This window comes from Streptomyces sp. NPDC094143 (genome assembly GCF_040303825.1).
GTDB lineage: Bacteria > Actinomycetota > Actinomycetes > Streptomycetales > Streptomycetaceae > Streptomyces.
Map to the genome: position 1 here is coordinate 1 of NZ_JBEOTZ010000024.1, position 55,664 is coordinate 55,664.

A 55,664-nucleotide genomic window follows, 5' to 3' on the forward strand; every position below is an offset into this window, starting at 1 on the left:
CATGGCGGAATACGCCAGCCCGGCCGAGCAGCATGCTCGGGGCCCCCGCCGTGGTCGCCTCGCGTCAGGGCAGCTGCGCCGCCCGTGCCTCACGTCGGTTGTCGCGGAAGTTGTTCACCCGCCGGGCCGTCGCGAACAGCGGGATCACCGCGCCCATGACCAGCTGCAGCGCGCAGCCCGTCTGCAGCAGCAGCTGTCCGCTCGGCGCGTCGAACGCCCACGCCGCCAGCAGCCCCATGCTGAGCACGATCCACGACAGCATCGCCACCGCGAGCCGGCCCCGGGGTTTGGGGTATTCCACGCGGGACACCATCAACCACGCCGTCCCCAGAATCGCCAGCAGCGTCGCCACGAAGGGCAGCTCCAGCAGCACGATGGACACGACGGTCAGCGCGCCGAACGGCGACGGCATGCCCTGGAAGGTGCCGTCCTTGACCGTGACGCACGAGAAGCGCGCAAGCCGGAGCACCACCGCCAGCAGGACCACGATCGCCCCGACCGCCGCCACCCGCTGATGCGCGTCGTCCGCGACCATGCCGTACACCAGCACGAAGTACGCCGGCGCCAGCCCGAAGCTGATCAGGTCGGAGAGGTTGTCCAGCTCCGCGCCCATCGGCGAGGAGCGCAGCTTGCGCGCCACCAGGCCGTCGAAGAGGTCGAAGACCGCCGCGCAGAGCATCAGGATGACCGCCGTGGCCGCGCTGTGGCGGGCCATGCCGGTCTCCTGGCTGCCCGTGAGATGCGGGATCAGGATGCCGGTGGTGGTGAAGTACACCGCCATGAAGCCGCACGTGGCGTTGCCGAGCGTCAGCGTGTCCGCTATCGACAGGCGCAGGGAGAGGGGCATCTCCTCCTCTTCGTCGACCTCGTCGGCCTCCGGGACCCAGCCGGCCTTGGTGTCAGGATCAATCACGGTCAATGCGAGTCACCCCAGCCACGGTCTTCTGCCCCACCTCGACCGCGACCTCCACGCCCTCGGGCAGGTAGAGGTCGACACGGGAGCCGAAGCGGATCAGGCCGATCCGCTCGCCCTGCTCGACCTTGGTGCCCTCGGGCACGTAGGGGACGATGCGGCGGGCGACCGCGCCGGCGATCTGGATCATCTCGATGTCGCCGAGCTCGGTGTCGAAGTGCCAGACGACGCGCTCGTTGTTCTCGCTCTCCTTGTTGAAGGCGGGAACGAAGCCACCGGGGATGTGCTCGACGGACGTCACCGTGCCGGCCAGCGGGGCGCGGTTCACGTGGACGTTCAGCGGGCTCATGAAGATCGCGACGCGGGTGCGGCCGTCCTTCCACGGCATGATGCTCTGCACCACACCGTCGGCGGGCGAGATGACCCGGCCCTGGGTGATCTCGCGCTCGGGGTCGCGGAAGAACCACAGCATCCCCGCCGCGAGCGCGGTGGCGGGAACGGCGACGGCCTTGGCCGCGCCGGAGCGGCGGGCGCGGGCCAGGCTGAGGGCTGCGGTGGCGACGGTCGGAAGGAGCCACGGCGATGCTCCGCGCGCGAGGCGTACGCCGGCCCGGCTGTCGCGAGGTGCAGAGGTTTGGCTGTGGGGCATGGATGACCTTCGTAGCGGATGATGCCGCACTCTGACGGGGGACGGCGGCTTTCCGGCGATCGTAGCGGCTCGGGGCCGTAACTGGGTAAGCCAGGCAGCCGAGTCGGCGGCCGAAGAGTGCTGACGGGGTGTGATCTTCTTCTCCAAGAAAACACCCCGTATCCGGACATTCAGCCCTGGAATCGATACTCCTCGAGCAGGCGCCTGCCGATGATCATTTTCTGGATCTCGGCGGTACCCTCACCGATCAGCAGCATCGGCGCCTCGCGGTAGAGACGTTCGATCTCGTACTCCTTGGAGAAGCCGTAGCCGCCGTGGATCCGGAAGGCGTCTTCCACGACCTCCTTGCAGTATTCGGAAGCGAGATACTTCGCCATACCGGCTTCAAGGTCGTTTCGTTCCCCGGAGTCCTTTTTGCGTGCAGCGTTCACCATCATCGCATGGGCGGCCTCGACCTTGGTAGCCATCTCCGCCAGCTTGAACTGGATCGCCTGGTGCTGGGCGATCGGCTTCCCGAAGGTGTGGCGCTGCTGCGCGTACCGCACGCCCAGTTCGAACGCACGCTGAGCGACGCCGCAGCCACGCGCCGCGACGTTCACGCGGCCCACCTCGACGCCGTCCATCATCTGGTAGAAACCACGGCCGGTGACCCCGCCGAGCACGCGATCCGCAGGAATCCGCAGGCCATCCATGATGAGTTCGGTGGTGTCCACCCCCTTGTAGCCCATCTTGTCGATCTTGCCGGGGATGGTGAGGCCGGGCCGCACCTCCCCGAAGCCGGGCTCCTTCTCGATGAGGAAGGTGGTCATCGACTTGTGGGGCGCGGTGCCCTCGGGGTGACCTTCGTCACTTCGTACCAGAACGGCCACCAGAGACGACGTTCCGCCGTTCGTGAGCCACATCTTCTGGCCGTTCAGGACGTACTCGTCACCGTCCCGCACCGCCTTCGACGTGATCGCCGACACGTCCGAGCCGAGGCCCGGCTCCGACATCGAGAAGGCGCCCCGGACGTCGCCGGCCGCCATCCGCGGCAGGAAGTGGTCCTTCTGCTCCTGCGTGCCGTGCTGCTTGAGCATGTACGCCACGATGAAGTGGGTGTTGATGATGCCGGACACCGACATCCACCCGCGGGCGATCTCCTCCACGCACAGCGCGTAGGTCAGGAGCGACTCGCCCAGGCCCCCGTACTCCTCGGGGATCATCAGGCCGAACAGGCCCAACTCCTTCAGCCCGTCGACGATCGCCTGCGGGTACTCGTCGCGGTGCTCCAGCTCCGTGGCGACCGGAAGGATCTCCTTGTCCACGAAGTCCCGGACGGTGGACAGGATCTCCTGCTGGACGTCCGTCAGACCGGCGGTCTGGGCGAGTCGCGCCATGGCTACTTCTCCTGCTCCCTGAGCTCGGGGCGGCCGGGCTGCTCGCCGCCGCGCTCCTTGATGTACGTCTCGGTCGGCACCATCACCTTGCGGCGGAACACGCAGACCAGCGTGCCGTCCTGCTTGTAGCCCCTGGTCTCGACGTAGACGATGCCGCGGTCGTCCTTCGACTTCGACGGCCACTTGTCGAGCACCGTCGTCTGGCCGTAGACCGTGTCGCCGTGGAAGGTCGGCGCCACGTGCTTCAGCGACTCGATCTCCAGGTTGGCGATGGCCTTGCCGGAGACGTCCGGCACGGACATGCCGAGCAGCAGCGAGTAGATGTAGTTGCCCACGACGACGTTCTTGCCGAAGTCGGTCGTCTTCTCCGCATAGTTCGCGTCCATGTGGAGCGGGTGGTGGTTCATGGTGAGGAGACAGAACAGGTGGTCGTCGTACTCCGTGACCGTCTTGCCCGGCCAGTGCTTGTACGTCGCGCCGACCTCGAACTCCTCGTAGGTGCGTCCGAACTGCATGGCCGTCACGCCTCCGGGATCTCGAACGTGCTGGTGCGCCGCATGCCGGCGGCGCGTCCCTTGCCGGCGATGACCAGGGCCATCTTGCGGCTGGCCTCGTCGATCATCTCGTCGCCGAGCATCGCCGAGCCCTTCTTGCCGCCCGCCTCGGACGTGTAGTACTCGTACGCGTCCAGGATCAGCTCGGCGTGGTCGTAGTCCTCCTGGGACGGCGAGAAGATCTCGTTGGACGCCTCGACCTGGCCCGGGTGCAGCACCCACTTGCCGTCGAAGCCGAGCGCGGCGGCGCGCCGGGCGACCTCGCGGTAGCCGTCGACGTTGCGGATCTGCAGGTAGGGGCCGTCGATCGCCTGGAGGTTGTTGGCGCGGGCGGCCATGAGGATCTTCATCAGGATGTAGTGGTAGGCGTCCGCCGGGTAGCCGGGCGGCTGCTCGCCCACGACCAGCGACTTCATGTTGATGGAGGCCATGAAGTCGGCCGGGCCGAAGATGATCGTCTCCACGCGCGGGGAGGCCTGCGCGATCGCGTTGACGTTGTTCAGGCCCTGGGCGTTCTCGATCTGCGCCTCGATGCCGATCCGGCCGACCTCGAAGCCCATGGTCTTCTCGATCTGCGTCAGGAGCAGGTCGAGGGCGACGATCTGCTGGGCGTCCTGGACCTTCGGCAGCATGATGCAGTCGAGGTTCGGGCCGGCGCCCTCGACGACCGTGACGACGTCGCGGTACGTCCACTCGGTCGTCCAGTCGTTGACCCGGACCACGCGTGTCTTGCCCGTCCAGTCGCCCTCGTTGAGGAACTTCACGATGGTGTGCCGCGCCTCGGGCTTGGCCAGCGGGGCGCAGGCGTCCTCCAGGTCGAGGAAGACCTGGTCCGCCGGGAGGCCCTGGGCCTTCTCCAGGAAGCGCGGGTTCGAGCCCGGCACCGCCAGGCAGGAACGCCGCGGGCGAAGGCGGTTGACGGTCGTCATGCGGGGACCTCCAGGGGGTCGAGCTTGTTCGCTTTCCGGATCTCGTCGACGATGCGGCCGATGATTCCGGTGATGTCGAAGTCCTTCGGGGTGAAGACCGCGGCCACTCCGGCTGCCCTGAGCTGCTCGGCATCACCGTTCGGGATGATGCCACCGGCGATCACCGGTATATCTGTGGCACCGGCCACACGCAGCCGTTCGAGGACGTCCGGCACCAGCTGGGCGTGCGAGCCGGACAGGATGGACAGGCCGACCGCGTGCACGTCCTCGGCCACGGCCGCGTCCACGATCTGCTCGGGCGTGAGCCGGATGCCCTGGTAGACCACCTCGAAGCCGGCGTCCCGCGCGCGGACCGCGATCTGCTCGGCGCCGTTTGAGTGCCCGTCCAGGCCCGGCTTGCCGACCAGGAAGCGCAGCTTGCCCACACCCAGGTCCTTGGCCGTCAGGTCCACCTTGCGGCGCACCAGGGCCAGGGCGCTGCCCTCCTCCACGGGCACGGCCACCGGCGCCGAGGAGACGCCCGTGGGCGCCCGGAACTCGCCGAACACCTCGCGCAGGGCCCCGGCCCACTCGCCGGTCGTCGCGCCGGCGCGGGCGCACTCCAGGGTGGCCTCCATCAGGTTCTCCGTGCCGCGGGCCGCCTCCTTCAGCCGCTCCAGGGCCTTGCAGGGCCGCGGGTGGTTGAAGGGCGGCTGGTACCGGGTGTCGCGCCACTGCTGGAGCGCGGCGATGACCCGGGCCTCGACGGCCGGGTCCACCGTCTGGATCGCGGTGTCCAGGTCGGCGGTGAGCGGGTTGGGCTCGGTGCCCTCGAAGATGTTGACGCCGACGATCTTCTCCTGGCCGGACTCGATCCGGCCCCGGCGCTCGGCGTGCGAGGCGACCAGCTGCGACTTGAGGTAGCCGGACTCGACGGCCGCCATCGCGCCGCCCATCGCCTCGATGCGGTCCATCTCGGCGAGCGCCGCCTCGACCAGGCCCGTGACCTTCTCCTCGATCACCTTCGAGCCCTCGAAGATGTCGTCGTACTCCAGCAGGTCGCTCTCGTAGGCCAGCACCTGCTGGATGCGCAGCGACCACTGCTGGTCCCAGGGGCGGGGCAGGCCGAGGGCCTCGTTCCAGGCGGGCAGCTGCACGGCACGCGCGCGGGCGTCCTTGGAGAGGGTGACGGCCAGCATCTCCAGCACGATCCGCTGGACGTTGTTCTCCGGCTGCGCCTCGGTCAGACCGAGCGAGTTGACCTGGACGCCGTAGCGGAAGCGGCGGTGCTTGGGGTTCTCGATGCCGTAGCGCTCGCGCGTGATCCTGTCCCAGATGCGGCCGAAGGCGCGCATCTTGCACATCTCCTCGATGAAGCGGACGCCCGCGTTCACGAAGAACGAGATGCGGCCGACGACGTCGCCCATGCGCTCCCGCGGCACCTGGCCGGAGTCGCGCACGGCGTCGAGCACGGCGATCGCGGTGGACATCGCGTACGCGATCTCCTGGACCGGCGTGGCGCCCGCCTCCTGCAGGTGGTAGCTGCAGATGTTGATCGGGTTCCACTTCGGCAGGTGGGAGACCGTGTACGCGATCATGTCCGTCGTCAGGCGGAGGGAGGGCCCCGGGGGGAAGACGTGCGTCCCCCGGGACAGGTACTCCTTGACGATGTCGTTCTGGGTCGTGCCCTGGAGCCTGGTGATGTCGGCGCCCTGCTCCTCGGCGACGACCTGGTAGAGCGCCAGCAGCCACATGGCCGTGGCGTTGATGGTCATCGAGGTGTTCATCTGCTCCAGGGGGATGTCCTGGAACAGCCGGCGCATGTCACCGACGTGCGCGATCGGCACGCCGACCCGGCCCACCTCGCCGCGGGCGAGGACGTGGTCGGAGTCGTAGCCGGTCTGCGTCGGCAGGTCGAACGCCACCGACAGACCCGTCTGGCCCTTGGCGAGGTTGCGCCGGTACAGCTCGTTGGACGCCTCGGCCGTGGAGTGACCGGCGTACGTGCGCATGAGCCACGGCCGGTCCCTTTCCTTCCGCGCCTGTGCCCGAGGGCGCTCTGTGCCCGTGTCGACGTTCCTCAGCCCGCGGTCGCTTCGCTCCCTTGTCTTCGTCTCTTTCGACACGGGCGCGCCCTCGGGCACAGGCGTGGTCTGACGCTCAGTCATCTATGACCCCGGGTGTCTCAGATGTTGCGGAAGCGGTTGATGGCGTCGATGTGCTGGGCGCGCTTGGCCTCGTCGCGCACACCCAGGCCCTCCTCGGGGGCCATGCACAGCACGCCGACCTTGCCCTGGTGCAGGTTGCGGTGGACGTCGTAGGCGGCCTGGCCGGTGTCCTCCAGGGAGTACACCTTGGACAGGGTCGGGTGGATCTTGCCCTTCGCGATGAGCCGGTTGGCCTCCCAGGCCTCGCGGTAGTTGGCGAAGTGCGAGCCGATGATCCGCTTCAGGGACATCCACAGGTAGCGGTTGTCGTACTCGTGCATGTAGCCCGAGGTCGAGGCGCAGGTGGTGATGGTGCCGCCCTTGCGGGTGACGAAGACGCTCGCGCCGAAGGTCTCGCGGCCGGGGTGCTCGAAGACGATGTCGATGTCCTCGCCGCCGGTGAGCTCGCGGATGCGCTTGCCGAAGCGCTTCCACTCCTTGGGGTCCTGGGTGTTCTCGTCCTTCCAGAACCTGTAGCCCTCGGCGTTGCGGTCGATGATCGCCTCGGCGCCCATCGAGCGGCAGATCTCCGCCTTCTGCGGCGAGGAGACGACGCAGATCGGGTTGGCTCCGCCGGCCAGCGCGAACTGGGTGGCGTAGCTGCCGAGTCCGCCGCTCGCGCCCCAGATGAGCACGTTGTCGCCCTGCTTCATCGCGGCGCCGTTGCGGGAGACCAGCTGCCGGTAGGCGGTGGAGTTGACCAGGCCGGGGGCGGCGGCCTCCTCCCAGCTGAGATGGTCCGGCTTGGGCATCAGCTGGTTGGACTTCACCAGCGCGATCTCGGCGAGGCCGCCGAAGTTGGTCTCGAAGCCCCAGATGCGCTGCTCCGGGTCGAGCATCGTGTCGTTGTGGCCGTCGCTGGACTCCAGCTCGACGGACAGGCAGTGCGCGACGACCTCGTCGCCGGGGCGCCAGGCGTTGACGCCCGGGCCGGTGCGCAGCACGACGCCCGCGAGGTCGGAGCCGATGATGTGGTACGGCAGGTCGTGGCGCTTGGCCAGCTCGCTGGTGCGGCCGTAGCGCTCCAGGAAGCCGAAGGTGGACAGCGGCTCGAAGATCGACGTCCACACCGAGTTGTAGTTGACCGAGGAGGCCATGACGGCCACCAGGGCCTCGCCCGGGCCCAGCTCGGGCAGCGGCACCTCGTCCAGGTGGATCGACTTGCGGGGGTCCTTGTCGCGCGTGGCGAGCCCGGCGAACATCTCCGTCTCGTCCTTGTGCACGGTGATCGCGCGGTACGACTCGGGCAGCGGGAGGGCGGCGAAGTCCTCCGACGTGGAGTCGGTCGACTGGATCGCGGCCAGGATGTCCTTCACGGTCACGGTGTTGCCTCCGGCGGTGAGCGCCCTGAGGGAGGGGCGCCGATGGTTACGTCGGTGCTGCTGAGGGTTCGAGGGTGTGCCGTCGGTTCGGCGGTGGTGCTGTTCGGCAGCGCTGGTGGCGCGGGAGGTTGCCTGTGACGCAGGCGCCCGGGGCGGACGGGCACGAGGCCCGCTGGGACGCCGCCCGGACCTCTTCAACGTATGACACCGCGTGTCACCCCGCAAGGCACTGAGTGCCAGAAGTTGCTCTCAGATGAAATCTTTGCGTAACACATGAGCGATGATCGATCGAACGGCCGCGCCGTAGGCCTGCAAAGCGGGCCCTGACATGCCAAAACGGCCACCCGGGTGGGGTGGCCGTCATCACAGCGGCGAGAGCGTGGCGGGAGCCGCTCAGCGCTCCTTGAGCGCCTGCTCGATCGTCCGCATGACCTCGTCGAGCGGGGCGTCGGTGCGGGCGACCGTGACCAGCACCTCGCCCTGCGCCGAGGCCGTCGCCGCGGCCGGCTGCGGCTGCGCCGAGCGTCCGGCGCCGATCCCGGTGCCGAACGTCCGGCGCACGATCGCGAAGGCGTGGTCCAGCTGCGCCTCCACGTCCCCCTGCCCGCCGGCCCTGAGCCAGCGCCGCAGCACGTGGTTGTGGGCGGTGACGACCGCGGACGCGGCGACCTCCGCCAGCAGCGGGTCGTCGTTGGCGTCGTCGGCGTGCGCGCGCTCGTCGAAGTGGCCGAGGAGATAGCGCGTGAAAAGGCGCTCGTAGCGGGCCACCGACGCGATCTCCGCCTCGCGCAGGGTGGGCACCTCGCGCGTCAGCTTGTAGCGGGCGACCGAGATCTCCGGCCGGGCCGCGTACATCCGCATGACTTCCTTGATGCCGCGGCACACCGTGTCGAGCGGATGCTCGTGCGCGGGCGCGGCGTTGAGCACCGCCTCGGCGCGGATCAGGGTGTCGTCGTGGTCGGGGAAGATCGCCTCTTCCTTGGAGCGGAAGTGGCGGAAGAAGGTGCGGCGGGCGACCCCGGCCTGGGCCGCGATCTCGTCGACGGTGGTCGCCTCGTACCCCTTGGTCGCGAACAGCTCCATCGCGGCGGCCGCCAGTTCCCGGCGCATCTTGAGCCGCTGGGCGGCGGCACGGGAGCCTGCGGCAGTTTCCGGCGCGTCGGCCGTAGCTGGTGTACGTGCGGACTTGGCGGGCTGGGACATGCCCTGAACGTACTGCATGTGCGCAGCTCGGTGCGCATGAGCCGGTTCTCCGCCCCCGCCGCAGGGGGGCGGGAACCGGTCCGGGCCGAGCAGGCCGCCCCACTCGGAACCGGACCGGAACCAGTCGCCGGGACGCTCAGCGCTTGGCATGTTCGCGGAAGCCACGGCCGGTCTTGCGGCCGAGGCAGCCCGCGGCCACCAGGTGCTCCAGCAGCGGCGCCGGGGCGAGGCCCGGGTCGCGGAACTCGCGGTGCAGGACCTTCTCGATGGCGAGCGAGACGTCGAGCCCGACGACGTCCAGCAGCTCGAACGGGCCCATCGGGTAGCCGCCGCCCAGCTTCATCGCCGCGTCGATGTCGTCGAGCGAGGCGTAGTGCTCCTGAACCATCTTGATCGCGTTGTTGAGGTACGGGAACAGCAGCGCGTTCACGATGAATCCGGCGCGGTCCCCGCAGTCGACGGCGTGCTTACCGATCCTGCCGCAGACCTCGCGGACCGTGGCGTGGACGTCGTCGGCGGTCAGCACCGTGCGGACGACCTCGACCAGCTTCATGGCCGGCGCCGGGTTGAAGAAGTGCATGCCGATCACGTCCTGCGGGCGCGAGGTGGCCCGGGCACAGGCGACGACCGGCAGGGACGAGGTGGTGGTGGCCAGGACCGCGCCGGGCTTGCAGACCTTGTCCAGCGCGGCGAACAGCTGCCGCTTGACCTCCAGGTCCTCGGCGACCGCCTCGACGGCCAGGTCGACACCGGCGAAGTCGTCGTACGAGCCCGTGGCCGTGATGCGGTCCAGGGTCTCGGCGGCGGCCTCGGCGGTCATCCGGCCCTTGTCGACCGAGCGGGCCAGGGACTTGCCGATCCGGGCCTTGGCGGTCTGCGCCTTCTCCTCGCTGCGGGCCGCCAGCACGACGTCGTACCCGGCCTTGGCGAAGACCTCCGCGATACCGGAGGCCATGGTGCCGGAGCCGGCGACGCCGACCGAGGAGACGCTCCGGCCGGGGACGGTCTCGCCGCCCTCCGCCGGGGTCAGCGCGTCCCGCACGACCGTGCCGCTGCCCGGCGCCTCGTAGGTGTAGAAGCCGCGCCCGGCCTTGCGCCCGGTCAGGCCGGCCTCGCTGAGCTGCTTGAGGATGGGCGCGGGGGCGTGCAGCCGGTCGCGGGACTCCGCGTACATGGCCTCCAGCACCGTGCGGGCGGTGTCCACACCGATCAGGTCCAGCAGCGCCAGCGGTCCCATGGGCAGACCGCAGCCGAGCCGCATCGCGGCGTCGATGTCCTCGCGGGAGGCGTACTTCGCCTCGTACATCGCGGCGGCCTGGTTGAGGTAGCCGAACAGCAGGCCGTCGGCGACGAAGCCGGGCCGGTCGCCGACCGCGACGGGCTCCTTGCCCAGGTCGAGCGCGAGGTCGGTGACCGCCGTGACCGCCGCGGGCGCGGTCAGCACCGAGGAGACGACCTCGACCAGGCGCATCGCCGGGGCCGGGTTGAAGAAGTGCAGGCCCAGCACCCGCTCCGGACGCGCCGAGTCGGCGGCCAGCCGCGTGACGGACAGCGCGTTGGTGCCGGTCGCCAGGATGGTCCCGGGCCGCACGATCCCGTCGAGCTCCCGGAAGATCTGCTGCTTGATCTCGTACGACTCCGGCGCGACCTCGATGACCAGGTCGGCGTCGGCCGCGGCCCGCAGGTCGGCGGATGTGCGGACGCGGCCCAGGATCTCGGCGCGCTCCTGCTCGGTGAGCCGCCCGCGCTCGACGCCACGGGCCGTGGAGGCCTCCAGGGCGGCGACGCACTTCGCGGCCTGGACCTCGCTGATGTCGATGCCGACGACCTCGCGGCCGGCCTTGGCGAGGACCTCGGCGATGCCGGTGCCCATCGTGCCGAGGCCGACGACGGCGACGGTCCGCAGCGGGGACAGGGACGGGTCGGAAAGGGGAGTGGCCATCGCGGGACTCCAGGATGAGGGTGACGACGGGAAACGCGGCCCTGGTGCGCCGGGACGCCCGGCGAGGGCCGGGTTCCCGGGCGCACCGGGTGCGTGGGAGATGCGGGTGTGGGCCGGGCTGCGATGCGCACACGCCCGGTGCCGTCGTCGCGGGCGCGCACACGCCCGGGGCGAACGGCCGTTCCGACCGGCCCTGTCCCGGGGCCGAGCCGTACTGCGGTACCTGAGGCACCGAACCGACTTCCCCCCACAGCCCTGAGGGCGTGGGAGGTACCCACCGCGGTGGCCGCGTCACCAGACCGCCGCGAGGAAGGCGAGTGGGTAACTCGCTCGTCTGAGCTTAACTGGCGGGTAACGAGCGCGCCAGCCCCCGTCTTTGTGATGTACGTCCCGAGCGGTGGACCGCGGTCCTAACCTCGGTGTCATGGACGAAGAGTTGCGATCACTCACGGAGCGCTTACGGCAGGAGTCGGGGGCGTCGCCCGCGTTCGAGCGGCTCGTGGCGACCGACGACCCCGACGCCCTGGCGGGGGTGCTGACCGAACCGGGGCAGCCGCTGTGGGCCCGGGAGCTGGCCGCGTTCCGGCTCGGTCTGGCCGGGGACCGGCGGGCCTTCGAGGCCCTGGTGCTGCTGCTCAACCACCGTGATCCGCCGCGCTGCGCCTCCGCCGCGTACGCGCTGGCCCGCCTGGGCGATCCGCGCACCGCCCGCGCGGCCGCCGCCCTGGCCACCAACGAACTGCGGGTCGCCTACGCGCTGCATCCGGTCCGCCTCCTGGTCGAGCTACGCGCCCCGGAGGCCGTGCCCGCGCTGATCACCACGCTGCGGCGCCGGCTGCGCCCGCACGATCCGTACCGCCGTGTGGCCCTCGCCTGCGTGGACGGGCTGGGCGCGCTGGGGGACGGCCGGGCCGCACCGGTGCTGAACGAGGCCCTGGCCCACCCGGCGCTGGCCGAGGCGGCGGTGCGGGCGCTGGGGCGGATCCCGAAACAGAGGTGAGTCAGGGCTGCAGAGGCGTGCCGGAGCAACAGAGGCGGGTCAGAGTCCCCTGGCGTAGCGCACCTCCGGCACCGCGACGCCCTCCACCTCGAAAAGCTCCTCGGCGCCGTCCGGTTGGCACCCGGCCCGTTCGTAGAAGTGGCGGGCCCGGACGTTCTCCTTGAGCACCCACAGCAGGAGACGGCCGTGGCCCGCGGCGGCGCAGCGCGTGAGCGACTCCGCGAGCAGGGCCCGCCCCGCACCCTGGCCGAGATGGTCCGGGTGGACGTAGATGGCGTACAACTCGGCGTCGGCGGTGAGGACTTCGCCCTCCCGGTACGGGCCGTGGCAGGCCCAGCCGACGACCTCGCCGCCCGCGTCGTCGGCGACCAGGTTCACCACCGCACCGTCGGCCCGCGCGAGGTACTCCCGGCGCCGCTCGGCGTCCCGCGCGACACTGAGCCCGTCGAGGTACGACTGCGGCATCATGCCCCGGTACGCGTGCTGCCAGCCGCGGACGCGGATCTCCGCGACGCGGTCGCAGTCGGCGAGGGTCATCTCCCGGACGCGCAGGCCCGTCACCGCGGTACCACCGCGAAGGCCTCGATCTCCACCAGGCAGTCGGGGCGGACCAGCCCCGCGACCCGCACCGCCGACGCGGCCGGCAGCCGGTCGTCGGGTATGTGCGCGGCCCGGGCGGCGCGGATCGCGGGCATGTGCGCCATGTCCGTGACGAAGTAGGTGAGTTTCACCACGTCGTCGAAGGTCGCCCCGGCGGCGGCCAGGCACCGCCGGAGGTTCTCGAAGACCTGGCGGGCCTGGGCCGCCGGGTCGCCCTCGCCGACCGTCCGGCCCTCCTCGTCCAGCGGGAGTTGACCGGCGACCGCCACGAGACGGCCCGTGCCCGTCACCACATGGCTGTACTGCGCCGCTGGGGCGACTCCGTCGGGGGCGGGGATCCTCGTCAGCTCACTCATGGGTCCATGGTGGATCACGGGTCTGACAACGCCCGCCCCCGGCGGACGGGCCGTGCACGGCTCAGCCGCGGAAGCCGAGCAGGCCGTGCAGCGTCGAGCCCTTCGAGGAGGCCGACCGCGCCTTCTTCGACGCCCCCTCGGCCGCCGTCGGCTTCGGGTCCGGCAGCGCCTCGCACACGGCGTCCGCGGTGCCGTACCCGCGCGGCACGGTGCCGTCGGTCAGATAGGCCGCCAAGTGCTCGTCCAGGCAGGCGTTCCCGCTGAGCGTGATGCCGTGGTTGCCGCCGCCCTCCTCGACGACCAGGCTGGAGCGGGCCAGCAGACGGTGGGCCGTGACGGCGCCCTCGTACGGGGTGGCGGCGTCGCCGGTCGCCTGGAACAGCAGCACCGGCGGCAGCTTTCCGTTGGCGACGTTCACCGGCCGCGGCGACGCGGTCGGCCAGAACGCGCAGGGCGCGTTGTACCAGGCGTTGTTCCAGGTCATGAACGGTGCCTTCTCGTACACCGCCCAGTTGTCCTCGCGCCACCGCCGCCAGTCGCGCGGCCAGTCGGCGTCCCGGCACTGCACGGAGGTGTAGACGCTGTAGCCGTTGTCACCCGAGGCGTCGACCGCGCCGAAGTCCTCGTACGCCTGCACCAGCGGCTCGGGGTTCTTGTCGTTGACGTACGCCGCGAACGCCTCGGCGAGGTACGGCCAGTAGCCGTTGTAATAGCCGCCCGGGATGAAGGTGTCCTCCAGCTCCGAGGCGCCCACCGTGCCGGCCGCCGGCTTCTTCGCCAGCGCGGACCGCATCGCGTACCACTTCGCCTCGACCCTCTCCGGGTCGGTGCCCAGCCGGTATGTCGTGTCGTACCGGGCGACCCAGGCCAGGAAGGCGCGGTGGCGGTCGTTGAAGGCCAGGTCCTGGTTGAGGTTGGCCTCGTACCAGACGTCGGTCGGGTCGACCACGGAGTCCAGGACCAGCCGCCGCACCCGCTCGGGGAAGAACCTGGCGTACACCGCGCCCAGGTAGGTGCCGTACGAGTAGCCGAAGTAGTTGATCTTCTCGGCGCCCAGGGCCCGGCGGATGACGTCCATGTCGCGTACGGCGCTGGTGGTGTTGATATGCGGCAGGAAATCCCCGTACTTCTCGCCGCAGGCGGCGGCGAAGGACCTGGCGCGGTCGAGGTTGGCCTCCTCGATCGCGGGCGAGGTGGGCAGGGAGTTGGGGCGGACCGGGTCGAAGTGGCCCGGCCGGCAGTCCAGTGCCGGCTCGCTCGCGCCCACGCCGCGCGGGTCGAAGCCGATGACGTCGTACTGGGCCGCGACCTCCTTCGGCAGGGCCGAGGCGACGAATCCGGCGAGCGTCAGACCGCTGCCGCCGGGACCGCCCGGGTTGACCAGGAGCGGCCCCTGGTAGGTCCTGGCGGTGTGCGGCACGCGGGACAGGGCGAGGGTGATCTGCCGTCCCTGTGGCCTGCGATGGTCCAGGGGCACCTTCAGGGACGCGCACTGCAGCGTCGGATGGGTGTCGGTGGCGCAGTTCTTCCAGGTGAGCTTCGCGGAGTGCACGGAGTTCGTGGTGCTCGGTGCGCTCGCCTCGGCGGGAACGGCCGTGAAGGTCCCGGCCATGACGACGGCGGCGCCGCACAGCGCGGCTGCGCGTTTTCTCATGGAGTCCTCCCAGGACGGCGGGATCGAGGCCCGCGAGGGTCACCGTCCTCGCCGCATCGTCCCGGAAAGCGATCCTGGAAGAACTCATTCCGTCACACTCATGACCCAATTGGATCTTCGGATGCGCTCGTATGCTCCTAAAGAAGCGAAAGTTGGGTGGGCCCGGACACGGGCGGTTCCTCCACCGGCTCGGCAGGCCGGATCCGCCGGGGCGTTCTGGCGCGCGTGGGCCCGATGCCGTACTCCTCGGCCAGCTCGTGCACCTGACGGGTGATCCGGCGCTGGTACCACTTCGGCGCGTAGGAGCCGTCCGCGTACAGCCGCTCGTAGCGCGGCACCAGGTACGGGTGGTGCCGCCCCAGCCAGGTCATGAACCACTCGCGGGCGCCGGGCCGCAGGTGCAGCACCAGCGGGGTGACGGACGTCGCCCCGGAGGCGGCTATCGCCCGCACGGTCGCCCGGAGGTGGTCCGGCCGGTCGCTCAGGAACGGGATGACCGGCGCCATCAGCACACCGCAGCCGATGCCGTGCTCGCCGAAGGCCCGCACCACCTCCAGACGCCGCTCCGGAGCGGGCGTGCCGGGCTCGACGGTGCGCCACAGCTCCTGGTCGGTGAACCCGACCGAGACGGAGATGCCGACGTCGGTCACCTGTGCCGCCTGCCGGATCAGGTCCAGGTCGCGCAGGATCAGCGTGCCCTTGGTCAGGATCGAGAAGGGGTTCGCGCGGTCGCGCAGGGCCGCGACGATGCCCGGCATCAGCCGGTAGCGGCCCTCGGCGCGCTGGTAGCAGTCGACGTTCGTGCCCATGGCGATGTGCTCGCCCCGCCAGCGGGGCGAGGCCAGCTGCCGGCGCAGCAGCTCCGGCGCGTTGGTCTTGACGACGATCTGGCTGTCGAAGCCGAGCCCGGTGTCGAGGTCGAGATAGCTGTGCGTCTTGCGGGCGAAGCAGTACACGCACGCGTGGGAGCAGCCCCGGTAGGGGTTCACCGTCCACTGGAACGACATCCGGGAGACCGCCGGCACCCGGTTGATGATCGACCGGGCCCGGATCTCGTGGAACGTGATGCCGGCGAACTCCGGCGTGTCGAAGGTGCGGGTCGTCACCGCGTCCGCGCCGAACAGCGCGGCGTCGGCCCGGCCGTGTTCGGAGTCCGCTGTGAGGTTCTCCCAGCGCATGGCGCCTCCTCGGTAGCTCGGACCACAGAATAGAACACATGTTCCCTTGATCGTGCGCGGGTGTTTTCCGAACGTGTTCGACCGGGTTGGACGCCCCCGATTTGGGGGCCCGGGCGGCGGGGTGGTTGGCTTGCCCCGACCCCCGAGCAACCAGGTCCTGGAGGAAAGCGATGGCGCAGGTCGAGGCCACTACGGAGCGGATCGTCGCGGCGGACGCGGAGACGGTGTTCGACGCCCTCGCCGATTACAGCGGCACGCGCGCGAAGCTGATGCCCGAGCAGTTCAGCGAGTACGAGGTCCGCGAGGGCGGCGACGGCGAGGGCACGCTCGTCCACTGGAAGCTCCAGGCCACCAGCAAGCGCGTGCGTGACTGCCTGCTGGAAGTCACCGAGCCCACCGACGGGGAGCTGGTCGAGAAGGACCGCAACTCCTCCATGGTCACCACCTGGCGCGTCACCCCCGCCGGTGAGGGCAAGGCCCGCGTCGTGGTGACCACCACCTGGACCGGCGCCGGTGGCATCGGCGGCTTCTTCGAGAAGACCTTCGCGCCCAAGGGCCTCGCCCGGATCTACGACGCGCTGCTCGCCAGGCTCGCGGCCGAGGTCGAGAAGTAGCCGTTCACGGGTCCAAGCCCCAAGTGGGCAGCGGGTGTTGGGCACCTCACCGGTTCGGGTGATCTCCGTACCGCTCGGCTCTGTGCCGTAACTCGTCGCGCTTGCTCATAGTTGTCGCTTTTACGCGGGAATGGTGTGGCGGCGCGACGAGGGGAGCGGTGAGTGGGCGGGATCACTCTGGCGCAGGACGAACCGGCGGTGGCACCTCCCGACACCCCAGCCCCACCGCCGCCCCCGGCCGCCGGACTCAGCCCCCGCCGGGTGCGGTTGATCTTCTTCGCGCTCATGCCGGCCCTGCTCCTGGCCGCCCTGGAGCAGATGATCGTCGCCACGGCCCTGCCGAAGATCGTCGGCGAACTGCACGGCCTGGACCGGATGTCCTGGGCGATCACCGCCTATCTGCTCACGGCGACGGTCGGCCTGCCGATCTACGGCAAGCTCGGCGATCTGCTCGGCCGCAAGAGCGTCTTCCAGTTCGCCATCGTCGTCTTCGTCGCCGGCTCCGCGCTCGCGGGCCGGGCGCGGACCATGGACCAGCTGATCGCCTTCCGCGCGCTGCAGGGCGTCGGCGCGGGCGGCCTCATGATCGGCGTCCAGGCGATCATCGCCGACATCGTGCCGCCCCGGCAGCGCGCCCGCTACATGGGCCTGATCGGCGCCGCCTTCGGTCTCGCCTCGGTGGCCGGGCCCCTGCTCGGCGGCTACTTCACGGACCACCTCACCTGGCGCTGGTGCTTCTACGTCAACGTCCCCTTCGGCCTGCTCACGCTCGCCGTCGTCGCCGTCGCGCTCAAGCTGCCCAAGCCCGCCGTCCGGGCCCGGCTGGACCTCCTCGGCGCGCTGCTGCTCACCGCCGCCTCCACCTGCCTGGTGCTGCTGACCGGCTGGGGCGGCACCGAGTACGCCTGGGACTCGCGCGTGATCCTCGGCCTCGGGGCCGGCGTCGCCGTGTCCACCGTCCTCTTCCTCGTCGCCGAGCGCTTCGCCGCCGAACCCCTCATCCCGCTGCGGCTGTTCCGGGACTCCGTCTTCAACGTCACGGGCCTGATCGGCCTGGTCGTCGGCGCCGCGCTGTTCGGTGCCGCCAGCTACCTGCCGACGTACCTGCAGATGGTCGACGGGGCCTCCGCCACCGAGTCGGGCCTGCTCATGCTGCCGATGATGGGCGGCATCGTCGGCGCCTCGATCATCGCGGGGCAGCTCATCGGCCACACCGGCCGCTACAAGGCCTACCCGATCCTCGGCGGCGCCCTCTCCGTCACCGGCATGTGGCTGCTCTCCCGCCTGGAGGCCGGCACGCCCCGGCTGCACTACAGCGTCTGGACGGCCGTCCTCGGCGCCGGCATCGGCTTGGTGATGCCGGTGCTGATCCTCGCCGTGCAGAACTCGGTGCGCCCCGCCGACCTCGGCACCGCCACCAGCGCCAACAACTACTTCCGGCAGATCGGCGGCAGCGTCGGAGCCGCCGTCTTCGGCACCCTCTTCGCCGACCGGCTCGCCGGCGCCCTGGCCGACCGCCTGCCCCCGCGCACGGGCGGCGGCCTGCCGGACCCCGAGTCCATCACGCCGCAGCTGGTGCACACCCTGCCCCCGGCCCTGCGCGACGGCTACATCCGGGCGTACGCCGACGCGATGCCGCGGATCTTCCTCTACCTGGTGCCGGTGCTGGTCCTCGGACTGGTCATCGCCCTCTTCCTCAAGGAGAAACCCCTGGTGTCCCACAACGCCTCCGTCACCGACCCGGACACGGGGACCGCCCCGATCCCCCAGGCACGCGGCGCGTACGCCGCCGGAGTCCCCGTCTGCGGCTCGGTGCAGCACCACGACGGGACCGTCGTGCCCCGCGCGGCCCTCACGCTCATCGACGTCACCGGCCGGCAGACCGGACGCGGCGCCAGCGGCGAGGACGGCCGCTACGCCCTGGCCACGCCGGGCCCCGGCTCGTACGTCCTGATCGCCGCGGCCGGCGGGCACCAGCCGCAGGCGGTCTCCGTGACCGTCGGCGAACGGCCCGTCGAACTCGACATCGTCCTCGGCGGAGCCGGGAACCTCGTCGGCAGCGTCGTCACCGCCGACGGCACGCCCGTGCGGGACGCCACCGTCACGCTCACCAACGTCCACGGCGAGGTCGTCGCCACCACCCGCAGCGGCCGGGAGGGCGGCTACGTCATCACCGAACTGGTCGCCGGCGAGTACACCCTCGCCGCCAGCGCCCCCGCCTTCCGCCCGGCCGCGCTCCCCGTCACCGTCCAGGCCGCCCGCGAGACCCGCCGGGACATCGAACTGGCCGGCGGCGCCGTCCTGCGCGGCACCGTCCGGGCCGGGGGCGGCCGGCCCGTGGAGGACGCCCGCGTGACCCTGCTGGACGTGGCGGGCAACGTCGTCGACACCCTCACCACCGGCCCCGACGGCACCTTCCGCTTCGTCGACCTGTCCTCCGGCGAGTACACCGTCATCGCCGCCGGCTACCCGCCCGTCGCCACCGTCCTCCAGGTCGCCGGGGGCGGGCGGACCGAACGGGACCTGCAGCTGGGGCACGAGGACTGAGCCCCACCGGCGCGCGGGGTCGCACGCCGGTGCGCACCCCGCGCGAGCGATTCCCGCGTTGCCGCACAGCGCCGGTGGCCCTCGCCGTACGGTGGTGACGCCGGCACAGATCTTGCGGATCCGTGGGAGAGAGCCTGGGCCATGGACCGTGGCAGCGAGCGGGAGACGCCTCCCAGCCCGGAAGCCGGGCACGTGGCGGAGCCCGCCGAGCCCGGGCGCGTCCCCCTGGCCGTGGTCGTCGGCGACCGCGAAGGCCTCGTATCGCACTGGAGCCGGGGCGCAGGCCGCCTGTTCGGCGTCCCCCGGGAAGACCTGGTGCGCGGAGCTGTGCGAGGTGGACGACGACCACGAGCTGCCGACCCTGCTCAGCGCCGACCTCCTGGACGACCGGGCGCGCGGTCTCAGAGTCGTCAGTACGCTGGCCCGTCGGTGGGGGACCAGCCGCACCGCGGCCGGCAAGACGGTCTGGTTCGAGCTGACCCTGCCGCGCCGCCGCGCACCGTCCGCGTCGAACGCGAAGTGAAGGAACGCGCCACGTCCTTGTGGCCGTGACCGGGGCCGCGGTACACCGTACTCGCCCGTCACTGAGGGCGGGATCGGTTCGCACCCCGGGGAGTGGGCATGAGCGTGACGAGTCGGTACCGCGAGTCCTGGGAGGGGTTCTGGCGTGAGGCGTCCGACGCGCCGGGGGCGGTGGTCTGGGACGCGGAGCCGGCGCTGACCGTCGGGCCGCACCTGGCCCTGTTCGAGCCGTACCTGTCCGACCCCGTCCTGCCGTTGGTGGATCTCGGCTGTGGCAACGGCACCCAGACCCGGTACCTGGCCGACCGCTTCCCGCGGGTCGTGGGCGCCGACCTGTCCGGCGCCGCCCTGGAGCACGCCCGCCGGGCCGACCCGGCGGGTCAGGCGGTGTACCGGCAGCTCGACGCGGCCGAGAAGGGCGAGGTGCAGGCCCTGCACGCGGAGCTCGGCGACACCAACGTCTATGTGCGGGGCGTCCTGCACCAGTGCGAGCCGGACGACCGGCAGCCGCTCGCGGACGGGATCGCCACGCTGGTCGGCGACCGCGGCCGGGCCTTCCTCGTGGAACTCTCCGGCGCCGCCAAGGCGGTGCTCGGGGGCCTGGCGGGCGGCCCGGACGGGCCGCCGCCCAAGCTCGCGCCGGTGTTCCGGCACGGCCTCGCACCCGGGGAGGTCCCCGACGAGGCCGTGCCCGCGTATCTGCGCTCGGCCGGGCTCACCGTCCTCGCGAGCGGTGAACTGCCCCTGATGACCACGGAGTACCACCCCGACGGCACGCGCATCGAGCTGCCGTCCCAGTGGCTGGTGGCGGGGCGCACCGGCTGAGGCGGCCGGCCGGGCGCCCGGCGCCGCACCCTGGTGACCTTGCTTTTTGTCGGTGTACGGTCACTGCTCGCGGTGCTGTGCGCCCCTCACCCGTCCCGCCCCGGAGGTCAGTTATGTCGTCGCCCTGGTTACGGATGCTGCTCGCCCCGGCGGCGTCGCTGGCGCTGCTCGGCCCATCGGCCACCGCCACCGCCGCGCCGGACGGAAGCGACGTCGCGGCGAGCGTGCACACCGCCGGGCGCGTCCAGGACTCTGGTGACGTGCTCCGCTACAGCTGGCCCGGCGTGTACTTCGAAGGCCGCGTCCGGGGCACCGCGGTGGGCGTCGTGCTCGACGACCCGGCCGCCGACCACGACGTACAGGTCGACGGGGCCACCGTCGCCACCCTCGTCGCGCCGGGCAGCACCACCCACTGGGTCAGGGGCCTGCGCGACGGCGTGCACACCGTCCGGCTCGTCAAGCGGAACGACACGCCCTGGAGCACCAGCGCCTTCGGGGGCTTCGTCGCCGCGCCGGGCGGCGCCGTCCTGGCCCCGCCGGCCGCGCGCAGCCGCCAGATCGAGTTCATCGGCGACTCCCTCACGGCCGGCTACGGCAACCTCTCCACCTCCCGCGACTGCACCGGCGAGCAGGTCGCCCGCACCACCAACGCCGACGCCGGCTACGGCGCCCTGACCGCCCGGCGACTGCGAGCCGACTACCAGCTCAACGCCTACTCGGGCCTGGGCATGGTGCGCAACTACAACGGCGGATCCCCGGAGGTGACCTACCGCAGCTTCTACGACCGCGCGCTGCTGAACGTGCCCGGCGACGTCTGGCACGCCCCGGGCACCTGGCGCCCCGGGCTCGTGGTCGTCCACCTGGGCACCAACGACTTCTCGACCCCCCTCAACCCGGGCGAGCCCTGGACGGACGACACCCTGGCGGCGGCGTACCGCGCTGCCTACACCGGTTTCCTGGAGAAGCTGCGCACCCGCCACGGCCCCGGCACCACACTCCTGGCCGTCGGCGCGGGGCCGTTCGCCGCGCACGTCGAGCAGGTAGTCGAGGAACGTGCCGCCGCCGGGGACCGCCGGGTCCGCTTCTGGCGCCTGGACGACACCGGCCTGGACCACGGCGGCTGCCACTGGCACTACTCGGCCCGCGACCACCGCCTCCTCGCGGACCGGCTCACCTCCCACCTGGCCGGCCTGCCGATCCGCTGGTGACCACGTCGTAGCCGGTTCCGCCCGCAGCGCGTAACGTGACGAACCATGAAGATTTCCACCCTGGACGGCTCGTCATGAGAATCCTCATCAGCGCCGACATGGAGGGCGCCACCGGCGTCACGTGGCCGGACGACGTGATGCCCGGCGCGTCCCAGTGGGAGCGCTGCCGGTCGCTGTTCACCTCCGACGTCAACGCCGCCGTGCGCGGCTTCCTCGACGGCGGCGCCGACGAGGTGCTCGTCAACGAGGCGCACGCGACGATGCGCAACCTGCTGCTGGAGCAGCTGGACGAGCGGGCCCAGCTGCTCACCGGGCGGCACAAGGCGCTGTCCATGGTGGAGGGCGTGCAGTACGGCGACGTCGACGGCGTCGCGTTCGTCGGCTACCACGCCGGCGCCGGGATGGAGGGCGTCCTGGCCCACACCTACCTGGCCAACTCCATCACGGGCGTGTGGCTGAACGACGTGCGGGCCAGCGAGGGGCTGCTCAACGCGCACGTCGTGGCCGAGTTCGGGGTGCCGGTCGTCCTCGTCACCGGGGACGACGTGGCCTGCGAGGACGCGCTCGGGTACGCGCCTCAGGCGCTGAAGGTCGCCGTGAAGGACCACGTCTCCCGCTACGCCGCCGTGTGCCGCACGCCCGCGCGCACCGCCGCCGACATCCGGGCCGCGGCCAAGGAGGCCGCCGCCCTGGCGGCACGTCACGAACCGGTCCGCGGGGGGCCGTTCACCGTCGCCGTCGAGTTCGACGCGGAGCACCTGGCGATGGCCGCCACCGTCGTGCCGGGTGTGGACCGGATCGCGGAGCGGAAGGTGGCCTGCACGAGCGGGACCATGTACGAGGGCATCCGCGCCTTCAAGGCGGTCACCACGATCGTCGCGGCCGCGGTGGAGGAGCAGTATGGCTGAGCAGGTGGACGAGCAGGCCCTGGCAGAGGTCGTGACGTACACGTCCGACCTCATCCGGATCGACACCACCAACCGGGGCGGCGGCGACTGCCGGGAGCGGCCCGCCGCCGAGTACGCCGCCGCACGGCTCGCCGAGGCCGGGATCGAACCGGCCCTGCTGGAGCGCACCGAGGGGCGCACCAACGTCGTCGCCCGCGTCGAGGGCACCGACCCCGCGGCCGGCGCGCTGCTCCTGCACGGGCACCTCGACGTCGTGCCGGCGGCGACCGCCGACTGGACCGTGCACCCGTTCTCCGGGGAGATCCGCGACGGGGTCGTGTGGGGGCGCGGCGCCGTCGACATGAAGAACATGGACGCGATGATCCTGGCCGTGGTGCGCGGCTGGGTCCGGCAGGGCGTCCGGCCCCGCCGGGACATCGTCATCGCGTTCACCGCCGACGAGGAGGCCAGTGCCGTGGACGGCGCCGGGTTCCTCGCCGACCGGCACGCCGCGCTCTTCGAGGGCTGCACCGAGGCCGTCGGCGAGTCGGGCGCGTTCACCTTCCACGACGGCGGCGGACGGCAGATCTACCCCATCGCCGCCGGGGAACGCGGCACCGCCTGGCTCAAGCTCACCGCGCGCGGACGCGCGGGGCACGGCTCCAAGGTCAACCAGGACAACGCCGTCACCCGCCTCGCCGGCGCCGTCGCCCGGATCGGCGCGCACGAGTGGCCGCTGCGCCTGACCCCGACCGTGCGCGCCGCCCTCACCGAACTCGCCGCCGTGTACGGCATCGAGACCGACCTGGCCGACGTGGACGCCCTGCTGGACAAGCTCGGCCCCGCGGCCGGGCTCGTCGAGCCGACCCTGCGCAACAGCGCCAACCCGACCATGCTCGACGCCGGTTACAAGGTCAACGTGATCCCGGGGGAGGCCGTGGCCTACGTGGACGGCCGGTTCCTGCCCGGCGGCGAGGACGAGTTCCGCGCCACGCTCGACCGGCTCACCGGCCCGGACGTGGAGTGGGAGTTCCACCACCGCGAGGTGGCCCTTCAGGCGCCGGTGGACTCGCCGATCTTCGCGCGGATGCGGGCAGCCGTCGAGGAGTTCGCGCCGGAGGGCCACGTCGTGCCGTTCTCCATGTCCGGCGGCACCGACGCCAAGCAGTTCTCCCGCCTCGGCATCACCGGTTACGGCTTCACCCCGCTGAGGCTCCCGGACGGTTACGACTACGCTGCCATGTTCCACGGCGTCGACGAACGGGTACCGGTCGAGGCGCTGCACTTCGGCGTCCGCGTCCTCGACCGGTTCCTGCGGACCGCCTGAACGAGTGGGGGAGTAAGGTGCGGACGCTGGCGTACGGGGCCTGGCCCTCGCCCATCGACGCGGCCCTGGCCGCCGCGCACGACGGGCACCCGGAGTACGTGGGCTTCGTCGGCGACGAGGTGTGGTGGACCGAGCCGCGCCCCGCCGAGGCCGGCCGCCGCACCCTGGTACGGCGCCACCCCGACGGCCGGGAGGAGCCGCTGCTGCCCCCGCCGTGGAACGTGCGCAGCCGGGTCATCGAGTACGGCGGGCACCCCTGGGCGGCCCTCCCGGGCGACGACGGCCCGCTGGTGGTGTTCGTGAACTTCGCCGACCAGCGGCTCTACCTCTGCCGGCCGGGCGGCGAACCCAGTCCGCTCACACCCGTGTCCCCGGTGGGCGCCGGCCTGCGCTGGGCCGAGCCGCTGCTGCGGCCGGAACACGGCGAGGTGTGGTGCGTGCTGGAGGAGTTCACCGGCGACGGGCCCACCGACGTGCGCCGCGTCCTGGCCGCCGTACCGCTGGACGGATCCGCCGCCCGCGACCGGGCCGCCGTGCGCGAACTCACCGACGACCGGCACCGGTTCGTGACCGGGCCGAAGCTCTCGCCCGACGGGCGGCGGGCGGCCTGGCTCGCCTGGGACCACCCGCGCATGCCCTGGGACGGCACCGAACTGGTCCTCGCCGACGTCGGCGACGACGGCACCCTGCGCGGCGCCGGCACCGTGGCCGGCGGGCCGGGGGAGGCGATCGCCCAGGCCGACTGGACGCACGACAACCGCCTGCTGCACGCGAGCGACCGCACCGGCTGGTGGAACCTCTATCTCGAAGGGCAGCCGGTGTGCCCGCGCGAGGAGGAGTTCGCCGACGCCCTGTGGAAGCTGGGGTCGAGATGGTTCACGCCCCTCGCGAGCGGTCTCGTCGCCGTGGTCCACGGCCGGGGCGCCACCGCCCTCGGCGTCCTCGACCCCGAGACGGGCGAGGTCGTCGACGCGGCCGGCCCCTGGACCGAGTTCGCGCCCACTCTCGCGGCCCACGGCGAACGGGTCGTCGCCGTGGGCGCAAGCCCGCGCAGCGCCTACGAGGTCGTGGAACTGGACACCCGCACCGGCCACGCCCGCGTCATCGGCGCCGAGCACGACGACGCCGTGGACCCCGCCTTCTACCCCGAGCCGCAGATCCGCACCTTCACCGGCCCGGACGGCCGCGACATCCACGCCCACGTCTACCCGCCGCACCACCCCGCCTGCGTCGCTCCCGGCGACGAGCTGCCGCCGTACGTCGTCTGGGCCCACGGCGGGCCCACCGGCCGGGCACCCCTCGTGCTCGACCTGGAGATCGCCTACTTCACCTCGCGCGGCATCGGCGTCGCCGAGGTGAACTACGGCGGCTCCACCGGCTACGGCCGCGCCTACCGGGAGCGGCTGCGCGAGCAGTGGGGCGTGGTCGACGTCGAGGACTGCGCCGCCGTCGCCCTGGCCCTCGCCGACGAGGGCACCGCCGACCGCGGCCGGCTCGCCGTGCGGGGCGGCAGCGCGGGCGGCTGGACCGCCGCCGCCTCGCTCACCACGACCGACGTGTACGCCTGCGGCACCATCAAGTACCCGATCCTCGACCTGGCCGGCTGGGGCGCGGGGGAGACCCACGACTTCGAGTCGCTGTACCTGGAGAGCCTGATCGGCCCGCTCGCCGAGGTGCCCGCCCGGTACGCGGAGCGCTCGCCCGCCGCCCACGCCGACCGGCTGCGCGTGCCGTTCCTGCTGCTCCAGGGTCTGGACGACGTGATCTGCCCGCCCGTCCAGTGCGAGCGGTTCCTGGCCCGGCTGGCGGGCCGGAAGGTGCCGCACGCCTACCTCGCCTTCGAGGGGGAAGGGCACGGCTTCCGCAGGGCGGAGACCATGGTGTCGGCGCTGGAGGCCGAACTGTCCCTGTACGCCCAGGTGTTCCGGCTGGACCCGCCCGGCGTGCCCACCCTGGAGCTCACCCGGTGAGACCGCTCGTCCGGCCGCCCCGGCTCGCCCCCGGCGCCCGCGTGGCCGTCGTCGCGCTCAGCGGCCCGGTGCCCGAGGACCGGCTGCAGGCCGGGCTCGACATCCTGCGCGGCTGGGACCTCGATGCCGTGGTGGCGCCACACGCACTCGGCCGCCACGGGGAACTGGGCTACCTGGCGGGCACGGACGAACAGCGGGCCGCCGATCTGCAGGACGCCTGGTGCGACCCGGCGGTCTCCGCGGTGCTGTGCGCCCGGGGCGGTTACGGCGCGCAGCGCATGGTGGACCTGCTCGACTGGGACGCGATGCGGGCGGCGGGCCCGAAGGTGTTCGCCGGGTTCAGCGACATCACCGTCCTGCACCAGGCCTTCGCCACCCGTCTGGGCCTGGTCACCCTGTACGGGCCCGCGGCGGCCGGCGTCGACTTCCTCAAGCAGGCCCGGGCCCAGGACCAGTTGCGGGCCACCCTCTTCGAGCCCGAGTCCGTGCGAACCCTCACGGCCGTGCCCCCGGGTGGCCCCGCGCTGATGTCCGGCCGGGCCCGGGGCGTCACCCTGGGCGGCTGCCTCAGCCTGCTCGCGAGTGACCTCGGCACCCCGCACGCCCACGCCGGTGCCCGGGGCGGACTGCTGCTGATGGAGGACGTCGGCGAGAGCGCGTACCGACTGGACCGGTATCTGACCCAACTCCTGCGCTCCGGCTGGCTGGAGGGAGTCGCCGGGATCCTGCTGGGGTCCTGGGCCGCCTGCGGCCCGTACGAGGAGTTGCGCGCGGTCTTCGCCGACCGGCTGGGCGGCCTCGGTGTGCCGGTCGTGGAGGAGTTCGGGTTCGGGCACGGCGACGGCGCGCTGACCATGCCCTTCGGCGTCATGGCCGAACTCGACGCCGACGCGGGTACGTTGACGCTCGACGAGCCGGCTCTGAGCTGAGCGGGTCCGGCAGCTGACGTCCTGTCAGGAAACCCTCGTCGGGGTGATCGACGCCTCCTGGCACGTGTCGCACCATGGCTACCGGCCGGTACCTACTGGTCGGTAGCCAGGTTCGCCGGGCTGCCCGGGTCTTCCGGGGCGTCCGGGGCCGTCCGGGTGCCGTCGCCTCACCGTGGCGGTCCGTGACATGCTGAGGTGCGGATCTTGGTGGGCCGAAGTCGTCGGCCAGGCGCACGCACGTGCCGAGGCCCGCGCCGAGCGAACGGGTCGTGGAGAAGCCGTCGCGCACAGCCGAGGGGTGCGAGTGCCCCACGACACCGCTGCTCTCGCCCGCTCCGGGCGCCGCGTGCCGGTCCTGGCCGCCGACGACCAAGCCGGTGACCGTCGTCAGCGGGCCCGGCCGCACCGGGACGCTCCGGCTGCCCGTGGGCCGGCTCCTGAGCCACCGAGCCGGGGGAGGTCACCGGGCGGGTTACTGTGGCGGGGTGCCCCACAACGCATCCCGCTACCTCGCCGAAGGCCCCCGGGTGGGCGTACGGCACTTCACCCACGAGGACGGCGCCGAGTTCACCGCGCGGGCCCGGGAGAGCAAGAACCTGCACCACCCCTGGCTCTTCCCGCCCCTCACCGTCCAGGCCTACACCGCCTACGCGGGCCGGCTGATCGAGGACCCCACCAAGGCCGGCTTCCTGGTCTGCGAGAAGCACGACGGCGCCATCGCCGGGTTCATCAACATCAACAACATCGTCGAGGGCGGCTTCCAGTCCGGGGCCCTCGGCTACGGCGCCTTCGCGCACGCCGCCGGACGCGGGCTGATGCGCGAAGGGCTGAACCTCGTCGTGGGGTACGCGTTCGGCCCGCTGCGGCTGCACCGGCTGGAGATCAACGTCCAGCCCCGCAACACCGCGTCGAGCGCCCTGGCCCGCGCCTGCGGGTTCCGCCTGGAGGGCTTCTCGCCGAACATGCTCTTCGTCGACGGGGCCTGGCGCGACCACGAACGCTGGGCGCTCACCACCGAGATGGTCAGCGGTCCCCGGCGGCGCTGAGCCGGGACCCGGCCTGGATCACGTCCGGCGGTCCACGTACTCGTAGACCGAACCGTCCGGATGCAGGGCGATCAGGTTGCGGCCCGCCGGTGAGGCGATCGGGCCCGCGACGACGTGCGCCCCCAGCTCCGTCAGCACCTTGTGCGTCTCCTCGACGTCCGTCACGGCGATCGTCGCCGCCACCTTGCGCAGCAGCTCCAGTTCGGCCGGCGGACCGCTCATCAGCAGGAAGCAGCCGATCGCGGCCACCTGGACACCGCCCCGTTCGAAGCGCTGGGCCGTGCCGCCCGCCAGCCGCTCGTAGAAGGGGATCGCCGTCTCGAGGTCGTCGACGCAGACGCGCAGTGTGGCACCCAGAATCTCCATGGCCACGAGCCTAGTTACCGGCCGGGGGGCGAGGGTACCCGGCCGGGCATGAAGCCGTTGGATCACCTGGAGCATCTGGACAGGCACCTGGTCGACGAACTGGCGCAGGTGGCACGGGAGACCGTACGGGACGAACTGCGCGAGCAGACGCGCAAGCAGCGGCGCAAGGCCGCGCTGTACGCCGCGTCCGGCGCCCTCGCCCTGTACGCGGGCGCGGCCGTCGCGCTCGCCGTGGGACTGGCCCTGGCCCTCGTCCTGCCCGACTGGGCCGCCGCGCTGATCACCGCCGTGATCCTGGGTGCCCTGGCCTACCTGCTGCGCGGCATGGCCAAGCCCTCCCGGCCGGGCGGCGGGCACGCGGCCGGCACGGTCCCCGGCCACGGCGGAGCGCACCGGGCCGGCGGCATGCCGGTCCCGCCCGTCCCGCCGGCCCCGCCCGTCGCGGGCGGCCCCGGCGGGACCGCCCCCGGCATCGTGCCCCCGCGGCCGGCCGACGACCCGGACGTCCCGCACCACCGGGCGTGATGCCCGGTGCGCACGGCAGGGCCCTCGCACCGGCACGGTCGTGTGGTCGTCGTGACCGCAGACACCGGCGGCGCCGGACGACGGGCCACGGCCCGGGTGTTCGCCGCCCGGGGCGACCAGGCCGCCCTGCTCGCCCGCGGGCGTGAGGGACTCGGCGCGGCGGCGGAGGACACACGGCGCGCCGGGGGCGAGGCGCTCGTCATCGGCGTGGACGTCTCCGACGCCCGGGCCGTCGAGGACGCCGCCCGGTGCTGCATCGCATGCAAACGGGCCCGGCCGGTCGCCCCCGGGTACCAGCCGGAGGACGCGGCCCGGGCGAGCGTGCACGCGGCGTCGCACGCGCGGCGCCGGGAGTACTGGGTGGGCGGCTCCACGACCGCCACGCTCATCGCCGACGCGGTCGCACCCTGCCGCTGGACCACTACCTCACCGGGCCGTCGGGCGCGCCCACGTCCTGCTGTGCCACGGCATTGGTCCGTGCCACGCTCCGCAAGCTGACGGGACCGGTTCGCCGCCAGCCGTGCCCCGGGGGGTGCTGTCGCCGCGGCACAAGGACCCGGGCCCGCGCGGCCGCCTCCTCCAACCGCTGCACGTCCGCCGGTTCGCACTCGACGACCTCGGCCCGCGGGAGGGCGGCCCGAAGCGCCCGGGCTCGCTCGGCGGTTCCCGAGGCGGTGTTCACCACGAGCACGGGCCACGAGCACGAGCCCGTCACCCTCCAGCAGCGCCGGGACCTCGGCGACGGGGCGGGCCGGCGGGGTGGGCCGGCTGGGGCCCCACTCTCTCGTCAAGGAACCGCAGCAGCACCTGAGCCTCCGCCCGGAGTCGTTCGGCTCGGGCGGCGTGCGCGGGTGCGGTCAGCCGGGACGCCGCCTCCAGCCTCTCGTCGGCCTCCGCGCGCACCACGTCGAGGACCTCACGCTCGCCCAGTTCACGCCGGGCCGCCTCGGTGGCGCCGGCACCGGCCGGCGAGGCCTCCAGGGCCCCCGCCTGCGGAGAGCCCTCGCCCAGCGGGACCGCCTCCGCGTTGTCCAGCGCGGCCAGCGCCCCGCGCAGGGCACTCACCGCGGCCTTGTCCCGGGACCGGATCGCCTCCGGCAGGGCGGCACGCAGACGCAGTCGAAGCGACATGCCGGCGACTGTAGGCGACCCGGTCCTGCTCCGCCTCCGGTTTTCCGCTCACTGCAGCTGCGGCAGCACCTTCGTGCGGTAGAAGTCGAAGAAGCCGCGCATGTCCGGGCCGATCTGGTTGACGTAGACCCGGTCGAAGCCCGCGTCGGCGAACCGCTTCAGCTCCGCCACGTGCTCGTCCACGTCGTCGCCGCACACCCGGTTCTCGCGCACCATGTCCTCGGTGACCAGCTGCTGCGCCTGCTCGAAGTGCTTGGGCGAGGGCAGCACCTGGCCCAGCTCGCCGGGCAGCTGCTCGTTCGCCCAGAGCCGGTGGACGGTGCGCACGGCCTCCTCCTTGTCGGTGCCGTAGCAGACCTTGGTGCCGCCGCTGACCAGCTTGCCGCCGCCCCCGCCCTTGCGGTACTGCTCCACCATCGCCTCGTCGGGCATGACCGTGATGTAGCCGTCGCCGACGCGGGAGGCGAGCGCCGTCGCCGCCGGGCCGAAGCCGGAGATGTCGATCGGGATCGGCTCGTCCGGGACCGTGTACAGGCGGGCGTTCTCGACCGTGTAGTGCGGGCCGTGGTGGTTGACCTCCTCGCCCGTGAACAGGCGGCGCATCACCTGGATGGCCTCCTCCAGCATGTCGAGGCGGACATGCGCCGGCGGCCAGTGGTCGCCCAGGATGTGCTCGTTGAGGGCCTCGCCGGAGCCGACGCCGAGCCGGAAGCGGTTGTTCGTCATCACGGCGCTGGTCGCCGCGGCCTGCGCCACCACCGCCGGGTGCATGCGCACGGTCGGGCACGTCACCGCCGTCTCGATCGGCAGGGACACCGCCTCGGACAGCGCGCCGATCACCGACCACACGAACGGGCTCTGGCCCTGCTCGTCGTTCCACGGGTGGTAGTGGTCGGAGATCCACAGCGCCTGGAAACCGGCCTGTTCGGCCATTCGCGCCTGCTCGACCAGCTCCGCGGGTCCGTACTGCTCGCACGAGAGGAAGTAACCGTACTCGGGCATGGGGGAGTGCCTCCGCGACGTCGGCGGTCCGTATCCCGCACCGGGTACCCGGGCGCGCGGCCGGAAACCGGCGCATCCGGGCGGGCCGCCCCCGGCGGACGTTTGGGTGCCCTGGCCAGGGGGACGCGGAAGTCTCCCGAGGTACGCGACAGCGCCGGAGGCGAGTCAGCCGTGAGTCGACCCCGCATCCTGATCGTCGGTGCCGGCTTCGCCGGTTACCGCACGGCTCGCACCCTGTCCCGCATCACCCGGGGCCGGGCCCAGATCACCCTGCTGAACCCGACCGACTACTTCCTCTATCTGCCCCTGCTGCCCCAGGTGGCCGCCGGCATTCTGGAGCCGCGCCGGGTCACGGTCTCCCTGTCCGACACGCTGCCGAACGTACGGCTGGTGCTGGGCGAGGCCGACCGGATCGACCTGGACGAGCGCGCCCTGCACTACACGGGCCCCGAGGGCGAGGAGGGCACCCTCGCCTACGACCGGCTGGTGCTCGCCGCGGGCAGCGTCAACAAGCTGCTGCCGATCCCCGGCGTCGCCGAGCACGCGCACGGTTTCCGCGGACTGCCCGAGGCGCTGTACCTGCGCGACCACGTCACCCGGCAGGTGGACCTCGCGGCCGCCGCCGACGACCCCGAGACGTGCGCCGCGCGCTGCACCTTCGTCGTGGTCGGGGCGGGATACACCGGCACCGAGGTCGCCGCGCACGGGCAGATGTTCACCGACGCGCAGGTCCGCAGGCACCCGCTGCGGCGGGGCATACGGCCGCGCTGGATCCTGCTGGACGTGGCGCCGCGGGTGCTGCCCGAAATGGACGAGAAGCTGTCGGCCACGGCCGACCGGGTGCTGCGGCAGCGGGGCGTGGACGTGCGGATGGGCACCTCCGTCAGGGAGGCCACGCACGACGGGGTGGTGCTGACCGACGGCGAGTTCGTCGAGACGCGGACCCTGGTGTGGTGCGTGGGCGTACGGCCCGACCCGCTGGTCGAGTCCCTCGGGCTGCCGATGGAGAAGGGGCGGCTGCTCGTCGACCCGCACCTTCAGGTGCCGGGGCGGCCGGAGGTGTTCTCGTGCGGTGACGTGGCCGCCGTGCCCGACCTGGAGAAGCCGGGCGCCTGCACACCGATGACGGCGCAGCACGCCTGGCGGCAGGGCAAGGTCGCCGCCGAGAACGTCGCCTCGTCGCTGGGCCTCGGCGGGATGAACAAGCCGTACCGCCACCGCGACCTGGGCTTCGTCGTCGACCTGGGCGGAGTGAAGGCCGCCGCCAATCCGCTCGGCGTGACCCTCTCCGGCGTACCGGCGGGTGTGGTGACGCGGGGCTACCACCTCGCCGCCATGCCCGGCAACCGCGTGCGGGTCGCCGCGGACTGGCTGCTCGACGCCGTACTGCCGCGCCAGGCCGTGCAGTTGGGGCTCGTACGGTCCTGGTCCGTGCCGCTGGACACGTCGTCGCCGGAGGTCGCCCGGGTGCCGGGCGGGCCCGGTCGGCGGCAGGAGACGGGCGCGCGGTCGGGGCCGGGGGCGGCGATCGAGGCCGACACGCAGGACGGGGGAACCGGCACGGGCTCCGACGGGGCCGGTGACGAGCCCGCGAAGGGGCGGCCCGGCTCCGGCCCGGCCGGTCCGCGGCCGGGGTCCGGCCCCGCCGCCGTGCTGCGCGGCACCGAGTCGGAGACGGCGAAGGGCCGCCCGGAGGACGGAGCGACCGGCGACAGCGCCGGATCCGGGTCCGCGGTCCTGCGCCGCACCGAGTCGGAGACGGCGAAGGGCCGCCCGAGTCAAGACGCGACCGGGGACGGACCCGGCGGTGACCCGGTGGGGACACGCCTGGGCGATGAGCCGGGCCAGGGGCAGCCCGGCGGTGAGCCCGCGCGGAACCAGCCGGGGGGTGAGCCTTCCCGGAATCAGCCGGGCGGTGAGCCCGCGAGGAATCAGCCGGGCGGTGAGCCCGCGAGGAACCAGCCCGGCGGGGAATCCGCGAGGAACCAGCCCGGCGGGGAGCCCGCGAGGAACCAGCCCGGCGGGGAGCCCGCGAAGAACCAGCCCGGCGGGGAGCCCGCGAAGAACCAGCCCGGCGGGGAGCCCGCGAGGAACCAGCCCGGCGGGGAATCCGCGAGGAACCAGCCCGGCGGGGAATCCGCCGGGTCGGAGCCCCGTGAGGAGTCCGCCGCGCCGCGGCCCGGGGCCTCTGCGCGGGACGGGTCCTCACCGCAGCCGCCGGCCGGCCAGCCGCCCCCGGGACCCGGCACCTCCCCCGGCCCCGTCAAGCGAAACGACGCCCCGGACGACTCCGCGAAAGGAGACTCATGAACACCGGTGAACTCACCGACCTCGGACAGCAGCTGCGCGTGGACAGTGTCCGTGCCGCCGCGGCGGCGGGCTCCGGGCACCCGACGTCCTCGATGTCCGCCGCGGACCTGCTGGCCGTCCTGTTCGCCCATCACTTCCGCTACGACTTCGACCGCCCGGCCCACCCGGGCAACGACCGCTTCGTGCTGTCCAAGGGCCACGCCTCACCGCTGATGTACGCCGCGTACAAGGCGGCCGGCGCCATCGACGACGAGGAACTGCTCACCTTCCGCAAGCTGGGCAGCCGCCTCGAAGGACACCCCACCCCGCAGCGCCTGCCCTGGGTCGAGACGGCCACCGGCTCGCTCGGGCAGGGCCTGCCCGTCGGCGTCGGCATCGCACTGGCCGGCAAGCGCCTGGACCGCACCGACTACCGCACCTGGGTGCTGTGCGGCGACAGCGAACTGGCCGAGGGATCCGTGTGGGAGGCCGCCGAGCACGCCGGCCACGAGCACCTGGACAACCTGACCGTGATCGTCGACGTCAACCGGCTCGGCCAGCGCGGCCCGACCAGGCACGGCCACGACCTGGACGCCTACGCCCGCCGCTTCCAGGCCTTCGGCTGGCACACGATCGAGGTCGACGGCCACGACGTGGACGCCGTCGACCGCGCCTACGGCGAGGCCGCCTCCACCAAGGGCCAGCCCACCGCGATCCTCGCCCGCACCCTCAAGGGCAAGGGCGTCGAGGCCGTCCAGGACCGCGAGGGCCTGCACGGCAAGCCGCTGCCCGACGCCGACGAGGCGATCGCGGAGCTCGGCGGCCCGCGCGACCTGCGCATCCGGGTGCAGGAGCCGCCCGCCACCCGCATGCTGCACTCCGTCCACACCGGGGACATCGAGCTCCCGCGCTGGGACCGGGGCGAGGAGGTCGCCACCCGCAACGCCTTCGGCGAGGCGCTCGCCGCGCTCGGCACCGGCCGCGGCGACATCGTCGCCCTGGACGGCGAGGTCGGCGATTCCACCCGCGCCGAGGCCTTCGCCAAGGAGCACCCGGACCGCTACTTCGAGTGCTACATCGCCGAGCAGCAACTGGTCGCCTCGGCGGTCGGGCTCGCCTCCCGCGGCTGGGTGCCGTACGCGGCCACCTTCGCGGCCTTCCTGACGCGGGCGTACGACTTCATCCGGATGGCCTCGGTCAGCGGCGCGAGCATCAACCTCGTCGGCTCGCACGCGGGTGTCGCCATCGGCCAGGACGGGCCCAGCCAGATGGGTCTGGAGGACCTGGCGATGATGCGGGCGGTGCACGGCTCGACCGTGCTCTACCCGTGCGACGCCAACCAGACCGCCCGGCTCGTCGGCGCCATGGCCGGCCTGGAGGGCATCCGCTACCTGCGCACCTCCCGCGGTGGGAGCCCGGTGATCTACGGCCCGGACGAGGAGTTCCCCGTCGGCGGCAGCAAGGTGCTGCGCTCCTCCGGCGAGGACCGGCTGACGCTGGTCGCCGCCGGCGTCACCGTGCACGAGGCGCTGGCCGCCGCCGACGCGCTGGAGGAGCAGGGCATCCGGGCTCGGGTGATCGACCTGTACTCGGTCAAGCCCGTGGACCGCGCCACCCTGCGCCGGGCGGCCGAGGAGACCGGCTGCCTGGTGACCGTCGAGGACCACCACCCGGAGGGCGGCATCGGCGACGCCGTCCTCGACGCGTTCACCGACGGCCGCCCCGTGCCACGCCTGGTCCGGCTCGCCGTACGGACCATGCCCGGCTCGGCGTCCCCGGACGAGCAGCTGCACGCCGCCGGCATCGACGCGGAGTCCATCGCGGCCGCCGGACGGCTGCTGGTCGAGGAGGCGGTCGTGCGGTGAGCGGCGGTGAGGGCACGCGCAGGGTGCGGGCGGGCCGCCGCACGGTGGAGCTGCACCGGCCGGACAAGGTGCTCTTCCCCGGCGGCGGCGACGCCAAGGAGTACACCAAGGGCGACCTGGTGGACTACCACCGGGCCGTCGCGCCCTTCATGCTGCCGCACCTGCGCGGTCGGCCCCTGATGCTGGAACGGCACCCGGACGGCATCGACGGACCGCGGTTCATGCAGAAGAACACCCCGGAGCACTACCCGGAGTGGATCAGGCGCGTCGAGCTGGCCAAGGAGGGCGGCACCGTCCACCACGCCGTGTGCGACGACACCGCCACCCTGCTCTACCTGGCCGACCAGGCGAGCATCACCCTGCACCGCTGGCTGTCGCGCGCCGATCGCCCGGACCACCCCGACCGGATGGTCTTCGACCTGGACCCCGCAGGGGACGACTTCGAGGCCGTGCGGGAGGCCGCCGGGCTGCTCGGTGAGCTGCTCGACGAGCTGAAGCTGCCGTCCGCGCTGATGACCACCGGCTCCCGCGGGCTGCACGTGATCGTGCCGCTGAACGGCCGGCACGACTTCGGCGAGGTGCGCGCCTTCGCCCGGGACGTCGCCGACACCCTGGCCGACGCCCACCCCGGCCGGCTCACCACCGCCGCCCGCAAGAAGGAGCGCGGCGAGCGGCTGTACCTCGACATCCAGCGCAACGCCTACGCGCAGACCGCCGTCGCGCCCTTCACCGTCCGGCCCCGGCCGGGCGCACCCGTGGCCGTCCCGATCACCTGGGAGCAACTGGACGACCCGGAGCTGAACGCCCGCCGCTGGACCGTCGCCGACGCGGTCGAACAGGCACGCACCAACCCCTGGTCGGGCCTGCTGGAGCGGGGCCGGGCGCTGGGGCCGGCCCGGCGGCGGCTGAACGCCCTGCGCGGCTGAGCCCGCCCTGCAGCGGAGGCGGACGGGTGGCAGATGCATGCGCCCGGAGAGGTTTGGCGAACACGCTTGCGGCCACACGGAGGGGGAGGTGGCCATGTCGAACACAAAAAATTCGCAGGACTCACAGAGTTCACAGAAGTCACAGGACTCTCAGGACTCGCGTACGTCGAACGGCAACGAGACGGCCCGGAAGCGGCCGAACCCCATGGAGGTGCTGCGTCAGGCACGCGGCCAGCTCGCGGAACTGACCGGCATGGAAGCCGAGTCCGTGTCCTCCTTCGAGCAGACGGAGGACGGCTGGGCGCTGGAGGTCGAGGTCCTCGAACTCGAGCGTGTGCCCGACACGATGAGCCTGATGGCGAGCTACCAGGTGGAGCTCGACAGCGACGGGCAGCTCACGGGCTACCGGCGGGTCCGCCGCTACGAACGCGGTCGTTCCGACGCGCGCAGGTCCGGCGGCCGCTAGGCCGCCCGACCGGACAACCCGTACCCACAGACGAGGAGGAACACCCGGCATGACTGTCGTACCGGCACAGCAGACCGGAGGCGGAGGCGGCAGCAGCGGTCTCTATGACGTGCTCGAACTTGTTCTGGACAGGGGCCTCGTGATCGACGCCTTCGTTCGGGTCTCCCTGGTCGGCATCGAGATCCTCAAGATCGACGTCCGCGTCGTCGTCGCCAGCGTCGACACCTACCTGCGCTTCGCCGAGGCGTGCAACCGGCTCGACCTGGAGGCCGGGCCGCGCAAGGACCCCGGCCTGCCCGACCTGGTCGGGGAGATGACCGAGTCCGGTGCACGCGGCAAGTCCAAGGGCGCGCTGTCCGGCGCCGCCGAGACCATCTCCGACGCCTTCAAGCAGGCGCGGAGTGACAGTGAGACCGAATCGCGACCGCGTGCCCGCAAGACGGCGGCCCGCCGTAAGGAGGAGCAGGAGTGAGCACCTACGTCTACGGCATCGCGGCGAGTTCGCACCCCGCGCTTCCGGAGGGCATGGGCGGCGTCGGCGACCCGCCCCGCCCGGTGCGCATCCTGCGCGAGGGCGACCTGGCCGCCGTCGTCAGCGAGGCGCCCGAGGGGCTGCGGCCCAAGCGCAAGGATCTGCTCGCCCACCAGAACGTGCTCAGCGAGGCCGGCGCGGCCGGCTGCGTGCTGCCCATGCGGTTCGGCAGCGTCGCCCCGGACGACAACTCCATCACGGCGGTGCTCGCCGAGCGCGCCGAGCACTACAAGGAGCGGCTGCAGGCCCTGGACAACCGGGTCGAGTACAACGTCAAGGCCAACCACGTCGAAGAGGCCGTCCTGCACCAGGTGATGGCCGAGAGCCCCGACATCCGGGGTCTCGCCGAGGCCAACCGGCAGGCGGGCGGCGGCAGTTACGACGACAAGATCCGCCTCGGCGAGATGGTCGCGGCCGCGGTCAAGGCCAAGGAGTCCGAGGACGGCGCCGCCCTGCAGCGCGCGCTGGAGGGGGTCGCCGACGATGTCAGCGTGGGCCCCGAGTCCACCGGCTGGCTGGCCAACGTGTCGTACCTGGTGGACCGGGAGTCGGCCGAGTCCTTCCTGGCCGCGGTCGAGCAGGTGCGCAAGGACATGCCACACCTGGAGGTGCGGGTCAACGGCCCGCTGCCGCCGTACAGCTTCGTCGAGCCCGGCCCGGCCGAGCCGGCGGGCACCGCCGCGGGTGGCACGGACACCGGAGCGGGGTGACGACGTGGGTCTGATCTCTGAGGTGCTGCTGCTGCCGTTCGCACCGGTGCGCGGCAGCGCCTGGGCCATCAAGCAGGTCGTCCAGGAGGCCGAGCGGATCTACTACGACCCCGCGACGATCCGGGCCGAACTGGCCCGTCTGGAGGAGCAGCTGGAGGCCGGGGAGATCACGGAGGAGGAGTTCGACCGACAGGAGGACGAACTCCTCGACCGGCTGGAGACCGCTTCGCGCGGAGGCGCGGGAACAGGTAACGGGACGACACGATGAACCGAATGGGACTGGGTCTCGCCATAGGGGCCGGATACCTCCTGGGCCGGACCAAGAAGCTGAAGATGGCGGTGGCCGTCGGCGGTCTGGTCGCCGGGAAGAAGCTGAACCTGAGCCCGCGCATGGTCGCCGAGCTGCTCCAGGAACAGCTGCGGAACAACCCGCAGTTCAAGGAGATCGGGGACCAGCTGCGCGAGGACCTGCGCGGGGTCGGCAAGGCCGCCTCCGGCGCCCTGGTCGAGCGCCAGATCGACGCGCTCGCCGACCGGCTGCACGGCCGCACCGCCCAGGTGCGCGACCAGCTGTCGGGCGCGGTGCCGGGCCGGAGCAAGGACGACGAGGACGACGAGGACGACGAGGCCGAGTACGCCGACGACGAGGAGCCCGAGGGCGAGGAGCCGGAGGGCTCCGGTTCCGAGGAGGACGAGGAGCCCGAGGACTCCGGTTCCGAGGAGGACGAGGAGCCGGCGGCGGAGAAGTCCTCCGCCAGTAAGGCTCCGGCGAAGAAGGTCGCGAAGAAGGCCTCCGCCAGCAAGGCCCCCGCGAAGAAGGCGGCGGCACGGAAGACCTCGGCCGCGAAGAAGACGGCCACGGGGAACCGGGGCGGCGGCAGCCGCTCCCGGCAGCCGAAGGGAGGCGGTGAGGAATGACCGACACCGTCGGATCGGCGAAGTCCGCCGCGAACGGAGCGTCGAAGAACCCGCTCGCCGGCATGGCCCACAGCGAGGCCGCGGACCGGCTCAAGGCGGAGGTGCAGGAGTACCTCGCCGCGCAGGCCACACGCATGCTGACCGGCGTGGGCCGCAAGCTAGGCGAGACCACCGGCAAGCTGAACGACATCGCCGAGGGCAGCAGCCCCGGCCTCGGCAAGCTCGCCCTGTCCGGCGGGCGCAAGCTCGCCGAGGGCAAGGGGCCGGTACGCGCCGCGCTGGAGACCGGTGGCTCGCACCTCAAGGACAAGGTCACCGGCGCCTTCAAGAACCTGGGCGGCGGCAAGAAGGGCAAGGGCCGCTCCGGAAACAAGCCCACCGTCATCATCGAGCACATCGACGTGGGTGTGCCGCTGCGCACCGCCTACGATCAGTGGACGCAGTACCAGGACTTCAGCACCTTCGCCAAGGGCGTCAAGAGCGCGAGCCGCGACGACGACACCCACTCCGACTGGCAGGCGAAGATCTGGTGGTCCAACCGGAGCTGGAAGGCGACGACGACCGAGCAGATCCCCGACGACCGGATCGCCTGGACGTCGGAGGGCGCCAAGGGCACCACGAAGGGCGTCGTCTCCTTCCACCGGCTCACCGACAACCTGACCCGCGTCCTGCTCGTCATCGAGTACTACCCGTCCGGCTTCTTCGAGAAGACCGGCAACATCTGGCGCGCCCAGGGCCGCCGCGCCCGGCTCGACCTGAAGAACTTCGTTCGCTTCATCACCATCAAGGGCGAGGCGGAGGACGGCTGGCGCGGCGAGATCCGCGACGGCGAGGTCGTCACCAGTCACGAGGACGCCCTCGCCGAGGAAGAGTCGGAGTCGGAGTCGGAGGAGGGCTCGGAGCAGGAGCCCCGCGACGAGGACCAGGAGAACGAGGACCAGGAGGACGAGGAGCCGGAGGGCGAGGAGCCCGAGGGCGAGTACGAGGACGAGGAAGAGGAAGAGGAAGAGGAGGACGGGGAGCCGGAGGGCGCGAACGAAGCCGAGGACGAGGCCGAGGACGAGGCCGAGTACGACGAGGCCGAGCCCGCGGACGAGGAGGAGCCCGAGGCGGAGTACGACGAGGATGAGGAGGACGACGAGGAGGCCGAGGAGGCCGAGGAGGCCCAGGACCAGGATGTCGAGGCGGGGAGCCGGCGATGACGACGCCCAGCAGGATGCCCGAACCCTACGGCCAGGGGAGCGGCGCGAACCTCGCCGACATCCTTGAACGTGTGCTCGACAAGGGCATCGTGATCGCGGGCGACATCCGCATCAACCTGCTCGACATCGAACTCCTCACGATCAAACTGCGGCTGATCGTGGCCTCCGTCGACAAGGCGAAGGAGATGGGCATCGACTGGTGGGAGACCGACCCGGCTCTCAGCTCGCGGGCCCGCCGCGACGAACTGGCCCGTGAGAACGCCGAGTTGCGCGAGAGGCTGGCCCGGCTGGAGGAACTGGAGCCCGGCCGCGCGGAGAAGAAGGAGGCACCGTGACCGGACTGCGGTACGTCTACGCCGTCTGCCGCCCCTTCAGTACCCCGCTCCAGGCCCAGTTGACAGGGGTGGCGGGCGATCCGCCCCGCGCACTGACTCACCGCGGCCTGGTGGCCGTGGTGAGTCACGTACCGGAGCAGGACTTCGCCGAGGAGCCGCTCCGGGCCCATCTGGAGGACCTGGACTGGCTGACCGCTACCGCCCGCGCCCACCAGGGCGTGATCGACGCGCTCACCACCGTCACGACCCCGCTGCCGCTGCGGCTCGGCACCGTCTTCGTGGACGACAGCGGTGTCCGGACGATGATGGAGGCCCGCGAGGAGGACTTCCGGCGCACCCTCGACCGGCTGGAGGGCCGTGTCGAGTGGGGCGTCAAGGTCTACGCCGAGTCCGAACCGCAGGAGAGCGCCCGGCCCGCGCAGAAGCCCGCCTCGGGCCGGGACTACCTGCGCCGGCGGCGCATGCAGACCAGGTCGCACGAGGAGATGTGGCAGAAGGCCGAGGCGTTCTCGACCAGCCTGCACGAGAGGCTCTCCGCGTTCGCGGAGGACTCCCGGCTGCATCCGCCGCAGAACCCGGCGCTCTCCAAGGTGTCCGGACGGAACGTGCTGAACGCCGCCTACCTCGTACCGCGGGCGCGCTCCGAGGAGTTCGTGGAAATGGTCGACCGCACGAAGGACGAAGCCCCCGGGATGCGCGTCGAACTCACCGGCCCCTGGGCCGCCTATTCGTTCGCCGGGGAGGGCGCATGAGTGACGGGGAGAAGCCGTGACCGTAGTGGAACGCCGTGAGGTGGCCCTCGTGGACCTGCTGGACCGGTTGCTGGCCGGCGGTGTCGTCATCACGGGGGACATCACGCTGCGGATCGCCGACGTCGACCTCGTCCGCATCGACCTCAACGCGCTGATCAGTTCGGTGAACGCCCAGGTGCCCTCACCGTTCGAGGAGTTGCTGTGACCTCCCCCGAGCCCTCGCGGGAACCCGGTGAACCCGGCCGCCCGCCGCGCAAGCGGCTGGATCTGGAGCCCGACACCGTCGAGCGCGACCTCGTCAAACTCGTGCTGACGGTGGTCGAGCTGCTGCGCCAGCTGATGGAGCGCCAGGCGTTGCGACGGTTCGACGTGGGGGACCTGAGCGAGGACCAGGAGGAGCGGATCGGCCTCACGCTCATGCTGCTGGAGGAGCGGATGGCGGAGCTGCGCGACCGCTACGGACTGCGGCCGGAGGACCTCAATCTGGACCTCGGGCCGCTCGGACCGCTGCTGCCCCGGGACTGACCCCGGTCGGTCCCGGGGGCGGGGACCCGGGTCAGGCGTCCTTCCGGCAGAGGATCTCCCCGTGCAGCACGCTGAACCAGCCGTCCTCCCGGGCGCCCCATTCCCGCCAGGCCCCGCTCACCTCCCGCAGCTCCGCCGCGCTGGCGTGTCCGCCCTCCACGGCCCGGCCGGCGTACGCCGACGCCAGCGTGCGATCGGCCCACAGGCCGCTCCACCAGGCCCGTTCCCCGGGAGTGGCGAAGGTCCAGGTGCCGGAACCGGCCGTGACGTCCGTGAACCCGGCCCGCAGCGCCCACGCCCGCAGCCGGCGCCCCGCGTCCGGCTCCCCGCCGTTGGCACGGGCCACCCGGCGGTACAGGTCGAGCCAGGCGTCGAGCCCCTCGGAGGCCGGGAACCAGGTCATCGCCTCGTAGTCGGCGTCCCGCACGGCGACGAGCCCCCCGGGCCGGGTGACGCGCTTCATCTCCCGCAGCGCTCGCACCGGGTCGCCGACGTGCTGGAGCACCTGGTGGGCGTGGACCACGCAGAAGGTGTCGTCCGGGTAGTCCAGGGCGTGCACGTCGGCGACCGCGAAGTCGGTGTTGGCCAGCCCCCGTCCCGCCGCCGTGGCGCGCGCCTGCGCCAGGATCTCCGGCGCGCGGTCGACCCCGGTGACATGCCCGTCTGGCACGAGTTCCGCCAGGTCGGCCGTGATGGTGCCTGGCCCGCAGCCGACGTCCAGGACCCTCATGTGCGGCTTGAGCGAAGGCAGCAGATAAGCGGCCGAGTTGGCGGCGGTCCGCCAGGTGTGCGAGCGCAGCACCGATTCATGGTGCCCGTGCGTGTAGACGGCGGTCTCCCGAGGTTCCGGCATGGCGGACCCCACCCCTTCCGTTGCGGTCGGCAGGGGACCTACCGTACGCAGTGGTACCGAATAATGAGACCTCCGTCTCGCGATACGGACTGACGTGACATCGCTTGCCGCTGGGGACTCCAGGGCGAGCCCGGCCGCGGGGCGGTGGACCGGGCGCGGGCCGAGCGCCTGCAGGATGAGGGAGGCCAGGACCGTCGAGGCCAGGCCCCGGGTCGCCGCCGGGCGGGCGCGGGGCGTGCGGCTCGCCGCCAGCGCGGCCGCCGCCGCCCACCACACCACGCCGTGGACCGCGCCGCCACCCGGACCCGGCGGCACGGGGGGCACGCCCCGCCCACGCCGGGCCGCGACGGCCCGGTGGCGGCGGGCGTCCAGGGCGAGAGCGCGGTCGCGCGAGGGATGCCGCCCGGGCTTAGTGGCGGTGAGGTCCGGGTCGGGGGTCGTCATGACGGGCGGGTGCCCGGCAGGAGCCGGCGCACCGCCGCCGGGGTTAGGGTCGGAGTCCGGCATCGCTACTTCGGAGGGGGACCGGGGCCATGAGCGGGCGTGTCACGGCGGTCAGCAGCAACGGGGAGTACTCGTTCACCAAGCCGAACCGGGACAGCATCACGCTGCTCGCCGGCCTGGGGGTGGAGGGGGACGTGCACGCCGGTGTGACGGTCAGGCACCGCTCGCGGGTCGCGCAGGATCCCACGCAGCCGAATCTGCGCCAGGTGCACCTCATCCACGAGGAACTCCTCGCCGAGGTCCGCGAGGCGGGGTTCGAGGTGGCGCCCGGGGGACTGGGCGAGAACATCACCACACGGGGCATCGACCTGCTCGGCCTGCCGGCCGGCACGCTGCTGCACATCGGCGACTCCGCCGTCGTGGAGGTCACCGGGCTGCGCAATCCCTGCCTTCAGATCGACCGCTTCCGGGCGGGGCTGCTCAAGCGGGTCGTCGGCCGGGACGCGGCGGGCAACGTCGTGCGCAAGGCCGGGATCATGAGCGTGGTGCGGGAGGGCGGTGTGGTGCGCCCGGGCGACCTGATCAGGACGGAACTCCCGGCGCAGCCGCACCGGCCGCTGCGGAAGGTCTGACCGCGCGCCAGGTGCCCGGGGTGGCGGGCGGGCGCGACCTCCGCCGGCCTCCGCCGGAAATGCGTTTGCCCGCCCCGGCCCCGGGCGCACAGAATCGCCGCCATGGGTCACCTCGAAGCCGCGCACCTGGAGTACTACCTGCCCGACGGAAGGGCACTGCTGGGTGACGTGTCGTTCCGGGTGGGGGAGGGCGCAGTCGTCGCCCTCGTCGGGCCCAACGGCGCCGGGAAGACGACCCTGCTGCGTCTGCTCGCCGGGGAGATCAGACCGCACGGCGGGTCCGTCACCGTCGGCGGCGGCCTCGGCGTCATGCGGCAGTTCGTCGGCTCCGTACGCGACGAGACAACCGTGCGCGACCTGCTCGTCTCCGTGGCCACCCCGCGCATCCGCGAGGCGGCCCGCTCCGTCGACGCCGCCGAGCACGCCCTCATGACCGTCGACGACGAGGCCGCCCAGCTGGCGTACGCCCAGGCCCTCGCCGACTGGGCCGAGGCCCGCGGGTACGAGGCCGAGACGCTGTGGGACATGTGCACCACCGCCGCGCTCGGCATCCCCTACGACAAGGCACAGTGGCGTCAGGTCCGCACCCTGTCCGGCGGCGAGCAGAAGCGGCTCGTCCTGGAGGCCCTGCTGCGCGGCACCGACGAGGTCCTCCTCCTCGACGAGCCGGACAACTACCTCGACGTGCCGGGCAAGCGGTGGCTGGAGGAACGCCTCGCCGAGACCCGCAAGACCGTCCTGTTCGTCTCCCACGACCGCGAGCTCCTCGCCCGCGCCGCCCAGCGCATCGTCTCCCTGGAACCCGGCCCGGCCGGCGCGGACGCCTGGGTGCACGGGGGCGGCTTCGCCACCTTCCACGACGCCCGGCGCGAGCGCTTCGCCCGCTTCGAGGAACTGCGCAGGCGGTGGGACGAGAAGCACGCCCAGCTGAAGAAGCTCGTGCTGAACCTGCGTCAGGCGGCCGCGGTCAGCCACGAGATGTCGTCCCGGTACCAGGCGGCCCAGACCCGCCTGCGCAAGTTCGAGGAGGCCGGCCCGCCGCCGGAGCCGCCGCGCGAGCAGGACATCAGGATGCGGATCAAGGGCGGCCGCACCGGCGTCCGGGCCGTCACCTGCCAGAAGCTGGAGCTCACGGGCCTGATGAAGCCCTTCGACCTGGAGGTCTTCTACGGCGAGCGCGTCGCCGTCCTCGGCTCCAACGGCTCCGGCAAGTCCCACTTCCTGCGCCTGCTCGCCGGCGACGACGTGGCCCACACGGGGCAGTGGAAACTGGGCGCCCGGGTCGTGCCCGGCCACTTCGCGCAGACGCACGCGCACCCGGAGCTGGAGGGCCGCACGCTGCTGGACGTGCTGTGGAAGGAGCACGCGCAGGACCGCGGCGCCGCGATGTCCCGGCTGCGCCGCTACGAGCTGACTCACCAGGCCGAGCAGACGTTCGACCGGCTGTCCGGCGGGCAGCAGGCCCGTTTCCAGATCCTCCTGCTGGAGCTGCAAGGCGTGACGGCCCTGCTGCTCGACGAGCCGACCGACAACCTGGACCTGGAGTCGGCCGAGGCGCTCCAGGAGGGCCTGGAGGCCTTCGAGGGGACGGTCCTCGCGGTGACCCACGACCGCTGGTTCGCCCGCTCCTTCGACCGCTACCTGGTCTTCGGCAGCGACGGCCGCGTCCGCGAGACCCCGGAACCGGTGTGGGACGAACGCAGGGTGGAACGAGCCCGCTAGGCCTGGCCTGGCCTGGGCAGGGGCCGGCCGCCTCCGCACTCCGCCGGACTCCGGCCCGGCGCAGAGGCAGGCTCCTGCGGGGGGTGTGGCTCCGCGCGGGCCGTGGCCCAGCGGCCCCGGGATACAGCTCCGCGCCGGTCGTGGCCCGGCGTCGGGGTGCGGTCTCACGCCGGGGCAGGGCCGCGTCCGGGGCAGGGCCGCGTTCGGGGGGCGCCGCGCGCCGGAATCCGGCTCCGCGCCGGTCGTGGCCCGGCGTCGGGGTGCGGTCTCATGCCGGGGCCGGGCCGCGTTCGGGGTGCGCCGCGCGCCGGGATCCGGCTCCGCGGCGGTCGTGGCCCGGCGTCGGGGTGCGGTCTCAGGCCGGGGCAGGGCCGCGTTCGGGGTGCGCCGCGCGCCGGGATCCGGCTCCGCGGCGGTCGTGGCCCGGCGTCGGGCTGCGGTCTCATGCCGGGGCCGGACCACGTCCGGGATTCGGCTCCCGTACAGGCCCGGCCATGCACCGGATGTGACACTGCGCGCGCCGGATCGTGGCTGCGCAGCCAGAGCCCGGTCGCGCGCCGGGGTGCGCCGCGCGCCGGGATCCGGCTCCACAGCGGTGCCGGCCCGCGCCGGTGCGGCCCCGGCCGGAGGCCTGGCCGCACACAGCGGCCCGGCCCTACGCGGAGGGCCTGGCCGCTGTGGTCACTTCCAGCGCAGCAGCGCTCCCAGGCCGCCCGTGGGCACCTCCTGCGTGGAGACCGACAGGGCGTTCGCGTCCGTGGCCACCGCCGAGCGGATCAACGCGTCGTCCGCCCGGGCCGGCCACGAGTGCTGCTCGCCGAGGACCTTCAGGTCGGTCCGCCGTACGGCGACCTGGTCGGGGTCCTCGCCGATCCAGACCTCGCGGTGCGCGTCGGGCCCGTCGAGCCTGATCAGCAGTTCGTCGATGCGGTGCTCGCGCGCCGCTTCGATCAGCGCCGGAACGCCCTCGACGGCCCCGGCCCGGCCCTCGTCGTCCGGCGTGCGGGCGGCGCGGAACCGTTCCAGCTCCGCCTCGGCCCGCCGCGCCACGTGCTCGGCACGGGCTCGCTCCACGTCGTCGTCCAGGAGCCGGCTGCCGGTGCCGTGCGGCGCCTCCACCACGAGTTCGTGCAGCCGCCTGGGCAGCCGCTCGTGCACGGACCGCCGCTCACGGTCGTCGCCGACGAGGATCAGCAGATCGGCCTCCGTCTCCTCCTGGCACACGGCGAGCGCGTCGGCGACCTCCGCGGCGTTGTGCTCCCAGGTGTTCTCCACCCGCAGCTGGAAATGCCGCTCGGACCAGTCCACGGAGCTCGTCCGGTGCACCGGCCACTGCCGCCCGGTCACGCCCCCGGCGTCCTCCCGGCCCAGCGCACTGCGCAGCTCGAAGTCCGCGCCCTTGCGGTCGACGTAGGCGACGACGCACACCGGGTCCTCGCCGGCCAGCTCCAGCAACGGCGTGACGCGGGGCAGCGGCGCCCATTCGGCCCAGTCGCCGCCCCGCGGCGGACGGACCAGCGGTGGGTCGAGGACCACCTCGCCGGCCCGGGCGAACAGGGCCCGGCCGTGTGGCTCGGACGAGTGCCGCAGATCCTCGATCGCGCTCTGCACGGCCCGGCAGGTCGCCTCGTCCGCGCCCTGCGCGGCGAGCTGCCGGGCCATCGCCTGGGCCGTGAGGTGGCGCTCGTGGGAGGTGTCCTCCGTGTGCCGGGAGGTGCCGACGTACACCGAGGCCCAAGGGCCGGGGTGTTCGTACAGTGGGTGCAGGAAAGCGAGATCCATGGCTCCTCCGGATGCCGCTCGGGGGCAGTGCTCAGCTGCTCCCGGGGCGGGTACCCGGACCGCATGAACGAACACGACGAGCGGGGCGACACGATGACCGGAGTGGACCCTGACCGGCTGGACGACCAGCAGCTCATGAAGGAGCTGGAGACCATCCACCGCACGCGCCACGACACACTGCTGTACGGCTCGAACGACGCGCTGCGGGCCCACAACGAGCGTATGGCGCAGCTGGAGGGCGAGTACCTGCGCCGCAACCCGAACCGCCCGGTGGCCGCCGGCCGCACGCGCGAAGGGGCCCGGGAGCGCGGGAGCGGGGAGTCGGCGACTCCCACGACACCCGGCACCTGAGCCCCGCACGGCACCGCACACGACACACGGAGCCGCCCCACGCCGCCGAGGCGTGGGGCGGCTCCGTACTCCGTGACGTCCGCGCCCGGCGCAGCCGCCGCCGTCAGGCGGCCTCGCGGGCGAAGACGTCGAGGAACGTCTCGCAGAACACCTTCAGATCGTCCGGCTTGCGGCTGGTGACCAGCTTGTTCGCTCCGTGGTCGCAGACCTTCACCTGCTCGTCGACCCAGGTGCCGCCCGCGTTGCGGATGTCCGTCCGCAGGCTCGGCCACGAGGTCAGTACCCGGCCGCGCACGACGTCCGCCTCGACCAGCGTCCACGGCGCGTGGCAGATCGCCGCGACGGGGCGGCCCTGCTCGAAGAAGTCCCGCACGAAGGCGACGGCCTCGCCGTCCATGCGCAGGAAGTCCGGGTTGGCCACGCCGCCCGGCAGCACCAGCGCGCCGAACGAACCGGGCGACACCTCGCCCACGACCTCGTCGACCGGGAAGGTGTCCGCCTTGTCGAGGTGGTTGAACGCCTGGATCTCCCCCTCCTTCGTCGACACCAGCACGGGCTCGTGACCGGCGTCCTTCGCCGCCTGCCACGGATCGGTCAGCTCGACCTGCTCGACGCCCTCGGGTGCGACCAGAAACGCGATACGCATGGTGTTCGACGTCCTTTCCTGTTGCTGTGTCTGCTGCTTCGGCTCCGCTGCCCGGATCCGGGCTAGGTGTCGCCGCGGGCGTCCGGCTCGGCGCGGCTGATGTCCGCCAGCGCCGACCCGGGGTCCTCGGCCTCGGCCACGTCGCCGAGGCTGACGATGCCGACCGGCAGCCCGTTCTCCACCACCGGCAGCCGGCGCACCGCGTGCTCGCGCATCAGCGCCACCGCCGTCGTCACCCTGTCGTCCGGCGTCACGGTGACCGGGTTCTTGGTGCACACGGCCCGGGCGCTCACCGTCATCGGGTCGGCGCCGTCGGCGACGGCCCGCACCGCGATGTCACGGTCGGTGAGCACCCCGATCACGTCCTGCCCGTCGGCCACCACCACATCGCCGATGTTCTGCGTGCGCATCAGCTGCGCCGCCTCGACGAGCGAGGCGTCCGGGCGCACGGCGACCACACCCGGAGTCATCACGTCCTTCACCAACTCGGCCTTCACCGGTGTCTCCGTCCGTTGCCGGCCGACGGGGGCACCGCGGCGCACCCTCCGGCGCGGCCGCGGTGCCCTCGCGCGGCCCCTACGCGTACTCCTCCGGGCCGGTCTCCCGGGCCCGGACCAGGGCTTGGGCCAGCTCCTGGACATTGCCGTAGCGCTCCTGGCGCGGCAGCCGCTCCAGTGCCTCGGCGAGCGCGTCGGGCGCCTGACGGCCGCGCAACTCGCGGGCCAGCTCGCGCGCACTCGCGGGGAACGCCCTGCGGCCCAGGATCCGGGCCAGGTCCAGCCGCACCGACTCCAGGGACGACGGCCCGCGGCTCGGCGTCACCGGACCGTACGCGACGTCGGGGTCGTCCTCGGCGGCCGGCTCCGGGTCGTGCCACTCCTCACTGCGCGTGGGGTGCCCGGACCTGAGCAGACCCTGCAGTTCGTGCTTCATCTCGTCGTCCCGGTGGACGCTCAGCCGGTCGCTGCCTCGCTGCATGTCTCCCTCCAGACCTTCGGGGGTCCGCACCGCGTACCCGAACACCGGGAGCCGACACGGGTCCGGCGGCCCCGGATCCGCGGAGCGCCCCGGTTTGCGCCACCGGCTGCGGGAGACCCGGACCGCACCCCCCACACCTCCCTGGGGAAGGACACGTCATGGCGTTGCTCGCTGTGCTCATTCCGCTGCTGATGCTCGGGGTGGTGCTGAGCCTGGGCCGATACGAGGAACTGCTGCTGCCACAGGGCGACACCGGCCGGCGCGAACCGGCCGGCGCTGCCCCCGCCACCGCGGCCGCTACTTCTTCTCCCGCCCCGGCAGGAACTCCTGCACCTTCGCCCTGAAGCCGCGCCTGACCACCGGTCCCCGGTCCGCGTCACCCTTCAGCAGCGACGCGGCGGTCGCCTCCATCTGGTCCCAGGTGGCGTGCGGCGGGACCGGTGGGACGGCCGGGTCGGTCAGGAACTCGACCACCGCGGGACCGTCCGCCTCCAGCGCGGCGCGCCAGGCCGCCTCGACGTCCTGCGGCTTCTCCACCCGGATGCCGGTCAGTCCCAGCGACCGCGCGAACGCCGCGTACTGCACGTCCGGCAGCTCCTGCGACGGCAGGAACGAGGGCGCGCCCCCCATGGCCCGCAGCTCCCAGGTGACCTGGTTCAGATCGCGGTTGTTCCACACCCCGATCACCAGCCGCGGATCGTCCCACAGGTGGCGGTACTTCGCCGCGGTGATCAGCTCCGCCATGCCGTTCATCTGCATCGCACCGTCCCCGACCAGCGCGATCGCCGGCCGGTCCGGATGCGCGAACTTCGCACCGATCACGTACGGCACCGCGCAGCCCATCGTCGCCAGCGTGCCGGAGAGCGAGCCGCGCATGTCCGCCCGCATGGTCAGGTGCCGCGCGTACCAGTTCGCCGTCGAGCCCGAGTCGGAGGTGACGATCGCGTTGTCCGGCAGCAGCGGGTCCAGCGCCCGGGCCACGTGCTCCGGGTTGACCGGATCCGCCTCCAGCGCGGCCCGGCGCTCCATGACGTCACGCCAGTGCGTCACGTTGTCGCACACCGTGTCGTACCACTCGCGGCCGCGGCCCCCCTCGATCAGCGGGATCAGCCGCTCCAGGGTCACCTTGGCGTCGCCGACCACGTTGACCTCGTACGGGTAGCGCATCCCGATCATGTGCGGGTCGATGTCGATCTGCACACCCCGCGCCTTGCCGAACTCCGGCAGGAACTGGGAGTAGGGGAACGACGAGCCGATCGTCAGCAGCGTGTCGCAGTCCCGCATCAGCTCGTACGACGGGCGCGTGCCCAGCAGGCCGATCGAGCCGGTGACGTAGGGCAGTCCGTCGCTGATGACGTCCTTGCCGAGCAGCGCCTTGGCGACGCCCGCGCCGAGCAGTTCGGCGATCCGCTCCACCTCGGCCCGCGCGCCGGCCGCGCCCTGGCCGACCAGGATCGCCACCTTGTCACCGGAGTTGAGGATCTCGGCCGCCCGCCGCACCGAGTCGTCGGACGGAACCGCCGTCCACCCACTGCGGTCCAGGCTGGAGGGCACCATCTTGAACTCGTGCGACGGCGGCTCGTAGTCGAGGTCCTGCACATCGCCGGGGATGATGACCGCGGTCGGGCAGCGCCGAGCGTACGCGGTGCGGATCGCCCGGTCCAGCACGTTCGGCAGCTGCTCGGGCACCGTCACCGTCTCCACGAAGTCCGAGGCGACGTCCTTGAACAGCGTGTGCAGGTCCACCTCCTGCTGGTAGGAGCCGCCCATCGCGGTGCGGTGCGTCTGCCCGACGATCGCCAGCACCGGCACATGGTCCAGCTTGGCGTCGTACAGGCCGTTCAGCAGATGGATCGCGCCCGGCCCCGACGTCGCGGCGCACACCCCGAGACGGCCGCTGAACTTGGCGTAGCCGACGGCCTGCAGCGCCGACATCTCCTCGTGCCGCGACTGCACGAACCGCGGCTCGTTCTCGGCCCGGCCCCACGCCGCGAGCAGGCCGTTGATGCCGTCACCCGGGTAGCCGAAGACGTGCTCCACTCCCCACTCGCGCAGCCTGCGCAGGACGTGGTCGGAGACCTTGCTGCTCATGTACGACCTCCCGGACGCGTGACGACACCGCCGGCCGTACGAGTCACCCCGCGCGACGGCGGAAAACGCGCACGTCCCGAGCGAGGAGGACGTCCGCGCCGGTCTGGAGGCGCTGGAGAGCTTCACGGCGCTGTCCCTGGACGCGGGGTTGCCCGGCAGCGAGGACGGGTACTCGCTGAGCGACGCGCCGGGCTCCACGGACCCGGCCCAGGGCACGGCGTTCACCCGGTCGGCGGGTGCCGTCCCGCTAATGGGGGTCGGCGGCGCGCGGCGCCGCGCCGGGCTCGCTGTGATGGCGGCAGGGCCTTCCCGCCGTCGCCCGAAGGAGCTCGCTCCATGCGCCGCACCCTCCACGCACTGTCCGTCGCCGCCCTGGCCGGTCCGGCCCTGGCGGGCTTCGTACCGGCCGCGTCCGCCGAACCCGCCGCCGAGGTCGCTCCCGCCACCGTCCGGCCCGGGGGCACGCTCACGATCTCGGTCACCTGCGATCCGGACGGGGGACCCCCGCCCGAGAGCATCGACGCCACCTCACAGGCCTTCGACGAGGGCACGGTGGCGCTCCACAAGGTCAGCGGCAACGACGACGAGCTGTCCGGCCCCGCGTACCGCGGGACGGCCCTCATCGCCTCCGCCGAGAACTTCGAGGGCGATCCGGACGCCCTCGGCGAGGACTCCGCGTGGACCGTCGACGGCACCTGCCCGGCCGCACCCGGCGGGGAGGGCAGGCAATGGAGCGCGACCTTCACGGTGGCTCACGGAACCGGTCCGCACCCACCGTCCCACCGGCCCACCCACAAGCCCACGCACCACCACCCCTGTCCCGGACCGTCGCACCACCGCGAACCCCACCCCACCGCGTGCGGCGAAGCGCCCGTCCAGCGCGGTGTGCGGGCCGGTGACGGCGGCGCCTTCACCGACTCCGTGCCGGCCCTGGTCGCCGGCGGGCTGCTGATCGCGGGCGCGTGCGGGGCCGCCGTACACCGCCTGCGCAACCGGGGGAGCGGCACACACCACTGACGACCCGCGCACACCACTGACCACCCGCGCACACCACTGACCACCCGCGCACACCACTGACCACCCACGCCCGGCGCATACCACCGCGCCCCCGGCGCGCACCACCGGCCTCCGGCGTGCACCACTGACTCGCGAGCCCCCCGCTTCCCCGGCCCCGCCCCGCTCATGCTGTGACCGTCACGACCCCGGCGGGGCTCATGCGGCGGCCGTCCCGTGGGTACTCAACGGCCGAGGGCACGAGCCGCACCGTACGGACCACCGGGCAGCGGACGGCGCAGGCGCCGAAGGCGACCCGACACGGCGGCACGAGTCACTGCGGAGGTACGGATGCGGCGGACGGACCCGGAAGGCCACGGCCCGGTCCGGTTCGGGCCGCCGATCCCCGAGGACGGCCTGCCCGTGCTGCCGGAACTGTCCGCCGTGCTGGCGGCGGCGGCCTCCCGCGGCGGCCACGAGCCGGTCGGCGGCGGCCCCGCCCTCCGCGAGGCCGCCTGTGGCTACTGGGACCGGCGCGGACTGCACTGCGACCCCGGCCGCGTCGCCGCCGCCCCCGGCGCGCCCGCCCTGCTCCTCGCCCTGACCGCGGCCCTCGGCGGCGACGTTCTCGTGCCGAGACCCTGCGCCGCCTGGTGGGGGCCGTACGCACGCCTGCTGGGGCGCCCCGCCTTCCATGTGCCGACCCCGCCGGAGAGCGGCGGCGTCCCCGACCCGTACGCCCTGCTGGAGACCGTGCGCCGGGTCCGCGCCGAGGGCGGCGACCCGCGGCTGCTGGTGCTGTCCGTCGCCGACGACCCCACGGCCACCGTGGCCCCGCCCGAGCTGCTGCACGAGACCGTCGAGGCCGCCCAGGGAGAGGGCCTGCACCTGGTCAGCGACGAGACCTGGCGCGACACCCTGCACGAACCGCGCGACACCGTGCTGCTCAGCCCCGCCGAGATGCTGCCCGACCGGGTCGTCGTCGTCTCGGACCTGGCCGGCGCCCTCCTCCCGCCCGGCTGGCCGGCCGCCGTCGCCCGCTTCCCGGCCGGCGACGAAGCCGACGGCCTGCACGCGCGGGTGCTCGACGTGCTCACGGCCCTCGACGGGCGGGTCGCCGCCCCGGTCGCCGCGGCCGCCGGGTACGCCCTCGCCGAACCCGGACCGATCACCGAGCGCGTGACCGCCGCCGTGCGACTGCACGCACGCCTGGCCGCCGCCGCGCACGACGCCGTGGTCTCCGCCGGCGCCCTCGCCCGGCCCCCGCGGTCCGGCCGCCACCTGTACGCCGACCTCGGCCCGCTGCGCCCCGCCCTGGCCGCGCACGGCGTCGGGGACGCGCAGGAACTGGAGGACTTCCTCAGCGCCCGGCTCGGCATGCCCGCGCCGGGCGGCCACCGTTTCGGCGACGGCCTCGAAGCCCCGCGCGTGCGGCTCTCCACCGGCGCACTGATGGGCGGCTCCGACACCGAACGCGCGGAATGCCTCACCTCACCCACGCCGTTGGAACTGCCGCACGTGCAACGCGCGTTGATCCATCTGAAGTCGGTCTTCGACGATCTCCGCGACGACGCTCAGCGAGGGGAGCCTGCGCGATGACGCAGCAGTCCGAGTCGACCACCAGCACGGCCACCGGCCCGGCCACCCGGGACACCGGCCCCGCGGCCCTCCCGTCCCCCGTGGCGGCCCCGTACCCGCCGCTGGCCCAACCCCGGCCGCTGGCCGAGCGCCGGGTGTGGCCGCGCACCTTCCACGACCGGCTGACCGCCCCGCTGCCCGGCCTGAAGGCCATGGCCCGCTTCGCCCGCGAAGGCGCCGTGAGACCCGGCCCCGAGGGCCTGGCCGACATCCCCCGCCTGCCCTACGCCCCCGCCCCGCTGCCCCGCGTCGACGCCCGCACGGTCGCGGTCACCTGGGCGGGACACGCCAGCTGGATCCTGAGGATCGGCGGGCTCACGGTCCTCACCGACCCGGTCTGGTCCCGCCGCATCCTCGGCACCCCGGCCCGCATCACGCCCGTCGGCGTCCCCTGGGAGGACCTGCCGCGCGTCGACGCCGTCGTCATCAGCCACAACCACTACGACCACCTGGACGCCCCCACCCTGCGCCGGCTCCCGCGCGACACCCCCGTGTTCGTCCCGGCCGGGCTCGCCGGCTGGTTCCACCGCCGCCGCTTCACCCGCGTCACCGAGCTCGACTGGTGGGAGGCGGCCGAACTGAACGGCGTCCGCTTCGACTTCGTCCCGTCCCACCACTGGTCCAAGCGCACCCTCACCGACACCTGCCACAGCCTCTGGGGCGGCTGGGTGCTCACCGACCAGGACGGCCAACGCGTCTACTTCGCGGGCGACACGGGGTACGGACACTGGTTCTCCCGCATCGGCCGCCGCTACCCCGGCATCGACCTGGCGCTGCTGCCCATCGGTGCCTACGACCCCCGCTGGTGGCTCAGCGACGTCCACTGCGACCCCGAGGAAGCGGTCCGGGCGGCCCAGGACCTGGGAGCGACCAGGATGGCCCCCATGCACTGGGCCACGTTCGTGCTGTCGGCCGAGCCGGTCCTGGAACCCCTCACGCGCGTGCGGGCGGCCTGGGAGAAGACGGGTCTGCCCCGCGAGAACCTGTGGGACATGCCGGTGGGCGCCTCGAAGGTGCTGTAGGGAAACGCCCTCGACGGGGCGCGGGGAGCCGCGCGAGCGACCACCGGCCACCCGCGCCCCGGGCACGACCACACCCCCACGGCGTCACCGCACCCGCCGCACCACACTCGGCACCACGCTGATCAGCAAGGTCAGCCCGATCGCCGCCACGACACCCTCCCACGGCTCGTCGAACAACGACCCGCCGAGAATCCCGATCAGCTGGTACGTCACGGCCCAGGCCAGACACGCCGGGAAGTTCCCCCGGGAGAACCGCCGCAGCGGCCACTTCGCCAGCAGACACGCCAGCATCACCGGAATCCGCCCGGCCGGCACCAGCCGGGACAGCACCAGCACGGCGACCCCGTGCGAGGCCAGCTTCGCCTGCGCCTGCGCCAGCCGGTCCTCCGGCGCCCGCGCCCGCAGCGCCTCCAGCCAGCGCGAGCCGTTCTTCGACGTCAGCCCGCGCCGCCCCAGCCAGTACAGCGCCGCGTCCCCGAGGAACGCCGCCAGCGACGCCGTCACGAACACCATCGCCAGCGAGAACGGCGCCGTCTGGTGCACCGCGACCACCGCGGCCGAACTCACCAGCGCTCCCGTCGGGATCACCGGCACCAGCGCCCCGAGCAGCACCAGCACGAAGAGCGTCGGGTACCCGATCGCCTGCTGCGTCGCCTCCGGTATCACGGACGCCGGCGTGACGGCCGGCACCGCGAGCAGGGGCAGCCCGGCCACAGCCGCGGGCGCGGACCACGTCACAGAGCCGCCTCCAGCCGCACACTCTCGCCGTGCAGCAGCCGGTGCACCGCCGCCTCGGGCGCGTACCGGGCGGCCAGCCGGACGAACTCGTCCCCCGGCGCGTGGAACTCGTGGGGGCGCACGGCGTCCATCCCGATCGGCCAGTACGTGCCGTAGTGCACCGGCACCGCGCTGCGCGCCCCGAGGCGCGCCAGTGCCTGTGCCGCCCGGCCCGCGTCCAGATGCCCCTCGCCCAGGTACGGCCCCCAGCCGCCCACCGGCAGCAGCGCCGCCTCGACCGGCCCGACCTCCTTGGCCATCTCGTCGAAGAGCCCGGTGTCCCCGGCGAAGTAGGTGCGGGCCTCGCCGGATATGACGTAGCCGAGGGCGGGGGAGCGGTGCGGCCCGAGCGGCAGCCGCCGCCCGTCGTGCCGCGCCGGCACGGCCCGTACGACGACGTCCCCGACCCGCGTCTCGTCGCCGGGCGCCACCTCGGCGACCCGCAGGTGGGTGA

Annotated in this window: 55 protein-coding genes and 3 pseudogenes (1 of these 58 running past the window's edge); 34 read left to right on the forward strand and 24 right to left on the reverse strand. The window is 72.8% G+C overall.

Annotation, left to right across the window (positions count from 1 at the left end; all coding sequences use genetic code 11):
• Positions 1–64: 64 nt before the first annotated feature.
• The 9 genes from pssA to ABTZ58_RS26910 form a co-directional block, all read right to left on the reverse strand.
• Complete coding sequence (pssA, locus tag ABTZ58_RS26870) at positions 65–847, reverse strand: CDP-diacylglycerol--serine O-phosphatidyltransferase (protein ID WP_050810223.1); 783 nt, start codon at positions 845–847, stop codon at positions 65–67.
• A gap of 58 nt (positions 848–905) precedes the next feature.
• A complete protein-coding gene (locus tag ABTZ58_RS26875; RefSeq protein ID WP_351361704.1) occupies positions 906–1,562 on the reverse strand; it encodes a phosphatidylserine decarboxylase in 657 nt (218 codons plus the stop codon).
• Between the two features lie 170 nt (positions 1,563–1,732).
• Positions 1,733–2,938, reverse strand: coding sequence for an acyl-CoA dehydrogenase family protein (locus ABTZ58_RS26880; RefSeq protein WP_351361707.1), 1,206 nt, complete (start codon positions 2,936–2,938; stop codon positions 1,733–1,735).
• A gap of 2 nt (positions 2,939–2,940) precedes the next feature.
• Positions 2,941–3,453, reverse strand: coding sequence for a MaoC family dehydratase (locus ABTZ58_RS26885; RefSeq protein WP_309095002.1), 513 nt, complete (start codon positions 3,451–3,453; stop codon positions 2,941–2,943).
• A 5-nt stretch (positions 3,454–3,458) separates the two neighbouring features.
• A complete protein-coding gene (locus ABTZ58_RS26890; RefSeq protein ID WP_351361711.1) occupies positions 3,459–4,421 on the reverse strand; it encodes an HpcH/HpaI aldolase/citrate lyase family protein in 963 nt (320 codons plus the stop codon).
• Entirely contained in the window at positions 4,418–6,568 is a 2,151-nt protein-coding gene (locus ABTZ58_RS26895; RefSeq protein ID WP_502996128.1) for an ethylmalonyl-CoA mutase, read from the reverse strand. The genes ABTZ58_RS26890 and ABTZ58_RS26895 overlap by 4 nt, the downstream gene beginning before the upstream one ends.
• A gap of 17 nt (positions 6,569–6,585) precedes the next feature.
• Positions 6,586–7,923 (reverse strand): crotonyl-CoA carboxylase/reductase, encoded by a 1,338-nt coding sequence (gene ccrA / locus ABTZ58_RS26900; RefSeq protein ID WP_351362007.1) that lies wholly within the window; start codon positions 7,921–7,923, stop codon positions 6,586–6,588.
• A 399-nt stretch (positions 7,924–8,322) separates the two neighbouring features.
• Positions 8,323–9,132 carry a TetR family transcriptional regulator gene (locus ABTZ58_RS26905; protein WP_309095006.1) on the reverse strand — a complete coding sequence of 270 codons (810 nt, stop codon included), beginning with the start codon at positions 9,130–9,132 and terminating at the stop codon, positions 8,323–8,325.
• Positions 9,133–9,268: 136 nt separating this feature from the next.
• Positions 9,269–11,074, reverse strand: coding sequence for a 3-hydroxyacyl-CoA dehydrogenase family protein (locus tag ABTZ58_RS26910; protein ID WP_351361715.1), 1,806 nt, complete (start codon positions 11,072–11,074; stop codon positions 9,269–9,271).
• Positions 11,075–11,498: 424 nt separating this feature from the next.
• Here ABTZ58_RS26910 and ABTZ58_RS26915 point away from each other — a divergent pair, with 424 nt between their 5' ends.
• Positions 11,499–12,074, forward strand: coding sequence for an adenylosuccinate lyase (locus ABTZ58_RS26915; protein ID WP_351361718.1), 576 nt, complete (start codon positions 11,499–11,501; stop codon positions 12,072–12,074).
• 39 nt (positions 12,075–12,113) lie between these two features.
• Here the strand turns inward: ABTZ58_RS26915 and ABTZ58_RS26920 are convergent, their stop codons facing one another.
• From ABTZ58_RS26920 to ABTZ58_RS26935, 4 genes are all read right to left on the reverse strand, one after another.
• Positions 12,114–12,611 carry a GNAT family N-acetyltransferase gene (locus ABTZ58_RS26920; protein WP_351362010.1) on the reverse strand — a complete coding sequence of 166 codons (498 nt, stop codon included), beginning with the start codon at positions 12,609–12,611 and terminating at the stop codon, positions 12,114–12,116.
• A gap of 20 nt (positions 12,612–12,631) precedes the next feature.
• Complete coding sequence (locus ABTZ58_RS26925; RefSeq protein WP_351361721.1) at positions 12,632–13,030, reverse strand: RidA family protein; 399 nt, start codon at positions 13,028–13,030, stop codon at positions 12,632–12,634.
• A 61-nt stretch (positions 13,031–13,091) separates the two neighbouring features.
• A complete protein-coding gene (locus ABTZ58_RS26930) occupies positions 13,092–14,684 on the reverse strand; it encodes an alpha/beta hydrolase (RefSeq protein ID WP_351361724.1) in 1,593 nt (530 codons plus the stop codon).
• 137 nt (positions 14,685–14,821) lie between these two features.
• A complete protein-coding gene (locus tag ABTZ58_RS26935) occupies positions 14,822–15,862 on the reverse strand; it encodes an Rv2578c family radical SAM protein (RefSeq protein WP_351361727.1) in 1,041 nt (346 codons plus the stop codon).
• A gap of 170 nt (positions 15,863–16,032) precedes the next feature.
• On the opposite strand from ABTZ58_RS26935, the gene ABTZ58_RS26940 reads away from it, so the two are divergent.
• The 10 genes and pseudogenes from ABTZ58_RS26940 to ABTZ58_RS26985 all read left to right on the forward strand — a co-directional run bounded on the left by ABTZ58_RS26940 (position 16,033) and on the right by ABTZ58_RS26985 (position 27,737).
• Positions 16,033–16,476, forward strand: coding sequence for an SRPBCC family protein (locus ABTZ58_RS26940; RefSeq protein ID WP_351361730.1), 444 nt, complete (start codon positions 16,033–16,035; stop codon positions 16,474–16,476).
• Positions 16,477–16,638: 162 nt separating this feature from the next.
• Positions 16,639–19,023 carry an MFS transporter gene (locus ABTZ58_RS26945; protein WP_351361733.1) on the forward strand — a complete coding sequence of 795 codons (2,385 nt, stop codon included), beginning with the start codon at positions 16,639–16,641 and terminating at the stop codon, positions 19,021–19,023.
• A 325-nt stretch (positions 19,024–19,348) separates the two neighbouring features.
• A pseudogene (locus tag ABTZ58_RS26950) lies at positions 19,349–19,546 on the forward strand (ATP-binding protein); the annotation flags it as partial.
• 98 nt (positions 19,547–19,644) lie between these two features.
• Positions 19,645–20,370 (forward strand): class I SAM-dependent methyltransferase, encoded by a 726-nt coding sequence (locus ABTZ58_RS26955; protein WP_351361736.1) that lies wholly within the window; start codon positions 19,645–19,647, stop codon positions 20,368–20,370.
• Positions 20,371–20,483: 113 nt separating this feature from the next.
• A complete protein-coding gene (locus ABTZ58_RS26960; RefSeq protein ID WP_351361739.1) occupies positions 20,484–21,578 on the forward strand; it encodes an SGNH/GDSL hydrolase family protein in 1,095 nt (364 codons plus the stop codon).
• Between the two features lie 74 nt (positions 21,579–21,652).
• Positions 21,653–22,486 (forward strand): M55 family metallopeptidase, encoded by an 834-nt coding sequence (locus tag ABTZ58_RS26965; RefSeq protein WP_351361742.1) that lies wholly within the window; start codon positions 21,653–21,655, stop codon positions 22,484–22,486.
• Positions 22,479–23,792: a M20/M25/M40 family metallo-hydrolase gene (locus ABTZ58_RS26970; protein WP_351361745.1), complete on the forward strand. Its 1,314-nt coding sequence runs from the start codon at positions 22,479–22,481 to the stop codon at positions 23,790–23,792. The genes ABTZ58_RS26965 and ABTZ58_RS26970 overlap by 8 nt, the downstream gene beginning before the upstream one ends.
• 17 nt (positions 23,793–23,809) lie before the next feature.
• Positions 23,810–25,762, forward strand: a complete 1,953-nt coding sequence (locus ABTZ58_RS26975; protein ID WP_351361749.1) for a S9 family peptidase — start codon at positions 23,810–23,812, stop codon at positions 25,760–25,762.
• Entirely contained in the window at positions 25,759–26,691 is a 933-nt protein-coding gene (locus ABTZ58_RS26980; RefSeq protein WP_351361752.1) for a S66 peptidase family protein, read from the forward strand. Before ABTZ58_RS26975 ends, ABTZ58_RS26980 begins: the two co-directional genes overlap by 4 nt.
• 485 nt (positions 26,692–27,176) lie before the next feature.
• Positions 27,177–27,737: a GNAT family N-acetyltransferase gene (locus ABTZ58_RS26985; RefSeq protein ID WP_351361755.1), complete on the forward strand. Its 561-nt coding sequence runs from the start codon at positions 27,177–27,179 to the stop codon at positions 27,735–27,737.
• Positions 27,738–27,755: 18 nt separating this feature from the next.
• Here ABTZ58_RS26985 and ABTZ58_RS26990 read toward each other — a convergent pair whose 3' ends face one another.
• Positions 27,756–28,103, reverse strand: coding sequence for a VOC family protein (locus tag ABTZ58_RS26990; protein WP_309095025.1), 348 nt, complete (start codon positions 28,101–28,103; stop codon positions 27,756–27,758).
• Positions 28,104–28,151: 48 nt separating this feature from the next.
• Here ABTZ58_RS26990 and ABTZ58_RS26995 point away from each other — a divergent pair, with 48 nt between their 5' ends.
• Positions 28,152–28,628, forward strand: a complete 477-nt coding sequence (locus ABTZ58_RS26995) for a phage holin family protein (protein WP_351361758.1) — start codon at positions 28,152–28,154, stop codon at positions 28,626–28,628.
• Positions 28,629–28,634: 6 nt separating this feature from the next.
• Positions 28,635–29,036: pseudogene (locus tag ABTZ58_RS27000) on the forward strand (SDR family NAD(P)-dependent oxidoreductase); the annotation flags it as partial.
• A 303-nt stretch (positions 29,037–29,339) separates the two neighbouring features.
• Here the strand turns inward: ABTZ58_RS27000 and ABTZ58_RS27010 are convergent.
• Positions 29,340–29,717, reverse strand: a complete 378-nt coding sequence (locus ABTZ58_RS27010; protein WP_351362013.1) for a GatB/YqeY domain-containing protein — start codon at positions 29,715–29,717, stop codon at positions 29,340–29,342.
• A 90-nt stretch (positions 29,718–29,807) separates the two neighbouring features.
• Positions 29,808–30,761 (reverse strand): LLM class F420-dependent oxidoreductase, encoded by a 954-nt coding sequence (locus tag ABTZ58_RS27015; RefSeq protein WP_351361761.1) that lies wholly within the window; start codon positions 30,759–30,761, stop codon positions 29,808–29,810.
• Positions 30,762–30,932: 171 nt separating this feature from the next.
• Here ABTZ58_RS27015 and ABTZ58_RS27020 point away from each other — a divergent pair, with 171 nt between their 5' ends.
• The 13 genes from ABTZ58_RS27020 to ABTZ58_RS27080 all read left to right on the forward strand — a co-directional run bounded on the left by ABTZ58_RS27020 (position 30,933) and on the right by ABTZ58_RS27080 (position 41,281).
• The gene (locus ABTZ58_RS27020; RefSeq protein WP_351361764.1) at positions 30,933–33,071 is read left to right on the forward strand and encodes an FAD-dependent oxidoreductase; all 2,139 of its coding nucleotides are present in this window, start codon (positions 30,933–30,935) and stop codon (positions 33,069–33,071) included.
• Positions 33,068–34,915: a transketolase gene (locus ABTZ58_RS27025; RefSeq protein WP_351361767.1), complete on the forward strand. Its 1,848-nt coding sequence runs from the start codon at positions 33,068–33,070 to the stop codon at positions 34,913–34,915. Before ABTZ58_RS27020 ends, ABTZ58_RS27025 begins: the two co-directional genes overlap by 4 nt.
• On the forward strand, positions 34,912–35,841 hold the full coding sequence (ligD, locus tag ABTZ58_RS27030) for a non-homologous end-joining DNA ligase (protein ID WP_351361770.1): 930 nt from the start codon (positions 34,912–34,914) through the stop codon (positions 35,839–35,841). Before ABTZ58_RS27025 ends, ligD begins: the two co-directional genes overlap by 4 nt.
• Before the next feature lie 94 nt (positions 35,842–35,935).
• Positions 35,936–36,307 carry a gas vesicle protein GvpO gene (locus tag ABTZ58_RS27035; RefSeq protein ID WP_351361773.1) on the forward strand — a complete coding sequence of 124 codons (372 nt, stop codon included), beginning with the start codon at positions 35,936–35,938 and terminating at the stop codon, positions 36,305–36,307.
• A gap of 49 nt (positions 36,308–36,356) precedes the next feature.
• Positions 36,357–36,779, forward strand: coding sequence for a gas vesicle structural protein GvpA (locus ABTZ58_RS27040; protein WP_351361776.1), 423 nt, complete (start codon positions 36,357–36,359; stop codon positions 36,777–36,779).
• On the forward strand, positions 36,776–37,549 hold the full coding sequence (locus ABTZ58_RS27045) for a GvpL/GvpF family gas vesicle protein (protein ID WP_351361779.1): 774 nt from the start codon (positions 36,776–36,778) through the stop codon (positions 37,547–37,549). The genes ABTZ58_RS27040 and ABTZ58_RS27045 overlap by 4 nt, the downstream gene beginning before the upstream one ends.
• A 4-nt stretch (positions 37,550–37,553) precedes the next feature.
• On the forward strand, positions 37,554–37,817 hold the full coding sequence (locus ABTZ58_RS27050; protein ID WP_351361782.1) for a gas vesicle protein GvpG: 264 nt from the start codon (positions 37,554–37,556) through the stop codon (positions 37,815–37,817).
• Positions 37,814–38,467, forward strand: coding sequence for a DNA primase (locus tag ABTZ58_RS27055; protein WP_351361785.1), 654 nt, complete (start codon positions 37,814–37,816; stop codon positions 38,465–38,467). The genes ABTZ58_RS27050 and ABTZ58_RS27055 overlap by 4 nt, the downstream gene beginning before the upstream one ends.
• A complete protein-coding gene (locus ABTZ58_RS27060; RefSeq protein ID WP_351361788.1) occupies positions 38,464–39,669 on the forward strand; it encodes an SRPBCC family protein in 1,206 nt (401 codons plus the stop codon). The genes ABTZ58_RS27055 and ABTZ58_RS27060 overlap by 4 nt, the downstream gene beginning before the upstream one ends.
• On the forward strand, positions 39,666–40,004 hold the full coding sequence (locus ABTZ58_RS27065; RefSeq protein WP_309094210.1) for a gas vesicle protein: 339 nt from the start codon (positions 39,666–39,668) through the stop codon (positions 40,002–40,004). Before ABTZ58_RS27060 ends, ABTZ58_RS27065 begins: the two co-directional genes overlap by 4 nt.
• Positions 40,001–40,756 carry a GvpL/GvpF family gas vesicle protein gene (locus ABTZ58_RS27070; protein WP_351361791.1) on the forward strand — a complete coding sequence of 252 codons (756 nt, stop codon included), beginning with the start codon at positions 40,001–40,003 and terminating at the stop codon, positions 40,754–40,756. The genes ABTZ58_RS27065 and ABTZ58_RS27070 overlap by 4 nt, the downstream gene beginning before the upstream one ends.
• Before the next feature lie 16 nt (positions 40,757–40,772).
• On the forward strand, positions 40,773–40,961 hold the full coding sequence (locus ABTZ58_RS27075) for a gas vesicle protein (protein WP_003994122.1): 189 nt from the start codon (positions 40,773–40,775) through the stop codon (positions 40,959–40,961).
• Positions 40,958–41,281 (forward strand): gas vesicle protein K, encoded by a 324-nt coding sequence (locus tag ABTZ58_RS27080; RefSeq protein WP_351361794.1) that lies wholly within the window; start codon positions 40,958–40,960, stop codon positions 41,279–41,281. The genes ABTZ58_RS27075 and ABTZ58_RS27080 overlap by 4 nt, the downstream gene beginning before the upstream one ends.
• Before the next feature lie 31 nt (positions 41,282–41,312).
• On the opposite strand, the gene ABTZ58_RS27085 is transcribed toward ABTZ58_RS27080, so the two are convergent.
• Positions 41,313–42,134: a methyltransferase domain-containing protein gene (locus ABTZ58_RS27085; RefSeq protein WP_351361797.1), complete on the reverse strand. Its 822-nt coding sequence runs from the start codon at positions 42,132–42,134 to the stop codon at positions 41,313–41,315.
• A 533-nt stretch (positions 42,135–42,667) separates the two neighbouring features.
• On the opposite strand from ABTZ58_RS27085, the gene ABTZ58_RS27090 reads away from it, so the two are divergent.
• Together ABTZ58_RS27090 and ABTZ58_RS27095 are read left to right on the forward strand one after the other, a co-directional pair.
• On the forward strand, positions 42,668–43,210 hold the full coding sequence (locus ABTZ58_RS27090; protein ID WP_351361800.1) for an MOSC domain-containing protein: 543 nt from the start codon (positions 42,668–42,670) through the stop codon (positions 43,208–43,210).
• Between the two features lie 102 nt (positions 43,211–43,312).
• The gene (locus ABTZ58_RS27095; RefSeq protein WP_351361803.1) at positions 43,313–44,932 is read left to right on the forward strand and encodes an ABC-F family ATP-binding cassette domain-containing protein; all 1,620 of its coding nucleotides are present in this window, start codon (positions 43,313–43,315) and stop codon (positions 44,930–44,932) included.
• A gap of 681 nt (positions 44,933–45,613) precedes the next feature.
• Here the strand turns inward: ABTZ58_RS27095 and ABTZ58_RS27100 are convergent.
• A complete protein-coding gene (locus ABTZ58_RS27100) occupies positions 45,614–46,714 on the reverse strand; it encodes a baeRF2 domain-containing protein (protein ID WP_351361806.1) in 1,101 nt (366 codons plus the stop codon).
• A gap of 63 nt (positions 46,715–46,777) precedes the next feature.
• Between ABTZ58_RS27100 and ABTZ58_RS27105 the strand changes: the two genes are divergently transcribed.
• Positions 46,778–47,065 (forward strand): DUF6158 family protein, encoded by a 288-nt coding sequence (locus ABTZ58_RS27105; RefSeq protein WP_309094203.1) that lies wholly within the window; start codon positions 46,778–46,780, stop codon positions 47,063–47,065.
• 103 nt (positions 47,066–47,168) lie between these two features.
• Here ABTZ58_RS27105 and ABTZ58_RS27110 read toward each other — a convergent pair whose 3' ends face one another.
• The 3 genes from ABTZ58_RS27110 to ABTZ58_RS27120 form a co-directional block, all read right to left on the reverse strand.
• Entirely contained in the window at positions 47,169–47,711 is a 543-nt protein-coding gene (locus ABTZ58_RS27110; protein WP_351361810.1) for a type 1 glutamine amidotransferase domain-containing protein, read from the reverse strand.
• A gap of 62 nt (positions 47,712–47,773) precedes the next feature.
• Entirely contained in the window at positions 47,774–48,208 is a 435-nt protein-coding gene (locus tag ABTZ58_RS27115) for a CBS domain-containing protein (RefSeq protein WP_351361813.1), read from the reverse strand.
• Positions 48,209–48,287: 79 nt separating this feature from the next.
• Positions 48,288–48,689: a DUF2795 domain-containing protein gene (locus tag ABTZ58_RS27120; protein ID WP_351361816.1), complete on the reverse strand. Its 402-nt coding sequence runs from the start codon at positions 48,687–48,689 to the stop codon at positions 48,288–48,290.
• 158 nt (positions 48,690–48,847) lie between these two features.
• Here ABTZ58_RS27120 and ABTZ58_RS27125 point away from each other — a divergent pair, with 158 nt between their 5' ends.
• Complete coding sequence (locus ABTZ58_RS27125) at positions 48,848–49,033, forward strand: hypothetical protein (RefSeq protein ID WP_351361819.1); 186 nt, start codon at positions 48,848–48,850, stop codon at positions 49,031–49,033.
• On the opposite strand, the gene ABTZ58_RS27130 is transcribed toward ABTZ58_RS27125, so the two are convergent.
• Positions 48,987–50,780 (reverse strand): thiamine pyrophosphate-requiring protein, encoded by a 1,794-nt coding sequence (locus ABTZ58_RS27130; RefSeq protein ID WP_351361822.1) that lies wholly within the window; start codon positions 50,778–50,780, stop codon positions 48,987–48,989. The two genes, ABTZ58_RS27125 and ABTZ58_RS27130, sit on opposite strands and share 47 nt — an antisense overlap.
• 58 nt (positions 50,781–50,838) lie before the next feature.
• Between ABTZ58_RS27130 and ABTZ58_RS27135 the strand changes: the two are divergent.
• From ABTZ58_RS27135 to ABTZ58_RS27150, 4 genes and pseudogenes are all read left to right on the forward strand, one after another.
• Positions 50,839–51,015: pseudogene (locus ABTZ58_RS27135) on the forward strand (B/F/G family RNA polymerase sigma-70 factor); the annotation flags it as partial.
• A gap of 101 nt (positions 51,016–51,116) precedes the next feature.
• Positions 51,117–51,797, forward strand: coding sequence for a hypothetical protein (locus ABTZ58_RS27140; RefSeq protein ID WP_351361825.1), 681 nt, complete (start codon positions 51,117–51,119; stop codon positions 51,795–51,797).
• A 327-nt stretch (positions 51,798–52,124) separates the two neighbouring features.
• On the forward strand, positions 52,125–53,372 hold the full coding sequence (locus ABTZ58_RS27145; protein WP_351361828.1) for an aminotransferase class I/II-fold pyridoxal phosphate-dependent enzyme: 1,248 nt from the start codon (positions 52,125–52,127) through the stop codon (positions 53,370–53,372).
• On the forward strand, positions 53,369–54,433 hold the full coding sequence (locus tag ABTZ58_RS27150; protein WP_351361831.1) for an MBL fold metallo-hydrolase: 1,065 nt from the start codon (positions 53,369–53,371) through the stop codon (positions 54,431–54,433). The genes ABTZ58_RS27145 and ABTZ58_RS27150 overlap by 4 nt, the downstream gene beginning before the upstream one ends.
• Positions 54,434–54,517: 84 nt before the next feature.
• On the opposite strand, the gene ABTZ58_RS27155 is transcribed toward ABTZ58_RS27150, so the two are convergent.
• Positions 54,518–55,132, reverse strand: a complete 615-nt coding sequence (locus ABTZ58_RS27155; RefSeq protein ID WP_351362016.1) for a DedA family protein — start codon at positions 55,130–55,132, stop codon at positions 54,518–54,520.
• A 35-nt stretch (positions 55,133–55,167) separates the two neighbouring features.
• Positions 55,168–55,664 carry the 3' portion of an MBL fold metallo-hydrolase gene (locus ABTZ58_RS27160; protein WP_351361834.1) on the reverse strand. 277 nt of this gene lie beyond the right edge of the window, so only the last 497 of its 774 coding nucleotides appear in the window; its start codon lies off the right edge, out of view — the gene reads right to left on this strand; its stop codon occupies positions 55,168–55,170.

Coding starts and splice junctions, on each gene's coding strand:
- ABTZ58_RS26920 (WP_351362010.1), bottom strand. CDS start 12,611: ATGACCCTCGCCGACTGCGACCGCGTCGCGGAGATCCGCGTCCGCGGC.
- ABTZ58_RS27150 (WP_351361831.1), top strand. CDS start 53,369: ATGACGCAGCAGTCCGAGTCGACCACCAGCACGGCCACCGGCCCGGCC.
- ABTZ58_RS27055 (WP_351361785.1), top strand. CDS start 37,814: ATGAACCGAATGGGACTGGGTCTCGCCATAGGGGCCGGATACCTCCTG.
- ABTZ58_RS26910 (WP_351361715.1), bottom strand. CDS start 11,074: ATGGCCACTCCCCTTTCCGACCCGTCCCTGTCCCCGCTGCGGACCGTC.
- ABTZ58_RS26880 (WP_351361707.1), bottom strand. CDS start 2,938: ATGGCGCGACTCGCCCAGACCGCCGGTCTGACGGACGTCCAGCAGGAG.
- ABTZ58_RS27105 (WP_309094203.1), top strand. CDS start 46,778: ATGAACGAACACGACGAGCGGGGCGACACGATGACCGGAGTGGACCCT.
- ABTZ58_RS26885 (WP_309095002.1), bottom strand. CDS start 3,453: ATGCAGTTCGGACGCACCTACGAGGAGTTCGAGGTCGGCGCGACGTAC.
- ABTZ58_RS27085 (WP_351361797.1), bottom strand. CDS start 42,134: ATGCCGGAACCTCGGGAGACCGCCGTCTACACGCACGGGCACCATGAA.
- ABTZ58_RS26940 (WP_351361730.1), top strand. CDS start 16,033: ATGGCGCAGGTCGAGGCCACTACGGAGCGGATCGTCGCGGCGGACGCG.
- ABTZ58_RS27100 (WP_351361806.1), bottom strand. CDS start 46,714: ATGGATCTCGCTTTCCTGCACCCACTGTACGAACACCCCGGCCCTTGG.
- ABTZ58_RS26925 (WP_351361721.1), bottom strand. CDS start 13,030: ATGAGTGAGCTGACGAGGATCCCCGCCCCCGACGGAGTCGCCCCAGCG.
- ABTZ58_RS26915 (WP_351361718.1), top strand. CDS start 11,499: ATGGACGAAGAGTTGCGATCACTCACGGAGCGCTTACGGCAGGAGTCG.
- ABTZ58_RS26935 (WP_351361727.1), bottom strand. CDS start 15,862: ATGCGCTGGGAGAACCTCACAGCGGACTCCGAACACGGCCGGGCCGAC.
- ABTZ58_RS26930 (WP_351361724.1), bottom strand. CDS start 14,684: ATGAGAAAACGCGCAGCCGCGCTGTGCGGCGCCGCCGTCGTCATGGCC.
- ABTZ58_RS26960 (WP_351361739.1), top strand. CDS start 20,484: ATGTCGTCGCCCTGGTTACGGATGCTGCTCGCCCCGGCGGCGTCGCTG.
- ABTZ58_RS26990 (WP_309095025.1), bottom strand. CDS start 28,103: ATGGAGATTCTGGGTGCCACACTGCGCGTCTGCGTCGACGACCTCGAG.
- ABTZ58_RS26905 (WP_309095006.1), bottom strand. CDS start 9,132: ATGTCCCAGCCCGCCAAGTCCGCACGTACACCAGCTACGGCCGACGCG.
- ABTZ58_RS26890 (WP_351361711.1), bottom strand. CDS start 4,421: ATGACGACCGTCAACCGCCTTCGCCCGCGGCGTTCCTGCCTGGCGGTG.
- ABTZ58_RS27065 (WP_309094210.1), top strand. CDS start 39,666: ATGACGACGCCCAGCAGGATGCCCGAACCCTACGGCCAGGGGAGCGGC.
- ABTZ58_RS27140 (WP_351361825.1), top strand. CDS start 51,117: ATGCGCCGCACCCTCCACGCACTGTCCGTCGCCGCCCTGGCCGGTCCG.
- ABTZ58_RS27095 (WP_351361803.1), top strand. CDS start 43,313: ATGGGTCACCTCGAAGCCGCGCACCTGGAGTACTACCTGCCCGACGGA.
- ABTZ58_RS27035 (WP_351361773.1), top strand. CDS start 35,936: ATGTCGAACACAAAAAATTCGCAGGACTCACAGAGTTCACAGAAGTCA.
- ABTZ58_RS27090 (WP_351361800.1), top strand. CDS start 42,668: ATGAGCGGGCGTGTCACGGCGGTCAGCAGCAACGGGGAGTACTCGTTC.
- pssA (WP_050810223.1), bottom strand. CDS start 847: ATGCCCCTCTCCCTGCGCCTGTCGATAGCGGACACGCTGACGCTCGGC.
- ABTZ58_RS27120 (WP_351361816.1), bottom strand. CDS start 48,689: ATGCAGCGAGGCAGCGACCGGCTGAGCGTCCACCGGGACGACGAGATG.
- ABTZ58_RS26970 (WP_351361745.1), top strand. CDS start 22,479: ATGGCTGAGCAGGTGGACGAGCAGGCCCTGGCAGAGGTCGTGACGTAC.
- ABTZ58_RS26875 (WP_351361704.1), bottom strand. CDS start 1,562: ATGCCCCACAGCCAAACCTCTGCACCTCGCGACAGCCGGGCCGGCGTA.
- ABTZ58_RS26965 (WP_351361742.1), top strand. CDS start 21,653: ATGAGAATCCTCATCAGCGCCGACATGGAGGGCGCCACCGGCGTCACG.
- ABTZ58_RS27015 (WP_351361761.1), bottom strand. CDS start 30,761: ATGCCCGAGTACGGTTACTTCCTCTCGTGCGAGCAGTACGGACCCGCG.
- ABTZ58_RS27060 (WP_351361788.1), top strand. CDS start 38,464: ATGACCGACACCGTCGGATCGGCGAAGTCCGCCGCGAACGGAGCGTCG.
- ABTZ58_RS26955 (WP_351361736.1), top strand. CDS start 19,645: ATGAGCGTGACGAGTCGGTACCGCGAGTCCTGGGAGGGGTTCTGGCGT.
- ABTZ58_RS26895 (WP_502996128.1), bottom strand. CDS start 6,568: ATGACTGAGCGTCAGACCACGCCTGTGCCCGAGGGCGCGCCCGTGTCG.
- ABTZ58_RS26995 (WP_351361758.1), top strand. CDS start 28,152: ATGAAGCCGTTGGATCACCTGGAGCATCTGGACAGGCACCTGGTCGAC.
- ABTZ58_RS27110 (WP_351361810.1), bottom strand. CDS start 47,711: ATGCGTATCGCGTTTCTGGTCGCACCCGAGGGCGTCGAGCAGGTCGAG.
- ABTZ58_RS27125 (WP_351361819.1), top strand. CDS start 48,848: ATGGCGTTGCTCGCTGTGCTCATTCCGCTGCTGATGCTCGGGGTGGTG.
- ABTZ58_RS27145 (WP_351361828.1), top strand. CDS start 52,125: ATGCGGCGGACGGACCCGGAAGGCCACGGCCCGGTCCGGTTCGGGCCG.
- ABTZ58_RS27025 (WP_351361767.1), top strand. CDS start 33,068: ATGAACACCGGTGAACTCACCGACCTCGGACAGCAGCTGCGCGTGGAC.
- ABTZ58_RS27040 (WP_351361776.1), top strand. CDS start 36,357: ATGACTGTCGTACCGGCACAGCAGACCGGAGGCGGAGGCGGCAGCAGC.
- ABTZ58_RS27130 (WP_351361822.1), bottom strand. CDS start 50,780: ATGAGCAGCAAGGTCTCCGACCACGTCCTGCGCAGGCTGCGCGAGTGG.